At 58.8% G+C, this 51036-nt stretch carries 45 protein-coding genes and 1 pseudogene (1 of these 46 only partly in view); 19 read left to right on the forward strand and 27 right to left on the reverse strand.

What is annotated here, in order from left to right; all coding sequences use genetic code 11:
• From K7A42_RS25795 to K7A42_RS25835, 9 genes are all read right to left on the reverse strand, one after another.
• Window positions 1-520, reverse strand: the 5' portion of a protein-coding gene (locus K7A42_RS25795) for a peroxidase-related enzyme (protein WP_004445999.1). The gene continues 59 nt to the left of window position 1, outside the view; the window shows 520 of its 579 coding nt (coding positions 1-520); it begins with the start codon at window positions 518-520; the stop codon falls past the left edge of the window.
• Between the two features lies 1 nt (window position 521).
• A complete protein-coding gene (locus K7A42_RS25800; RefSeq protein WP_004446001.1) occupies window positions 522-1028 on the reverse strand; it encodes a CMD domain-containing protein in 507 nt (168 codons plus the stop codon).
• 7 nt (window positions 1029-1035) lie between these two features.
• Entirely contained in the window at window positions 1036-1629 is a 594-nt protein-coding gene (locus K7A42_RS25805) for a 2-hydroxychromene-2-carboxylate isomerase (protein ID WP_112556306.1), read from the reverse strand.
• 10 nt (window positions 1630-1639) lie between these two features.
• Window positions 1640-3121 carry an NAD(P)-binding domain-containing protein gene (locus tag K7A42_RS25810; protein ID WP_112556308.1) on the reverse strand — a complete coding sequence of 494 codons (1482 nt, stop codon included), beginning with the start codon at window positions 3119-3121 and terminating at the stop codon, window positions 1640-1642.
• Window positions 3122-3174: 53 nt separating this feature from the next.
• On the reverse strand, window positions 3175-4245 hold the full coding sequence (locus K7A42_RS25815) for an ABC transporter ATP-binding protein (RefSeq protein ID WP_034497468.1): 1071 nt from the start codon (window positions 4243-4245) through the stop codon (window positions 3175-3177).
• 3 nt (window positions 4246-4248) lie between these two features.
• Window positions 4249-5040, reverse strand: a complete 792-nt coding sequence (locus K7A42_RS25820; RefSeq protein ID WP_112556310.1) for an ABC transporter permease — start codon at window positions 5038-5040, stop codon at window positions 4249-4251.
• A gap of 9 nt (window positions 5041-5049) precedes the next feature.
• The gene (locus K7A42_RS25825; RefSeq protein WP_004446007.1) at window positions 5050-6033 is read right to left on the reverse strand and encodes an ABC transporter permease; all 984 of its coding nucleotides are present in this window, start codon (window positions 6031-6033) and stop codon (window positions 5050-5052) included.
• Window positions 6034-6113: 80 nt separating this feature from the next.
• Complete coding sequence (locus K7A42_RS25830; protein ID WP_052808808.1) at window positions 6114-7214, reverse strand: extracellular solute-binding protein; 1101 nt, start codon at window positions 7212-7214, stop codon at window positions 6114-6116.
• Between the two features lie 53 nt (window positions 7215-7267).
• Window positions 7268-8248, reverse strand: a complete 981-nt coding sequence (locus K7A42_RS25835) for a LysR family transcriptional regulator (protein WP_048902906.1) — start codon at window positions 8246-8248, stop codon at window positions 7268-7270.
• Between the two features lie 387 nt (window positions 8249-8635).
• Between K7A42_RS25835 and K7A42_RS25840 the strand changes: the two genes are divergently transcribed.
• The gene (locus K7A42_RS25840; RefSeq protein ID WP_034497479.1) at window positions 8636-9709 is read left to right on the forward strand and encodes an NAD/NADP octopine/nopaline dehydrogenase family protein; all 1074 of its coding nucleotides are present in this window, start codon (window positions 8636-8638) and stop codon (window positions 9707-9709) included.
• 227 nt (window positions 9710-9936) lie between these two features.
• On the opposite strand, the gene K7A42_RS25845 is transcribed toward K7A42_RS25840, so the two are convergent.
• On the reverse strand, window positions 9937-11703 hold the full coding sequence (locus K7A42_RS25845) for a diguanylate cyclase (RefSeq protein ID WP_112556313.1): 1767 nt from the start codon (window positions 11701-11703) through the stop codon (window positions 9937-9939).
• Between the two features lie 285 nt (window positions 11704-11988).
• On the opposite strand from K7A42_RS25845, the gene K7A42_RS25850 reads away from it, so the two are divergent.
• From K7A42_RS25850 to K7A42_RS25865, 5 genes and pseudogenes are all read left to right on the forward strand, one after another.
• A complete protein-coding gene (locus K7A42_RS25850; RefSeq protein ID WP_006697844.1) occupies window positions 11989-13875 on the forward strand; it encodes a sigma-54-dependent Fis family transcriptional regulator in 1887 nt (628 codons plus the stop codon).
• A gap of 164 nt (window positions 13876-14039) precedes the next feature.
• Window positions 14040-15113, forward strand: a complete 1074-nt coding sequence (locus tag K7A42_RS25855) for a 2,3-butanediol dehydrogenase (RefSeq protein WP_282456139.1) — start codon at window positions 14040-14042, stop codon at window positions 15111-15113.
• Between the two features lie 118 nt (window positions 15114-15231).
• Window positions 15232-17034: an NAD(P)/FAD-dependent oxidoreductase gene (locus tag K7A42_RS25860; protein ID WP_112556315.1), complete on the forward strand. Its 1803-nt coding sequence runs from the start codon at window positions 15232-15234 to the stop codon at window positions 17032-17034.
• 91 nt (window positions 17035-17125) lie between these two features.
• A pseudogene (locus K7A42_RS26125) lies at window positions 17126-17194 on the forward strand (TetR family transcriptional regulator); the annotation flags it as partial.
• An 87-nt stretch (window positions 17195-17281) separates the two neighbouring features.
• A complete protein-coding gene (locus K7A42_RS25865) occupies window positions 17282-17653 on the forward strand; it encodes a TetR/AcrR family transcriptional regulator C-terminal domain-containing protein (protein ID WP_006697846.1) in 372 nt (123 codons plus the stop codon).
• 57 nt (window positions 17654-17710) lie between these two features.
• On the opposite strand, the gene K7A42_RS25870 is transcribed toward K7A42_RS25865, so the two are convergent.
• The 6 genes from K7A42_RS25870 to K7A42_RS25895 form a co-directional block, all read right to left on the reverse strand.
• Window positions 17711-20629, reverse strand: a complete 2919-nt coding sequence (locus K7A42_RS25870; protein WP_112556319.1) for an autotransporter outer membrane beta-barrel domain-containing protein — start codon at window positions 20627-20629, stop codon at window positions 17711-17713.
• Window positions 20630-20974: 345 nt separating this feature from the next.
• Window positions 20975-22336: an FAD-containing oxidoreductase gene (locus K7A42_RS25875; RefSeq protein ID WP_112556321.1), complete on the reverse strand. Its 1362-nt coding sequence runs from the start codon at window positions 22334-22336 to the stop codon at window positions 20975-20977.
• Window positions 22333-22794 (reverse strand): DUF4126 family protein, encoded by a 462-nt coding sequence (locus tag K7A42_RS25880; protein ID WP_112556323.1) that lies wholly within the window; start codon window positions 22792-22794, stop codon window positions 22333-22335. The genes K7A42_RS25875 and K7A42_RS25880 overlap by 4 nt, the downstream gene beginning before the upstream one ends.
• A 309-nt stretch (window positions 22795-23103) precedes the next feature.
• A complete protein-coding gene (gene fhuF / locus K7A42_RS25885; protein WP_234882522.1) occupies window positions 23104-23622 on the reverse strand; it encodes a siderophore-iron reductase FhuF in 519 nt (172 codons plus the stop codon).
• 235 nt (window positions 23623-23857) lie between these two features.
• On the reverse strand, window positions 23858-24691 hold the full coding sequence (locus K7A42_RS25890; protein WP_282456140.1) for an iron-siderophore ABC transporter substrate-binding protein: 834 nt from the start codon (window positions 24689-24691) through the stop codon (window positions 23858-23860).
• Between the two features lie 35 nt (window positions 24692-24726).
• Window positions 24727-26922 carry a TonB-dependent siderophore receptor gene (locus tag K7A42_RS25895; protein ID WP_112556327.1) on the reverse strand — a complete coding sequence of 732 codons (2196 nt, stop codon included), beginning with the start codon at window positions 26920-26922 and terminating at the stop codon, window positions 24727-24729.
• 285 nt (window positions 26923-27207) lie between these two features.
• On the opposite strand from K7A42_RS25895, the gene K7A42_RS25900 reads away from it, so the two are divergent.
• From K7A42_RS25900 to K7A42_RS25910, 3 genes are read left to right on the forward strand one after another with little or no spacing between them, the layout of a single operon-like run.
• Window positions 27208-27954 (forward strand): AraC family transcriptional regulator, encoded by a 747-nt coding sequence (locus K7A42_RS25900; protein ID WP_044459055.1) that lies wholly within the window; start codon window positions 27208-27210, stop codon window positions 27952-27954.
• Entirely contained in the window at window positions 27951-28808 is an 858-nt protein-coding gene (locus K7A42_RS25905) for an ABC transporter ATP-binding protein (RefSeq protein WP_112556329.1), read from the forward strand. The genes K7A42_RS25900 and K7A42_RS25905 overlap by 4 nt, the downstream gene beginning before the upstream one ends.
• Window positions 28805-30781, forward strand: coding sequence for an iron ABC transporter permease (locus K7A42_RS25910; RefSeq protein ID WP_174151354.1), 1977 nt, complete (start codon window positions 28805-28807; stop codon window positions 30779-30781). Before K7A42_RS25905 ends, K7A42_RS25910 begins: the two co-directional genes overlap by 4 nt.
• A 111-nt stretch (window positions 30782-30892) precedes the next feature.
• Here the strand turns inward: K7A42_RS25910 and K7A42_RS25915 are convergent, their stop codons facing one another.
• The 5 genes from K7A42_RS25915 to K7A42_RS25935 all read right to left on the reverse strand — a co-directional run bounded on the left by K7A42_RS25915 (window position 30893) and on the right by K7A42_RS25935 (window position 35360).
• The gene (locus K7A42_RS25915; protein WP_112556333.1) at window positions 30893-31753 is read right to left on the reverse strand and encodes an alpha/beta fold hydrolase; all 861 of its coding nucleotides are present in this window, start codon (window positions 31751-31753) and stop codon (window positions 30893-30895) included.
• A 109-nt stretch (window positions 31754-31862) separates the two neighbouring features.
• Window positions 31863-32783, reverse strand: coding sequence for an HlyD family secretion protein (locus K7A42_RS25920; RefSeq protein ID WP_112556367.1), 921 nt, complete (start codon window positions 32781-32783; stop codon window positions 31863-31865).
• A gap of 2 nt (window positions 32784-32785) precedes the next feature.
• Window positions 32786-32992 carry a DUF1656 domain-containing protein gene (locus K7A42_RS25925; RefSeq protein WP_112556335.1) on the reverse strand — a complete coding sequence of 69 codons (207 nt, stop codon included), beginning with the start codon at window positions 32990-32992 and terminating at the stop codon, window positions 32786-32788.
• The gene (locus K7A42_RS25930; protein ID WP_174151355.1) at window positions 32989-34992 is read right to left on the reverse strand and encodes an FUSC family protein; all 2004 of its coding nucleotides are present in this window, start codon (window positions 34990-34992) and stop codon (window positions 32989-32991) included. The genes K7A42_RS25925 and K7A42_RS25930 overlap by 4 nt, the downstream gene beginning before the upstream one ends.
• Window positions 34989-35360: a hypothetical protein gene (locus K7A42_RS25935; RefSeq protein ID WP_112765540.1), complete on the reverse strand. Its 372-nt coding sequence runs from the start codon at window positions 35358-35360 to the stop codon at window positions 34989-34991. Before K7A42_RS25935 ends, K7A42_RS25930 begins: the two co-directional genes overlap by 4 nt.
• Window positions 35361-35433: 73 nt before the next feature.
• Here K7A42_RS25935 and K7A42_RS25940 point away from each other — a divergent pair, with 73 nt between their 5' ends.
• Both K7A42_RS25940 and K7A42_RS25945 read left to right on the forward strand, forming a co-directional pair.
• Complete coding sequence (locus tag K7A42_RS25940; RefSeq protein WP_162719275.1) at window positions 35434-36240, forward strand: AraC family transcriptional regulator; 807 nt, start codon at window positions 35434-35436, stop codon at window positions 36238-36240.
• Between the two features lie 39 nt (window positions 36241-36279).
• Window positions 36280-36654 carry a VOC family protein gene (locus tag K7A42_RS25945; protein WP_112556339.1) on the forward strand — a complete coding sequence of 125 codons (375 nt, stop codon included), beginning with the start codon at window positions 36280-36282 and terminating at the stop codon, window positions 36652-36654.
• 67 nt (window positions 36655-36721) lie between these two features.
• On the opposite strand, the gene K7A42_RS25950 is transcribed toward K7A42_RS25945, so the two are convergent.
• Window positions 36722-37618 (reverse strand): LysR family transcriptional regulator, encoded by an 897-nt coding sequence (locus K7A42_RS25950; RefSeq protein ID WP_022563188.1) that lies wholly within the window; start codon window positions 37616-37618, stop codon window positions 36722-36724.
• Window positions 37619-37742: 124 nt separating this feature from the next.
• On the opposite strand from K7A42_RS25950, the gene K7A42_RS25955 reads away from it, so the two are divergent.
• Both K7A42_RS25955 and K7A42_RS25960 read left to right on the forward strand, forming a co-directional pair.
• Window positions 37743-38714 (forward strand): MBL fold metallo-hydrolase, encoded by a 972-nt coding sequence (locus K7A42_RS25955; RefSeq protein WP_112556341.1) that lies wholly within the window; start codon window positions 37743-37745, stop codon window positions 38712-38714.
• A 34-nt stretch (window positions 38715-38748) separates the two neighbouring features.
• Window positions 38749-39333 carry a pyridoxamine 5'-phosphate oxidase family protein gene (locus K7A42_RS25960; protein WP_006697866.1) on the forward strand — a complete coding sequence of 195 codons (585 nt, stop codon included), beginning with the start codon at window positions 38749-38751 and terminating at the stop codon, window positions 39331-39333.
• A gap of 88 nt (window positions 39334-39421) precedes the next feature.
• Here the strand turns inward: K7A42_RS25960 and K7A42_RS25965 are convergent, their stop codons facing one another.
• Together K7A42_RS25965 and K7A42_RS25970 are read right to left on the reverse strand one after the other, a co-directional pair.
• Window positions 39422-40732 (reverse strand): MFS transporter, encoded by a 1311-nt coding sequence (locus tag K7A42_RS25965; protein ID WP_282456142.1) that lies wholly within the window; start codon window positions 40730-40732, stop codon window positions 39422-39424.
• A complete protein-coding gene (locus K7A42_RS25970; protein WP_004446047.1) occupies window positions 40635-40991 on the reverse strand; it encodes an antibiotic biosynthesis monooxygenase in 357 nt (118 codons plus the stop codon). The genes K7A42_RS25965 and K7A42_RS25970 overlap by 98 nt, the downstream gene beginning before the upstream one ends.
• Before the next feature lie 123 nt (window positions 40992-41114).
• On the opposite strand from K7A42_RS25970, the gene K7A42_RS25975 reads away from it, so the two are divergent.
• Window positions 41115-42041 (forward strand): LysR family transcriptional regulator, encoded by a 927-nt coding sequence (locus tag K7A42_RS25975; protein ID WP_044459044.1) that lies wholly within the window; start codon window positions 41115-41117, stop codon window positions 42039-42041.
• A 72-nt stretch (window positions 42042-42113) separates the two neighbouring features.
• Here K7A42_RS25975 and K7A42_RS25980 read toward each other — a convergent pair whose 3' ends face one another.
• The gene (locus K7A42_RS25980; protein WP_162719276.1) at window positions 42114-42938 is read right to left on the reverse strand and encodes a universal stress protein; all 825 of its coding nucleotides are present in this window, start codon (window positions 42936-42938) and stop codon (window positions 42114-42116) included.
• 359 nt (window positions 42939-43297) lie between these two features.
• Between K7A42_RS25980 and K7A42_RS25985 the strand changes: the two genes are divergently transcribed.
• From K7A42_RS25985 to K7A42_RS26005, 5 genes are all read left to right on the forward strand, one after another.
• The gene (locus K7A42_RS25985) at window positions 43298-43585 is read left to right on the forward strand and encodes a hypothetical protein (protein ID WP_162719277.1); all 288 of its coding nucleotides are present in this window, start codon (window positions 43298-43300) and stop codon (window positions 43583-43585) included.
• A 503-nt stretch (window positions 43586-44088) separates the two neighbouring features.
• Window positions 44089-45468, forward strand: coding sequence for an enoyl ACP reductase FabMG family protein (locus K7A42_RS25990; RefSeq protein ID WP_112556351.1), 1380 nt, complete (start codon window positions 44089-44091; stop codon window positions 45466-45468).
• Between the two features lie 226 nt (window positions 45469-45694).
• On the forward strand, window positions 45695-46804 hold the full coding sequence (locus tag K7A42_RS25995; protein ID WP_006697873.1) for a PAS domain-containing protein: 1110 nt from the start codon (window positions 45695-45697) through the stop codon (window positions 46802-46804).
• An 11-nt stretch (window positions 46805-46815) separates the two neighbouring features.
• Window positions 46816-47241: a response regulator gene (locus tag K7A42_RS26000; RefSeq protein ID WP_006697874.1), complete on the forward strand. Its 426-nt coding sequence runs from the start codon at window positions 46816-46818 to the stop codon at window positions 47239-47241.
• A 26-nt stretch (window positions 47242-47267) separates the two neighbouring features.
• Complete coding sequence (locus K7A42_RS26005; protein WP_174151357.1) at window positions 47268-49577, forward strand: GAF domain-containing protein; 2310 nt, start codon at window positions 47268-47270, stop codon at window positions 49575-49577.
• 368 nt (window positions 49578-49945) lie between these two features.
• Here the strand turns inward: K7A42_RS26005 and K7A42_RS26010 are convergent, their stop codons facing one another.
• Complete coding sequence (locus tag K7A42_RS26010) at window positions 49946-50563, reverse strand: BA14K family protein (RefSeq protein ID WP_112556353.1); 618 nt, start codon at window positions 50561-50563, stop codon at window positions 49946-49948.
• A gap of 226 nt (window positions 50564-50789) precedes the next feature.
• Entirely contained in the window at window positions 50790-51035 is a 246-nt protein-coding gene (locus tag K7A42_RS26015; RefSeq protein ID WP_282456038.1) for a DUF1236 domain-containing protein, read from the reverse strand.
• Window position 51036 lies beyond the last annotated feature (1 nt).

Raw genomic sequence — 51036 nt, forward strand, 5'->3', positions numbered from 1 at the left:
TGGCGATGGAATGGATGAGGTCGAGAATTTCAAGATCATCCAGACCGATTTCCCGCAAGTGATAAAATTGGTAGACCCCCACATTGTCTGGATGGGCGGTCAGATCGACACCGAAATTGAACAGCGCCTGCTCGAAATCAGGAAGGTCCGCATCCAGCCCGTTCTTGTATATTTCGTCCACGACCTCGGGCCGTTTCTCCAGCTGGATATAGCGGTTGGCGTGAACAGCGGCGCAGTAAATGCAGTGATTGACGAAGGACGCCGCCAGCGCGCCGATCTCGCGCCCACCGCGTGACAATCCGCCTTCACTATACATGATATCGTTGAAGAGCGGGGTGCGCTCGTTCAGCGCCTCCGCCTCGTTAGCGAGCACGAGGACATAGGCCGATACCTTGGTATTGGAAGGGGTGACCTTCAGGGCCGACAATTGCTCGGGGGTCGCGTTTGCAAGGTCCACAGGCTGGACGTAAGGATGCCAGTCAAGCGCATCGAGGGTGAATTCATGGACGGGCTGTGACATATCAATTGTCCCTCATCATCTTGAGGCCGGCAACGACCAGCACCTGATAATTCACATAGGCAATCAGGCCGGCGAGCGTGACGATATCGCGGTCGTCGAGACCAACGGCATAGAGTTTCTCAATGTTTTCCCGGGTCGCGTTCTTCGGCGTAAGGGTCACGAGATCGACGTGGTTCAGGATGGCTTGCAGGCGGGAATCCGCGTGCTGAAGGACCGATGACGGATCAGCGACTGATGCGTGGTCGGAGCCTCCCTCCTCCTCGGCAAGCCGCTCGATGTAGTGCGCATGGAGTTCTTTCGCCTTCCACAAAGCGGACATACGCGCGGCAAGTGCCGCCCGCAGGGCGTAGGAAAAGTTGCGTGGCTCTGCCGGCCGCAAAGCTGCAAGATAGCTGGTCTGCGTCAGGTGTTTGAGCTTAGAGCGCCGCTCGCGGAGTTTCAGCAGATCGGAGCTTTCATCAAGGCCGAGGACGCGGTCGATCACGTCTTCTGGAGGTGTAGCTGTCATTGTTTTTTCAATCCTCGGAAAGAGCGTCATCCAGGAAGGTCAGGCGGTCCTGCCCCCAGTAGAGCGTGTCGCGGTAAATCCAGGTGGGGGTTCCAAAGACACCACGCGCCTGTGCTTCGGCGTGGCTGTCATGCCAGGCCGCCATGATCTCGGGCGTGTCTTCGAGCGCACGCAGCGCACGACCATCAAGACCCAGGCCGTTTGCCACGGCGATGCGAACGTCCGGATCGGTCACGTCCTGCTCCTCCGCCCACAGTGCCCGCAGAAGCGCATGACTGAGTTCCAGTGCAGGCAAACCCTGCCTGTCGGCCGCAATCACCATGCGCGCGGCAAACTCGTTGTTGGTGGGATAATATCTGGGCTTCAGCACCAACGGCATACTGAGACGCTTGCGCCAGCGCTCCAGTTCGACGGCGTGGTAGTCCTGCCGCGGCTGCGGTCTGGAACGAAGTGGAACACCACCGTTTTCGGTGACGATGCGGGTAGGGCGGACGACGATATCAAGATTGTGCTTTTCAATCAGCGCCTTGAACTGTGGCCAGCCCAGATAGGCCCAGGGCGAACTGAGCGCATGGTAATAATAAACGGTTTTTCTGCTCATCGCCTTAACCTCAGGCTGTCTTCTGCATGGTGGGGTCGGCATCCGCATCGGTCCATTCGGACCCATCGAGTTCGGGCTTTTCGTAAGCCTTCAGCGCCTCCCAGTGATGATCGATGTCGGCGATGAACAGCGAAGCGGCGATACCTCGCGCGAGCCAGAGCGCACCTTCGCTGATGGCCGGAATATCGCCGCTGACTTTGCCCAGACTGACCGATGAACCGTAATTGAAACAATGTATCTGCTGCAGCCAAGGGGCGGTACCTGGCTCTTTCTCGGTGAAAGAGAAGTCGTCTTGCAGCCAGGGGAATCGCCCGAGCCCAGGGTTTTCCTCACCTGGTGGCGGCGTGTAGCGGTCGTCCCAGCAGGCGATCTGCCCGTTGAACATTTCGAGTTCGGGACGACTGACGGGGTCGATTGAGAATCCCGTTCCCAAAATCACGAAATCGGTCCGAAAAACGCGGCCGTTGATTGTGGTGATGACGACTTCGCCGGCCTCTTCCTTCATCGATTGGATACCGCAGTCGAAATGGAAATAGGCGTTGGGATGTCGGCTCACCCTCAGCGTTGAATTGTGTGGCGCGGGGGTCTGCTGCTTGACGGAATAATCCATGAGACGCCAGCGCCACTCAGGGTCAATTTTCGCGAAGCCGGCGGTGACACCGTATGATCCGATGCCCATCAACTTATTGATCGTCGGCATTGTCTTGCGTCTGGCAAGAAGACGCACCTCACCGGCCCCCTGCTCGAGCGCTTCCGCTGCATTGTCCACAGCGGACGCCCCTACCCCGATGACAACGACGCGTTTTCCCTTCAGACGCTGAAAATCAATCATGTCGGCGGAATGCGCCCAACTGACGTGACGTTGCATGCCCCTCACAAAATCCGGGATCGTCGGTTCTCCAAGGCCATCGCGCCCTGTTGCCATCACCAGTTTCCGGGTGATGATCGGGTGAGCCTTCCCGCCCTCGATCTCAAGCTCCAGAAGCCCATCGGACCGTGGTATGACGCGGGTGACGTGGATGTTGTTTTCAACCGGGATTTCCATCACCTGCCGGTACCAGCTCAGATATTCCATCCACATCGGTCGCGGGATGCGGAAGAGTTCTTCCCAGGCCTCTTCGCCAAAGCGGGCGGTGTACCAAGCCCTGAAGGTGAGCGATGCCATACCGAGCGCTGGCCCGAGCAGGTTCTTGGGCGAGCGCAGGGTTTCCATGCGCGCGTAAGTCACCCAGGGCCCCTCTTCACCTTTTGCGGCGCGGTCCACAATCCGGATATTGGCGATCCCTGCCCTTGTCAGGGCATGCCAGGCGACGAGGCCGCACATGCCGCCACCGATGATCACGACATCGCTGGCAAGCTGACCGTCTGAGGTCGAGACCGGTTTCGACCAGTTTGCTGCGGGATAATTGAGGTAGGACAAATCCTGCCTCACCCGGGCGTTGAGCGCAGCTAGTCTCTGCTGCTCGGTCCGGTCTTGCTGTTCTAAAGTCATCAGGTGATCTCCTGAAATTCACTGTTGCCCATCGGCACCGACGGGCATGAGGATTAATCGGCGAGCACCACGGCGTCGCGATCGCGCCAACCCACCCAGACCGTCTCGCCATCAAGATGCGAGAGCGCCACCGGATCGAGCTGGGCCGACAGGAGTGCGCCGTTATCGAGGCGGATCGTCAACGTCGTGTGTGCGCCCTTGAACACGCGCCGCTCGATCTGGCCCTTGAGGGCAAAACGATCACTCGGCTGCTCGGGAAGACAGAACAGGGCTTCCGGACGCAGCGCGATCGTGACGTGGCTGCCAACCGCGTGATGGTGGCCGTTAAGATCGGCCCGGATCAGACTGCCCTGCCATTCAATTGTTGCAACATCGCCTTCGGCAGACACCAATCGGCCTTCGAGAAAGTTGCTCTGACCGATGAAGTCGGCGACGAAGCGGCTGCGGGGGCGGGCATAGAGATCATCAGGCGCTCCCATCTGCTCGATCCGCCCCTTGTTCATCACCACCACGACGTCAGACATGGTCAGGGCCTCTTCCTGATCATGGGTGACGAAGATGAAGGTCTTGCCGGTCGTCTGCTGGATCGACTTCAACTCGATCTGCATCTCATGACGCAGCTTGGCGTCGAGTGCCGATAGCGGCTCGTCGAGCAGCAAGACATTCGGGTCCGGCGCCAGCGCCCGCATGAGGGCCACGCGCTGGCGCTGACCGCCCGACAGTTGCTCAGGCATACGCCCGGCAAAATCCTGCAGCTTGACCAGACCGAGGAGTTCCATGACCCGGCGGTGGATGGACGCCGAATCCAGCCCCTTCAGTTCAAGTCCGAAGGCAATGTTGCGCTGGACTGACAGGTGCGGAAACAGCGCATAGTCCTGAAAGACGATATTGACGTTGCGCCTGTTGGGCGGCAGATGCGAGATCGGCTGCCCGTCGAGGTAGATTTCGCCGGAAGATGGCGTTTCGAACCCTCCGAGCATTCTCAGCGTCGTGGATTTGCCGCAACCGGAGGGGCCAAGCAGGGTAACGAATTGGCCCGGCGCGACCGCCAGGTCCAGATCATCGACAGCAAGAGAAGCGCCGTAAGACTTGTTGACGTTTTTAAAATGAACAACCGGCTGCATAACTCAGCTCCTCGAACGGCGGGTAAAGTGCTCGGCATAAAGGCCGACGGCGGCGGTGACGATGAGGACGATGGTCGCCATCGCATTGATCTCTGGCGACATGCCGCCCTGGACTTTGGCGAAGATGAGCATCGGTAGCGTCGGCTTGTATCCACCCAGGAAGAAGGTGCGCACGAAATCGTCGATGCTGGTCAAGACACAGAAAATCATGCCGCCGATCAGCGCCGGCAGAATGTAGGGAACCGTGACGCGCATGAAGGCGATAAATGCGTCCGCACCGAGGTCTCTTGCAGCATCGACGAGATTGGCAGGCATGGAACGAAGGCGCGTCAGCACCATGATCACGACAAACGGCACCGCGTGTACGGTGTGGGACAGAATGATGGCGAAGGTGCCCGTGGGGATATCGACCATCCGGATGAATATCCGCATTGAGATGGCGTTGATGAGACCGGGAACGACGGCAGGCAGGCAGGCGAGCGCAAAGAGAATGGCCTTGCCGCGGATGCCCTCGGTAGAAATCAGCAGGGCAATCCACACACCGATGACGGTCGCTCCGATCGTGGTGGCAAACGCTATCCCGACCGAATAAAGCGAGGCTTCGATGAACTGCTTGTCCTGAAGTACCTTGCCATACCAATCCAGGGTCCAGTTACTGATCGGAAAGGCGATGAAGTTTGCATCCTTAAAGCTCATCGCCATCATCAGGGCCAGCGGCAAAAGCAGATAGATAACGAAAATGGCATAACAGGCGCCAAGTGCCGCCTTCGGAAGGTCGTTTAAGGGGGACCGCATCATCATCTCCTACATCAGCCGGACAGAGCGACCGCCAACGACGCGCATGAAGAGACCAACCGTCGTCAGCGACACGGCGAGCATCAGCATGGCGAAGGCAGCGCCTTCAGGCCATTTGTCGTTGGAAGAGTGGAAAAGCGTCGCGATCACCTCCGGGAAGATGACGGCGTTCGGCCCGCCGAGCAGCAGCGGAGCGGCGAAGACGCCGACGGCGGTGAGGTAAACCAGGCTGCATCCGGACACGATACCGTCTTTCGACAGCGGCAGGATAACGCGGCGGAAGCGTTGGAAAGGGCTTGCGCCAAGATCGGCAGCGGCATGCACCAGCTGTACCGGGATCTTTTCTATGGCTGAATAAAGTGGGAGCAGCATGTAGAGCGCCAGGAGGTAGATAACTCCGAAGCTCAGCGAGAAGGACGTGTAGAGCATCGGGATGGGCCGATCGATGACGCCGATCTCGCGCAACAGGACGTTGACGGCTCCCCGATTGGCCAGAAGCATGATGACCGAGAAGGTCCGGATCAGTTCTCCGGCCCAGAACGGGATGAGCAGGAGCAGCAGCGCCCGCATACGCTGCTTCGGCTGGAGCACCTTCGCCACGTAATAGGCAACCGGATAAACGATCACCAGGGTCGACACGGTAACGACGGCGGCAAATACGAGGCTGCGTATGAACGGCAGCACGTAAATCGAATCCGAGAAGAACAGGGCATAGTTGGCGAGCGTATAGCGCGTGGCCTCGTTCGGTTGAGGCGGATAGTTGTCCGTGAAGCTGATATTGGCCATTTGCAGGATCGGCCCGACATGCAGGACGAAAAGCCATATCACGGGTATCCCGGCAAGGAGTGCAAGGCGCGCATGGCGACTGTCTGCCAGCCGGCCTATGGTGGTTCGGTAAAGGGCGGAGCCTGTCACCTTGCCAATCCATCCGGAATAATGCGCCGGGGCTGGCGCGCCTTCCTCTCGCAGTTCAGTCATTGTCGTGTTCACCATGATCGTTCCCAGCTCTGGACAAGCTTTTTATTGGGGTCCTGCGAACCCGGCCGAGGTCGGGTTCGCATCGCAGCCGTAACTCAGGCAGCCTTGATTTCGGCAGCTGCCTTGTCGATCATCGCGTTCTTCATGGCCCGGTTGACCGAGCTGAAGAACTTGATGCGCTCCATCTGGTCCTGTGGAAGCGCCATGGCGGCCCGTTCGCGGTCGTTGAGCAGCTTGTCGACGCCATCAAAGGCCGAGGCGAAGCCCGACTGCCGAACCATGGCAGCCCCGATTTCCGGCGAGGCGAGGATAGCGTCCAGGAAGGTATAGGCAGCGTCCGCATTCGGACCGTTCTTCACCACGTTGAAGGAGTAGAGGAACCCGTAGGTGCCTTCCTTCGGAACGGACAGCTCGATGGGGTGACCGTCCATGATCAGCTTGGACGTCGGACCGGACCAGGCCTGCGCAACGTAGATGTCTTCATTCAGGAACATCTGCTGAACCTCGGAGCCCGCATCGTAGTATTTGCGAACCTTGTCCTTTTGGCTGATCAGGAAGTCGCGCGCCTTGTTGGTGGCTTCCTGGGCAACGGCTTCCTTGCCTTCATAGGTGACATAATCGCCGTCATTGCCCTGATAGAGCATGGTCAGCGAAAGGAAGTCCGAAATGATGTAGGATGTCAGGCCCTTGTATTCATCGTCGAACATCATGCCCCAGCTATCGGAAGGCTTGGTGTACTCCGTGTTACGGGCCAGACCTTCAAAGCCCGCGAGAAGGGGAACGCCGTAGGTTGAGCCATTGATGGTCAGTTGCGGCGCACCCTTGTAAGCCGCCGCCAGCTTGTCCCAGTTTTTCAGCCGGCTGGTATCAAGCGGCGAAAGGAGGTTGGAACCGATGAACTGGGAGAGCCGGTGGCCGGTCACCGTCACGATATCGGTCGATGGTGTGGCGCCTTCGGCCGTCAGAATGTTATATTGCTTGCCCTGATCGTCCGTCAGACGGATGCGGATCTCGATCCCCGTGTCCTTCTGAAACTGGTCGATGAAAGACTGCGGCACGAACTTGTCATATGTCGTGATATTGACGACCTTGCCCTGCGCGTGGGCGGAGCGCATCAGGCTGGGCGCCGCCAGGATGCCAGAGCCGGCAGCGAGCAGCTTGAGGGTGGAACGACGGGTCGCTTTAAACTCTTTCATGGCAATCTCCTTGTTTTTGTTTGACCGGTTTGATGGGCAGAGCACTTGCATTTTTAGGGAACGTCTCCTTCGACGGTTCCCCCATAGGTGACATCCGCAACACGTCCCGATGCGCCAGGATCGTGAGCGGTGAAATCGGGCATGCGTGCGGAAGCAACACGGATGATCAGCTGGATCAGCTCCTGGGCAGTGGCCGACAGCGGGCGCGCTGTTGCCGAGAAGATTCCCCAGAGGAACGGGATGTCGACGTCGAGCGGTCGCACAGTCACGCCCGCGGTCAGGGGACCGTAAGCGGTTGCCGGTTCGACAATCGCAATCCCCATCCCGGTCGAAGCGATCTGCACCGCACTCATCGCCGCGCTCGTCGCTATGATCCGTCGTGCGCGAACATTTGCCTCCTGCAGAGCCTTGTCCACCCGGCGACGCAGACGGAACGGATTAGCAAGCGTAATGACTGTCTGGCCGGCCAGGTCGGCCACGGAAATGACATCCTTGGCGGCCAGCGGATCGTGAACGGACAGAACGGCTGCACAGCGGCCCTGAAAATATCCGTGCGCTTCGAGGCCGGGCTGTTCGGCCGGGAGCGACGTCACACAGAAATCGGCGGTACGCCCCAGCACCGCCTGAACGGCGGCTTCGGCAGGCATGCTTCTTAAAAAGACCGTATGCGGAAGAAGGGCTTCCGGTAGTTCGGCGAGAGCAAGCGGCACCATACCCGTGGCAAAAGCAGGCGTAGCGGCGATCTCGACCGGTTCGGGCTCCTTGAGACTGATCCTTTGCGCTCGATTGCGCAGATGCTCGATGCCGCTGATGAAGCGTTCCGCTTCAGAATGAAAAGCGATCCCCTTGTCACTCGGCGTTATGCGCGGGCCATTGCGATCAAACAGCGGAAATCCAAGCGACGTTTCAAGGTCCTGGATAAGACGTGTGACCTGGGATTGCGAACGGTCAAGCAGGCGCGCAGCACCGGTGATGCTGCCTGCGGACATAACCGCAAGAAATGCCTCCAGTTCGCGTATCTCCATCGCTATCATGCATCCTTTGCATTATGACAAATTTAATGTGCATTAAACGCATGATGTCTGCTAGTGACAAAAGAGAATTTTTCGTTTGGGACGCGGAAGATGAAAAAGATGGCTTGCCGACTTCGAACTGTGCAGAAAATTGAGCCTCGGGGTGTGGCTTTTGCTCGTGCAGCACATGCATTTACTGGAAGGAGCCAGAATTTGCTGAGGGCGTAGGCAGGCGCGCGGATAAATGAGGCAGGGGAACCGCAAACACAGCCTCTGGCGCGCTAGAAAAAATGATGCATTTGCGCAACGATCGGCGGGCAATGTACAGAACCGGTTTGTGTTCTACGCGAAAGATAGAGACCAGAGGGTGGCGCCATCTCCACTCCTACAACCGAAAGGACAGATGACATGCGGATAGCCATTCTCGGTGCGGGTTCGATTGCTTATGGCATGGCGGCTTTCCTCGCCAATGCGGGGCATCATCCGTGCCTATGGTCGCCCTCCGGCCGCAGTGCCAAGCCGTTGTCGGAAGGCGAACCGCTCGTCGCTACCGGTGCGTTGGACTTCGTCGGTCCGGTCGAGGTCGCGGCAACCTGCGAGACCGCCATTGCGGATGCAGATGCGGTCATCATTGCAATGCCCGCAAACGGTCATCGTGCCGCCATCGACGCGGCGCTGCCGCATTTGCGGTCGGGACTGCCCGTCATCATCAGCTCCCATAGCTCCTTTGGAGCGCTCTATCTGTCGAAGCGGCTTTCCGAACGACAGCTCCGTCTGCCGATCATTGCTTGGGGGACCACGCTTCTGACGGCCCGCCGCCAAACCGACGGGCGCAGCGTCGTCGTCAACACCATCCGCCAGAAGGTGGACTTTGCCACCCTGCCGAAGTCGGCAGCCGCTGAGGGTCGGGGCCTGTGCACTGAACTCTTCGGTGATCGCTTCGTCGAACGTGACGGTTTGCTTGCCATCGCGCTCTCAAACCTCAATCCTCAAAATCATCTCGGGATCGCATTGCTCAACCTGACACGGATGGAAAAGGCGGAGAGCTGGGGACAGGGCGAACATGTCACACCGGCGGTCGGTCAGTTGATTGAGGCGCTCGACGCCGAGCGACTGTCAATTGCCGAGAGCTTCGGGCTGGAGGTTAAAACAGTTCGCGAACACTTTTCTCTCTCCTTCCACGTGCCCCTCGCCTCTGTTTCCGAAATGAACCAGCAGATGCATCGTGAAGGACGAGGCGGAATGGGCCCTTCCTCCATCGAAAGCCGCTACATTTTCGAAGATGTGCCGTTCGGTCTACTGCCAACCGTGCTTCTCGGCCGCATAGTCAACCGGCCTGCGATCCTGCACGAAGCAGGCGTTCGCATCTTTACCGCATCGGTCGCACACAATCTGGAGGCAGACAATGACCTGCTGCCGGAGCTTTCACTTGATCATCTCGGTCCGAGCGAGCTGCGGGAGCTTTGCGAGAGCGGATTTTAACGGAGCAGAGGAGCCGCCCGTGATCCCGACCGGCAGGAGCCGAGGGCCTTTGGCAATCCGCAGATCCTGAGAGAGATCGGCTTCCTGCAACGGCGGGCTGGCACGCGAACCGCAGTCCTGGATCGATTACACGAGCAGCTGGGCAGGCTCAGTCATCGTTACGGCATAGCTAAGTGAGCGCTTTCCGTCATGGCCGTAATTGGCCCGACGCGGATGTTGCCGGTTATTCACGAGGCCACAACTCTATTGCGTCCTTGTGCCTTGGCGAGCAGAAGGGCCGCATCCGCCCGTGCCAGCAGCGTGTCCAGCGGCCCGGCCTCCGGCGAGGTTGCCACACCCACGGAAATTGTTACGGTTCCAAGAAGTTTCCCGGCATGGGAAATCGCTGTAGCACTTACTGCCGTTCTCACTTTTTCGGCCAAACCGGCAGCGTCGCCCTTGAGCATCCCCGGCAAGAGCGCGGTAAATTCCTCTCCCCCATAACGGTAAGCCTCACCGTGATCGCCCAGCGTGTCACGAAGCGTTCGGCCCACATACTGCATGACCTTGTCGCCGGCATCATGACCATAGTCGTCATTAAAGCGCTTGAAGTGGTCGATATCGATCATCAGGCAGGCAAGTGGTGTCTTTAATTCGTCGCTCGCGAAACGTTGCACCCTTTCATCCAGATGCCGGCGATTGAACAACCCGGTCAAAGGGTCTTCGATAGCCATCAGCGTCAACTTCTCACGCAGCTGCAGATTGGCGATAGCAAGCCCGACATTTTCGGCAATCAGTTCGAGATAAAGCCGTGACGCATCGAGGTGCAGCGCCTGCCCTTCTTTTTCTTCCAGGTAAAAAAGCCCGATCATGTCGCCTTGCGCGGTCAACGGGACGCAAAGAGCGATAGCATCCGGATCATCCAGATGCTGACACGGCACATCGGTGTCGGAGAACCCGTTGGCGTGCGCCCGCCCGCGGCGCATCCCCCAGCACGCAGACGCAGGAAAACTGTCTCCGGCATTGTCAGGCGCTAGCCAGTCCGAACTGCGGTTGAGGATATTCTTGCTTTCGTTCAGGATATAAAGGCCGCCGGCAATGCCGGGAAAGATTTGCGGCGCAAAGCGCGCGACGATGCTGGCGAGCTCCCCCTGGTTCTGGCAGGCCTGCAGGCGGTGCATCATCTGCAGGATGAGGTCCTTGGTCTGTTGGTCTGCCCGTCGTTCCGCGTCGAGCCGATCGCGCTCGATGCCGCTCGCCCGGAAGATTTCAATCGCGGTGTTCATCTCGCCGATCTCGTCCCGGCGACTGTCGGGCAGCACCTCGACGGAATAATCCTGCTTTGCAAGCCGATCGATGATCCCGCTCATTCGCACCAATGGCATGGCGATCCGGCGTCTCAGGATGAAATAGAGCACCGCCAAGAATAGCCCCCCCGTCAGCCCCAGCATGATCTTGGCGATCACGCTCCACCAGTCGCTACGCGCTCGCGCCGCGGCCAACTGCGATCCGGTTCTTGCGGCTGTCAAATCGCGAAAATGCGCGACAGTCGCCAGAAGATCCTCTTGCAGTCTTTCATGCTCGGGGCCGAACAACGTGGACTGGGCAGCGCTCCTCTCACCGCGCTGAAATGCTTCGACCGCCGCGATCTCGAACTTGTCGAGTGCGTCCGCATCCGTTTCGATCTTTCGCAGCGCATCGACCTCGGCCTTCGGCAGCGCCTTCGACAAGAGCTGGTCAACTGCGGCTTCCCGGCTTCGCTCGCTTCCATCTTCGGCCCGGAACGCGTTGAGATGACGTTCTTCGCCACGCATAACAAACAGCCTAGCCTCGTCGGACCGGACCTCTGCGCCAAGTGCGAGGTCTTCCGCCAGACTATCCAGCGTCAGATGCTCTTCCACCGCGACACGCTCTTCGACGGCGCTGCGAGACGACATGATGAAGGCCGCGCCAGACAAAGCCGTCAAGACGACTGTCACTCCGTAAGCCGAGTTGGTGATCGCGCTTATTCTCATTCTCTAATACTACACACCGCTGCTTGCGGGAGGATTAAGACGCCGGTTGCGATTGCATGGTGCCTGCTCGACATTGCCGGCGCCGGCAGGCCCAGAGTTCAGCAAGCTGGCTGAAGTTGACTGGACAGTCAACGAGAGCGCCACGGAAATCATTCATTCCGTCCCGCGCGGAGATCGAGGTTCCAAATGATGTCCGGCATTCGCCGAAGCATTGGTCACACTGAACAATTGCGGCTATGTTATTGTGGCAGATCACGGGAGGCGGCCTTCGAGGGCCGGTGATTGATGGGTTTTACGGACCACGTTAAGGAAATCGAGCGGGTCGGACAGGGAACCAACACGGGCCGCGACGCCGTTGTCCTGGAGTCCTGGCGGCGCTGTCTGGACGCCTACCAGCTCGATCCGGCGCAGGCGCGCGAGGCAGTGATCGTTTCGGAAACACGGCTGCGGGAACACCGTCAGCAGGCGGAAGATCTGGTACACATCGCCCGCTCCGGCCTGGAGCGGCTCTACCGGCAGGTTGCCGAACAGAATTATGTGTTGCTGTTGTCGGATCGGCTTGGTGTCACCGTTGAATTCCTGGGTGACCCCTCCTTCAACAACAATCTGCGCAAAGCGGGGCTCTATCTCGGTTCCGAGTGGTCCGAGCCCCGGGCCGGCACCTGCGCGGTGGGCGCCTGCATTGCCACGGGCGAGGCCCTGACGATCCACCAGACCGACCATTTTGACATCACCCACACACCCCTGTCCTGCACGGCAGCCCCTATCTATGATACGCAAGGATCATTGGCGGCCGTTCTCGACATTTCACTCCTCAGTTCGCCAATCCTGAAAGCCAGCCAGAACATGGCGCGTCATCTCGTCTCGTCGACGGTGCGGCGGATTGAGCTTGCCAATCTCATGGCAAACAGCCGTCACGATCTGGTCCTGCGCTTTGCGGGAGCGCCGGAGTTTCTCGACGTCGATCCGGAAGCGGCGATATCCGTAGACGGTGCGGGGCGCATCACCGGCATGACCCACGGCGGCGCCCGGCTTCTTGCCGCGTCGCGCGGTCTCGACTGGCGCACGCCCGAGCTTCTGATCGGCCAGCCCGTTACGGACTTCTTCCATGCGGGGCTCGACGAGTTAGCCTCGCTGACCCGGGCCAGCCTGCCCCAGGAACGGCGGATCGCCGTTCGAGACGGCTCGCTGCTCTTTGCCCATGCCATAGAACCGCAGCAACGCACAGGCAACGTGCCCTCTGCCCGCACTTCCGGCCGATCGCCGGCGATCAACAGGCTCGGCGGCAATGTGCCGGCGATCGACGACCTCAGGCGCAAGGTAGTCAAACTTGCACCCAGCAGACTGCCGATATTGCTGCAGGGAGAGACCGGGACGGGCAAGGAATATCTCGCCCGCATCATTCATGAGATGAGCGGGCTTTCTGGCCGCTTCGTGGCAGTCAATTGCGCCGCCATTCCGGAGCAGCTGATCGAGAGTGAACTTTTCGGTTACGTCCCGGGGGCTTTTACCGGGGCACTGGCCAAGGGGAAAAAGGGGTTGATCGAGGAGGCCGAGGGCGGAACGCTCTTCCTCGACGAGATCGGCGACATGTCCTATGCCGCCCAGAGCCGGTTGCTCAGGGTTCTCGCCGAGGGCGAGGTGCTTCCCGTCGGCGGCTCGGTCGCGCGCAAGGTGGGTTTCCGTGTCGTCTCCGCTTCGCATCGATCGCTGGCCAACATGGTCGCGGCAGGCGGGTTCCGCGAAGACCTCTATTATCGGCTCAACGCCGCCGTCCTGTCGCTACAGCCGCTCCATGAACGCGAGGATCTGCCGTGGCTCCTCGAGCAACTGCTCGATAAACACAATACGAAGGACAGCCGCCTGACGTTATCGGGCGCAGCGAGGCTGCTGCTTCTCAACCATCGCTGGCCAGGCAATATCCGCGAACTCGACAATGCCATCGCCTTTGCCGCAGCACTGTGCGACGATGGTGTGATCGAGATCACGGACCTGCCGGATCATTTGTCGCAGCCTGCCAGCGTGCGCGTCGGCGACAGCTTCGAAGCAGACCTGCGTGCCGTCCTCACGAGTTGCAAGGGCAACGTCTCCGAAGCCGCCCGCCGTCTTGGTATCGATCGCACAACGCTCCATCGCCGGATGAGACGGTTCGGTATAGAGCGTCCGCACTAAGCCATTCATTGCGGCATCCACCACACCTGTCGCGCCACAGCTGTGGCGCAATCGTCGTCACATTCCCTGAAAACGCTGTGATTTCCAGCCCTCTCGACGGTCGGCTCGGCTGGCACGGCGGTTGCTCCTCCTGATGGCATGAAAAGCAGCCTTAAGGAGGAAACATGCGCGCCCTCAGATTTCACGCCGCAAAGGGCTTGCGGCTCGAGGACATTCCCGAGCCGAAACAGGCGGGACCGGGCCAGGTCATCGTCCGCAACCGCTTCGTCGGAATTTGCGGAACGGATCTTCACGAATACAGCTATGGCCCGATCTTCATCCCGACCGAGCCGCATCCGTTTACCGGCGCCCACGGCCCGCAGGTCCTCGGCCACGAGTTCGGTGGCGTTGTCGAAGCCATCGGTGAAGGCGTGACCTCGGTCGCCATCGGCGACCGCGTCTCGATCCAGCCTCTCGTCATGCCGCGCTCCGGCGACTACTTCGCCGACCGCGGCCTTTTCCATCTCAGCCCGCAACTCGCACTCGTGGGTCTCAGCTGGAATGGCGGAGGCATGGCTGAAGCCGCGCTGGTTCACGAATATAATGTCCAGAAGATCCCAGACGAGATGACCGATGAAGAGGCCGCACTCGTCGAGCCGACGGCGGTTGCCGTCTATGCCTGCGACCGTGGCGGCGTCACCGCCGGTAACAGCGTTCTCGTTACAGGTGCCGGCCCGATCGGCATGCTGACGCTGCTGGCGGCCCGAGCGGCCGGTGCCACCAAGCTGTTCGTCTCGGACCTGAACGATGCCCGCCTCGAGCTTGCCAAGAAAGTCCTGCCCGACCTTGTCGCCATCAATCCGAAGCGCGAGAAGGTTGGCGATGTCGTCCGCGCCCAGACCGAGGGCCAGGTGGGATGCGACGTTGCGATCGAATGCGTCGGCAACGAACACGCCCTGAAGGCATGCGTGGATGCTGTGCGCAAGCAGGGCGTCGTCGTTCAGACAGGCCTGCATCCGCATGAGAATCCGATCGACTGGTTCCAGGTCACGTTCCGCGATCTCGAGGTCAAAGGCTCCTGGGCCTATCCGACCCATTACTGGCCGCGTGTCATCAGCCTGATCTCATCCGGCCTCCTGCCGGCGACGAAGATTGTCACCAAGCGCGTCACGCTTGAAACGGCCGTGAAAGAGGGCTTCGACGCCCTCCTCGATCCGGCCGGCACCCACCTGAAGATCCTGATCGATCTCTCGAAATAAGCATCTCGGCCAAGGCCTGAAGGGAGAGGAGCCCTGAAGGCGGCGGTTTGGAGGCTTTGACGGAACGCCCGACAGCGGCGTTCCGTGACCATCACCAAGCAATCATGGAGGAGAATAAATGCTCGATATCAGCCCCGGAACCAAGATCGACACGGCCCTTGCGAAGCTCGAAGGAGCGCTGGCGAAAGGCGACGTGGACGCCGCCGCCAACCTGTTTCAGGCGGATTGCTACTGGCGAGATCTGGTGACCTTTACCTGGAACCTAAAGACCCTCGAAGGCCGCGAGCAGGTCCGCGACATGCTTTCCAGCCAGCTTGCCGCAACCAAACCGTCCAACTTTGTGCAGGACACCAGGGAGGCCGCCTCCGAAGCGGGCGGCGTTACCGAAGGCTGGTTCGAATTCGAAACGGGGGTTGCCCGCGGCTATGGCCATATCCGTTTGAAGGATGGTCTGATCTGGACCCTCTTGACCACCATGACCGAACTGAAGGGCCATGAGGAGCCGAAGGGCTTCCGCCGCCCGATGGGGGCGGAGCACGGCCATGACAGAAACCGCACGACCTGGAAGGAAAAGCGCGAAAGCGAGGCGGCGGAACTCGGTTACACGTCCCAGCCCTATGTCGTCATCATCGGTGGCGGCCAAGGCGGCATCGCGCTCGGCGCACGCCTTCGTCAGCTCGGCGTTCCGACGATCATCATAGAGAAGAACGAGCGGCCCGGTGACAGCTGGCGCAAGCGCTACAAGTCACTCTGCCTGCACGACCCTGTGTGGTACGATCACCTTCCTTACATTCCCTTCCCGGAAAACTGGCCGGTATTCACCCCAAAGGACAAGGTGGGCGACTGGCTGGAAATGTACACCAAGGTGATGGAACTGAATTACTGGGGCTCCACGACCTGCAAATCCGCCCAATACGACGAGAAGACCGGCGAATGGACCGTCGTCGTCGATCGCGACGGCAGAGAGGTCGTCCTCAAGCCGAAGCAGCTCGTGCTGGCAACGGGCATGTCGGGCAAGGCCAATGTGCCGAAATTCCCCGGTCAGGACATCTTCAAGGGCGAGCAGCAGCATTCTTCCCAGCATCCGGGTCCGGATGCCTATGCCGGCAAGAAGGTGGTCGTCATTGGCTCCAACAACTCGGCCCACGATATCTGCGCAGCGCTCTGGGAAGCCGGCGCCGATGTCACCATGCTGCAGCGCTCGTCGACGCATATCGTCAAGTCGGACTCGCTGATGGAGATCGGCCTTGGCGATCTTTATTCCGAGCGGGCGGTTCAGGGCGGCATGACGACGCGCAAGGCCGATCTGATCTTTGCGTCGCTGCCCTACCGGATCATGCATGAGTTCCAGATCCCGATCTACAACAGGATTCGGGAAAGGGATGCCGAGTTCTACCAAGCGCTCGAAAAGGCCGGTTTCATGCTCGACTTCGGCGACGACGATTCGGGCCTGTTCATGAAATACCTGCGGAGGGGATCAGGATATTACATCGACGTGGGGGCCTGCGATCTGGTCATCGACGGTTCGATCAAACTGAAGTCTGGCGTCGACGTCTCGCATCTGACAGAGAACGCAGTCGTCCTGAAGGATGGGACGGAGCTGCCGGCTGACCTCGTGGTCTACGCCACCGGCTACGGTTCAATGAACGGCTGGGCCGCCGATCTCATCTCGCGCGACGTGGCGGACAAGGTCGGAAAATGCTGGGGCCTCGGCTCCAACACCACCAAGGATCCAGGCCCCTGGGAAGGCGAGCAGCGCAACATGTGGAAACCGACACAGCAGGAAGCCCTGTGGTTTCACGGCGGCAACCTGCATCAGTCACGCCATTATTCCCAATATCTGTCGCTGCAGTTGAAAGCCCGCCAGGTGGGCATCGAGACACCCATATACGGAATGAGCAAGCCGCATCACCTTGCCTAAGCACAAAAAGAGCGTCGGCTTTACCGGCGCTCTTTTTGTAAGCATCCTCCGTTGTTGAGTTAAATGGCCGGCCCCATCCTTCACGCTTGAAGAAATTGCCCGCCATGCAAACGTATCAAAGGCGACAATCTATTCGCGCGTTGCAAACAAGGAAGAACTCATCGAGGCGGTAATCCAGCGAGAATCCGACCTCACGATCACCGGCGGGCAGTTTCGAGCGTCCGAGTCACTGTCGATCAAGGAAGCTTTGATCGCTTTCGGCACGCGCTATCTTAATTTCATCAATGGACGTGAACTGCACGGATGGGACAGATTGATCGCATCGGCATCAACGGCCCATTCCGATCTACCGCGCAAATTTTTCGACGCTGGCCCCGGCCGCGGCCAAAAAATGCTCACCGAGATTATCGCAAAGGCTTTGTCCAAAGATGAACTGTGTGCTCTTGATCCCGGCGTCGCTGCGGAAGACCTGACCGGATTGTGGCTGGGTTTTGTCAATCTGGAGATAAAGCTTGGAGCCCGCCAGCCTCTGACGGACGCCGAGATCCAGCACAAGGTTGCAAGGGGCGTGGACCTCTTTCTCAAGATCTACGGACCTTCAGACACGGTTTCACGCTGAGCAAGACCAAGTCACTCCCGGAAAATTGAACCGCGTGTCGGCAATCCCTGGCCCGTCTTAAAACCTGACGGTCAGTCCTGCCGTGCCGACAAGACTGTAGCTGCTGCCGAAACTGACGAGACTTGTGTTGACGCCCACTTGCCCGTGGATGGCGTATTTTTCGTTACCCCAGGCATATGTCCCGCCGATCCCGAGACCACCCCAAAGGTTGTCCTGGGTGTTGACAAGCGCCGTGCCGGCGACCTCGGTCCTGCTATCCGGCAGACCGTTGTAGTAGAAATTGGCAATGCCATAAGCATGAATACGGCTGGTGTCGCCGCCCTCATCCTTCCAGCTGTTCTGGTAGTCGGTCGAAAGGCCCAGCCGGATAGTAAGATCGTCACCCTCGTCCAGCGAAACGGCGGCGCCATAGACGTCGGTAAAACGATCATACGTAACGTTGGAATAAGTAAGTTGCGCCTGCGGAGTCATCGACCAATTGTCGGCAAGTGCGATCTGCTGGCCGGCCTCGACGCCAATCGCATAGCCAAAGCCGCCATTGTCCGATGCCAGACGGGTTGCCGCGGTTGAGGAATTAAGTCTGCTGTCATACCAGGTCAGGCTGGCCTGGGCATCAAGGTAAAAGCCGCCAGACCCGTACCAGGTCAACGATCCACCCACACCATAGCCGTCGCTGCTGATCGAACCGTTTCCGAAAACCGACGTCACGTCACCTGCAATGGTGCCATATCGTACCGATAGCCCCCCGAAAAGATTGCCTGCCTCGCCCGAAAACAGCTCCTGGTCGAGGCCGGCCTGCAATTGCCATGTGTCGATGTCGAGGTTGGCGCCGGTGGTGGAGAACCGGGAATCCATGCTGGCGTGGCGGCCGACAATCCGGCCCCAGATGCCGGTTTTGTCCTCAGCTGCTTCGGTCAACGCGCCTGTCTCGCTCGTGCCGGTCATCCATGAACGGTTGCCGACGCGCTGCTGCAATGTTTCAGGCTCGTTGAGCCCCTGCAGCGCCGCGGCGTAGACCTCGTAGACCGAGGCTCCCGCCTGGTATAGCGGACCAGTCGGAACGCTGCCATTGAGCAATGCCGACCGCAGATACCAGTCACCGTCGGCGGGTGAGCTTATGCCACCCTGGTAGAGACGATAGGCATAGGCTCCGGCAACGACGGCAGCGTCCCCCTCGAAGGTATAGTTCCCAAGCAGGTGGAAATCGCCCGTGGATACGCCGCCGACATCGACGATTTTGATGCCTTCGCTGGTCTGCGCACCGACGCCGCCGAGATTGATGACGCGAACATTTGTGCTGCCCGACGCACCACCGGTTACCACCAGCAAATCCGTGGCCGAATTGTCGCCACCCAGAACCGTTTCGATTTCCAGCACGCCGCCATTGCCGGCATAATCGCCGGCGACTGTAAGGGTGCCGATCGAATTGCCCGGCGCGATGGTTCCGCCGGCAAAATTCGTCGTAGTCCCTACCTGACCAACGCCCTGCAACCGTCCGCCTATTACTTCGATCGACCCACCAAGCACACCATTAACCGAAAGGATGCCACCATACACCCTGGAGACACCCGAGAGGCCTGAACTATCGGCACTGAGAATGGTCTGCCCGGGACCCACCTGCCAAACGCCACCCGTCCCGGTAATCGTCCCGCCGAAGGTCACTATGTCGGAGCGATTGAAAGCCAGGACGCCGCTGTTGTCGACATTTCCGAGGATGCTGCCGCGCGTCCCGCCATCGCCCAGCTGCAGGACGCCGGCTGCAATCGTCGTACCGCCGCCATAACTATTGGCACCCGTGAGCGTCAGCGTGCCCGGGCCGTCCTTCGTAAGACTACCCGGTCCGGTCATTACCGGAGCGACGCGGATATTGTGACCGTTGGTATCAATGATACCGCCGCCGGAACCCAGGGTGACCTGCTGCGCGCCATAATTGCTGAAAAAATTCGTATTGTCTCGGATGGCGCGGACAATGCCGCCATTAACGGTGACGTTCGCCCTGCCCAGCCCGCCTCGGAAACCGCTGGTTTCCAGAACCCCGCGCGCGCCCGGCGCACCCAGCACATTCAGCGTGCCGCTGGCCGTGGTGTCCGATATGCCAAGATAGACGCTGCTGTTCGCGTAGACCCTCGCGCCATCGTCGATGGTCATGACGCCGGTTCCGTAATTGCCCAGGTTAAGGTTGAAGCTGGTCATTTCCCAGTTCGATCCCGCGCCGGTGACGGTGACGTTGCCATTGCCGCCGGAATTGGCGCCCACATAGCCCTGGCTGCTGGTCAGGCTGGCGCCGTCTTCGATCCGCAGATCGCCTTGGCTGAACAACCCCACCGTGAACTGATCCGTGACGATCCAGGACGAGCCCGACGTTAGAAGGGCCTCTCCGTATCCGCTGATACCGATAATGGCGTCATAGCTTGAGATTGTGGCACTATCGGAAAGCTCAACATTGCCTTGCCCCCAGGAACCGACGCTGACCCGCCCGGCGATAGAAACATGACCACCCTGCGTGACGTTCAGAGTACCGGCCCCCTCCTCTCCGATATTCAGGTCCTGCCGGAGAGACCAGCTGGATAAAGTGCCGGAACCGTCATCGCCCGAAACCGTCACGATGCCGATGCCGCCGGTGCTGGCACCGATGTAGCCGGTTTCCCCGGTCACGAGCCCACCTGCCAGGATGTCGAGGGTTCCTCGGCCATATTGCCCGATGACGACATTCCCCAGATTGTCCCATCGCGAATCCTGGCCCGAGACCGTTACGACGCCAAATCCTCCCGCATCGCCGCCGACATAGCCTGTGTTGTTCGTCAGTATGCTGCCATTGAAAACGGTCAAGCTGCCGAAATTGGTAAAACCGATGTCCAGGTCGACACTGCCATCGACGAGCGCAGGATCCGATGGTGTGCTGTCGCCGCCAATCGATACCTGTGCCCAGGCGGGCGAAAGCGTCGCCTGCGCCACGACCAACAGTGCCGTCGACATGAGGCATTGCCGGGATGCACGAACGTTATGGAGGAAACGGCTGTTCTGCATCGCAGACCTAGTTGAAAAATTGAACCAAGCAACTGCGATGGTGGGAGGATTATGCTTAACAAATCACTAACTTCACTTCTCGCCGATTAGCAAGTTGCAAAGAAATCGCTATTTCTGAAAATATCAGCTCCTGATTGCGGTTTATGGATACTGCAGAAGCCATTCCCGAAGTCGAGTGAGCAGCTCAGCCGGACACGTGTGGAGCGTAAGGCCGACGTTGAACCAACGAAACGAGCGACAGTCGCCTCATCGATCCGGAAAAGCCTTTGCGCTCCTCGCCGGGCCGGCTGGATGTCAGGTTTCCCTGAGGTCGCCAATCAGTGTCGGCACCAGCTCTCCGACCGTTGGATGGATTGGCACCGCCCAGCGCAGTTCTTCAGTTGTGGCCCCCAGGTTGATGGCGTCGAGCACGCCATAGACCGCCTCGTCACCTCCGACCCCCAGGAAAGCGGCACCGAGTATCCGGTCGGTTTCGGCGTCGGCGACGAGTTTCATGAGGCCAAGCGTTTCACCTTTCTCAACGGCCCGGCCGACGCGGCTCATCGGTCGGGTCGAGACCTTGATCCGGTGACCGGCCTCTTTCGCCTGACGCTCCGTAATGCCAACACGTCCGAGCGGCGGATCGATGTAGAGGCCGTAACCGAGCGTACGGTCTGACACTTTTCGGTTGCCGCCATCAAGGAGGTTTGCCGCGACGATCTCGAAATCATTGTAGGACGTATGGGTGAATGCGCCTCGCCCGTTGCAGTCACCAAGGGCCCAAATCCCTTCTGCGGTGGTCTGCAAGCGCTCATCCACCGTGATGAAGCCGCGTTGATCAGTCTCGATGCCAGCAAGATCGAGACCGAGATCATCGGTGTTCGGCCGCCGTCCGAGGGCGACCAGGACATGGCTCCCACTGACTTCGCCCCGATCGGTCCGCACGACGACGCCCACATCTTCCTTGGTGAAGGACAGGAGTCTGCGGTTCAAAAGAACCTCGATGCCATCCCCACTCAGAATCTCCGCAATGGCTTGCGAGATATCGGTATCCTCCCTGGGCGCCAGTTGCTGCCCACGCTCAATGACCGTCACCTCGGCGCCGAAGCGCCGATACATCTGGGCGAATTCCAGTCCGATGTAACTGCCACCAAGAACAATCAGATGTTTCGGCAATTTCTCGAGCGCGATCACCGACGTGCTCGTGAGGTATGGCACGTCCTCAAGGCCAGGAATGTCGGGGATGTGTGGCCGCGCGCCGACATTTATAAAAATCTGCGGCGCAGTATAGTCTGTCCCGTCCACGGACACGGCCTTCGCACCGACGAATTTGGCCTGGCCGTGGATCACATCCATCGTCTCGAGACTGTCAAACCAGGATGCCAAACCGTTTCTCGCATCAAGGGTCACCTTCCTGGCGCGGGCCGCTACGGCCGGCATGTTCACTATCGGCTCACCGCTGATGGTGACGCCGAATTCGGATGCGCGCCGCGCAACCTCCGCGGTCTTGGCGCTGGCGACCAATGCCTTGGTCGGCATGCACCCGGCGTTGACACAGGTGCCGCCAAGATATTTGCGTTCGATCAGGACCACCTTGCGGCCCATCGCCGCCATGCGGGCGGCAAGGAATGGTCCGGCCTGACCGGCCCCGATGAAGATCGCGTCATACTCCCTCATGACACGGACACCACGACGATCAGTGCGAGCAGGATGGCGACCGCATCCTCGATCAGGGCGGCGGGAAGGTCGCGGCCGAAATGCCTGGCGAGATAAGCGCGGCCGGATGCACCGCCGAAGGTTCCGACGACGGCGCCGATGACCCCCGCGAGAAGCCCGGGAACCACCATTCCTGCAGTTGCGGCGACCGTCGCACCGCTGAGAGCGCCCATTATAACCCGTGCTCCGAACTGAACGGGTACCTTGCGTGAGGGCGTGCCGGGAAGCTGGTCGGCAATCAGTTCCACGATGGCAAGCACAGTCAAAATCGCCGCAGCCCAGAGCGAGCCCATGAAGGAGAGAACGCTTGGAGAAATATCGAACCACCCGAGATAAGCGCCCCAGGAGACTGCGGCCGGGGCAGTCATGGTGCGCAGACCGGCGACAAGCCCTATCAGCATTGCGAGAAGAATGAGCATTCAGATCCCCCTAAGCTAAGTCGGCATGCCGCGGCGCCCGGCTGATGCGCAGTTGATAGTTCCCTTGCCCGTCCGGGCCATCCTCGGTCGACACCTCCGAAGGAAGGCAGGAAGATCGGCCGCGACGGCGTCCCGGATTGGTCCTCAACTTGCCGTTACCTACCGGACAGATCGCAACCGTACCATGGCGCGCCAGTTTGGTCGACAGGGCCGCTGCGTGGTGCCGTGAGCCAGCGCCCCGTCGTTTCGGTTGTTTGAGGTCCTGCAAATTTGCTGAAAGGGGGCACGCTATCTGCTTTCGGCAGGCCCTTAATTTTTTCCCGAAGAACAGTGCCGCCCCGGGCACGGGCACGTCTTGCAGTAATCCAGTCCGTCGATCAGATATCGGATACAACAGACGCGGCGGAGCCGCTCCGGCTGGCCGTCGTTTTCAGGGTAAAGGATAGGTCTGAAAAGCGGGTTACGTGAGCCATCTGCCATCTGAGGCAGTTCAAGCAATGCCAGTGCATCCGCGACGCCTGCACCAGGGCAATCATTAACCACGGCGTAACCGCGGGCGATACCTTCGAACAGGTTGCCCGCATTTGACCAAAGGACGTTGCGAGACAGCCCGCTCACCTCGGACACAGCTCGGATAACTGCTTCGATATTGCCCTTGATCAGAAAATCGAAACGGTCCTCTGCGGACTTCGCTCGGACCGGGTGGCCGAAATCAGTCAGGCCGAGCGAAACGACCTCCCCTTCACCGCTTATTTCGATGCTCAAGTCCGCCGGCGTCAGAGTTACCCGCCAATCCAGTAACATGGCTGCGGTGGCAATCGGTCTCATCACCCTCGCGAAGTACCGCTTTGACCACTCCCCGGCAACAGCGGCAATGGGCGCGTTCGCCCCGTGGCGGCGACCGTAACTGTTGAGGACAGCCAAAAGACAATCGGGCTCCAGCAATTCAGTGAAAGCCAGATCAGTGGGCCGCCTGCGCCGGAAGCAATCCCGCCACTGCGAATGTGCCGACTGCCGCAGCAATTCGCCAAGAACCTCCGACCTTCGCATACGCTCCTGCAGCCTAAACGAGCCGGGTGACAATCTGGCGAGCCAGATGCTGCAGTGAGGCCGTGGAGCCGAATGGCCAGGATGGCATGCCGGTCAAACGGACATTTCCTTGCGCTACGACCGGCAACATGGGCCAGAGCGAAGCATTGAGAAGATCAGCCGGAACGGTCTCGCCAAGGATGAACAAGGTGCTGTCGCTCCCAAGGGAGGCAAGTCCTTCAAGATCGATTGTCGTAAAACCGAAAGGTTGCGCTGACATTTCAATGCCATCGGCAAAGCCGATCTTCCTGAGAAGGCCGGAAATTGCGGCGTTGGGCGCAAAGACGCGCAACCGCGGGACGCCAGGCAACGGTTGCGCCACGACCAGCTTGCGGCCTGCCACCTGCCCGGCATGGCGCGATTTCAGGTTTTCGATCTCATCATCAAAACGTCCGAGGAGCCTTGCGACGTCATCCGATCGCGAAAGCGCTGCGCCCGCCTGACGGGCGCTCTGACAGACGCTCGCCAGCATGTCACCGCCATTTTCCTGATCATCGATCAGATGAACCGGAGCGATCTCACCGAGCGCATGAGCAATGGACGCGTGCCGATACCGCGACGTCAAGATGAGGTCAGGCTGCAGTTTGCGGACCGCCTCAAGGCTGGGCTGCTGTCGTCGTCCGACGTCGACGGCATCGGAGAGGCCTTCATTTGCGACATCGACCCATGTTCTGTACCCGGAGATTTCCGCGCATCCAGCCGGCGATATTCCAAGGGAAAGCGCAATCTCGGTAGCAGTCCAATCCAGCGTGACCAGGCGTGAGGGTCCTGAGGCGGCAAGCGACCCTGGCGCCGCGATCAAAGCCACCGCGCCACTCAAGAACGATCGTCTGCCTATACCCGCTACCACTTCACGCTCACTGTTCCGACAACGGTCAAACCCTGCCCGTAATAGCACTGCGTGGTGGTGTTGCAACCGGCGACGTAGGTCTTGTCTCCGAGATTGTAGCCGTTGAGCTGGAACGAATAGCGATCATGTTCGTAACGGGCAAAGGCATCGACCAGCGTATAACCGGGAACGAAGAATGAGTTCGCGGTATCCCCGGCAGTCTTGCCGATGCGTCGGACACCACCACCGACTGTCAGCTTGCCGTTCCAGCTGTCCGGCATCGGCAGATCATAACTCACGAACAGCGACTGCTGCTGCTTTGGAACGGTATACGGCATTTTCCCGATCTGGGTGGGCGTCTGGCTCTCGGTTACCACAGGATCCTGCCAGCTCGCCGCCGCAGTAACATTGAGACTGTCCCAAAGGGTGGCGTTGGCCTCCAGTTCGATCCCGCGGACGCGCACCTCGTCAGTCTGGTAATAAACGCCTGCAACACGGTTGACGACATTCTGCTGCGTCGCCTCGAAGCCGGAAAGAGTAAGGCTGAAGTCATCGCCCTGTGGCGCAAATTTCACGCCGATTTCCTTCAGCTCGCCCTTGGTTGGCTTCAGCGGCGTTGGCGCCAATGTCAGCACCGGGGAGAAGGACGTGGAATAAAGCGCGTAGGGCACAAGGCCGTTATCAAGGACATAAGCGGCACCGACCCTGCCGGTGAAGGCTCTATCGTCCTGCCGGTATCGGGTGGTAAGACCGCTGGCAAGCGTGGTGCTGTCGGAATCGTTGCTGACATGGTCCTGGCGGCCGCCAACCGTCAGTCGAAGCCCGCCGAGTTCCATTTGATCCTGGAGATAAAAACCGATCTGACGCTGCGTCTGATCAAGACGTGTCGTCAGTGCTGCCGGCTGTACGCCAATGCCGTAGACCGGATTGAACAGGTCGAGTGGGGGGCCACTGCGTGATCCTGTCCTGTTCACAAGGTTTTGCCACTGCACGTCGATACCGCCGAGAAGCGTATGGCTGATTGGCCCACTGTCGAACTTGTACTCAAGATTGGTATCCAGCGCCACGGCGTTGAGCGTTGGCTGCGCATTGTAAACGAGGCGTGAAAGCGTGCGCTGGTTGGCGGAAAGGCCGTTGCCGAAAAGGTTTTGATAATTGACGTCCAGATATGAGTACCGGAAATTCTGGCGTAGAACGAGATCGTCGTTAATTGCGTGTTCGAGCCGATATCCAATATAGGCCGTTTCCTTGTCGTAAATCGCCAACGAGGGATCGCCGTCCGAAAAGCTGCGCGGTATCGTCAAACCGAGACTATTGGGATAGATGCTCCCGAGTGCTGGAATAAGCGAGGGCACCTGGCCGGCGTCATCCTTCATATAGGCGCCATAAACCGTGAGACTGGTATCTTCATCCGGCGACCACCTGACTGTCGGGCTGATGGCGAAACGGTCGTTCTTGCCGAAATCGTTCATTGTTTCGCTGTCGCGGATAATGCCTTCCAGGCGATAGGTAAGATTTGAATCCGCACCGACAGGGCCCGTGACGTCAAACCCTGCTTCCTTCTGATTATAACTTCCGAAGCGCGCGTAGACTTCTCCGCCAGCGGTCTCTGACGGATCCTTGCTGACCATGTTGACGACGCCGCCGACACTCGTTTGTCCAAAAAGCGCCGAACTTGGTCCGCGCAGCACTTCCACGCGATTAAGGAAGTAGGGTTCCACTCGAAAGCCGGCATAGCCACCGGTCTGGTTTGCAATCTGCGGCACGCGCAAGCCGTCGAGATGTAGATCGGCGCTAAAGCCGCGGATGCTGAAGTAATCCGAACGGGGGTCGTTACCGTAGCGTTGGCCGTTGACGTTCGCGCTATAGAGCAGGCTGTCCGCCACCGTCTGCACGGCTCGATCCGTCATCGCGCCACGGGTAATCACGGAGACGGATTGCGGCGTCTCGGCAATCGCCGTCGTAGTCTTGGTGGCCGAAGCCGATTGCGTCGCAACGTAGCCACGCTGTTCGACACGCGCCCCTTTGGCCGCCGTCTTTCCCTGTACGACGATCGGCTCGAGCACGGTGGACCCATTTGCCTCTTGCGCCTCAACCCTTCCCGGCTGGAGGACAAGCGCCCCCAACGCAACGCCTGACACGAGAAACAGGAGCTGCTGTCTGGTGACGTGGCAGGTTGATGTGCGAAGGCGAAGGTGGGTGTTCTGCATTCGAGGACCTGTGATAGGAATACTGCGTAAAGGCTACTCCGGACTGTCCGCAGTGATTTTCTTTTCCCGCACGCTTGGCCGCTTAACTAGACTTTTTTTATCAGCATTGTCAGGTCAAAATCGAGCTCTTGCGGGCCATTTTTTGGCCCGATACTGTTAAATGATATTATTCTGCTCCATCGGGCCAATTTTTCCTTTTGAAATACGGACGGGACGCGACTATGGCTCTTCCCGTTGGATGCGGCGGCAAGGCCCCCGTGAGGAATCCCATTGCCTGGAAACACAATGAAACAGCCGCAAAGGGCAGCCGATCTTCAAAATGTGCCGCGGCCTGTCGCTGCCATGGCGCGGACCTACGAGCAAAGCGTCGATTTTGGCTGGCACAGCCATCGCCGAGGGCAATTGCTCCAGATCATCGACGGCTTCATGACCGCCCGCACCCCCGACACCTCGTTCATCATCCCCTGTGGTTACGGTTTGCTGATAACGCCCGAGATACCACATGCCGTCCATTCACACGGGCGGGTTTCCATGCAGTCGGTCTATATCGAGCCGGACCCGGGGATCGCCATGCCCTGGGAGCCGCCACGTGTCATCTCGACCTCGACGCTCCTTTCGGCCACGGTTGGAGCGTTCCTGAAGGAACCAACTCTTTATGACGAAAATGGCCGCGGCGGACATCTGGCAGCTCTGATACTCGAAGAAATTGCCAATGCGGAGGAAGGCCCGTTTGCGCTTCCAATGCCAAGTGACAGGCGATTGCAGCGGCTGTGTCGGGATCTTTCCGAAACGCCATCGCTCGATCTTGATATAGACCGCTGGGCAGATAATCTCGGCATGAGCCGGCGCACCATGACCCGGAAATTCCGAATCCAGACGGGCATGAGTTTCGCCGAATGGCGGCGTCGCTTGCGCATGGCGCATGTCATGCGCCGGCAGGCGGAGGGAGCGCGCCTGGAAGAGGCGGCCGCAGACGTCGGTTATCGCAGCCTGTCCTCTCTGCGCAAAGCCATGCGCGAGGCTGCCGGATGACGGGGCTCGCAAGCAAACAGAAGACGGAGACAATCGCCGCTCAGGCGATTGGTCTCAGCGTCATCTATGATCAGGCTCAAGCGCTTCGGCAGGTCGATTCAATCGCATTGGAAGGCCGTATTACCGTCATATGCGGCGCGAACGGTTCCGGGAAAAGCACGCTGCTCAAATGCCTCGCCGGGCTCGAACAACCGACGGAGGGCGAGGTGCACCTGGCCGGGCAGCAACTCAACGCTTTGTCACGGCGCACCATCGCCCGTCAGGTTGCCGTCATGAGCCAGACGCCGGAGGTTCCGATCGGTCTGAGCGTCGAGGAACTCGTTGAACAAGGCCGTTATCCTCATCGCCCCTGGCTGGGACGCCTGTCGACACGGGACCGCGGAATTATCGAAAGCGCCATCTTTCGCGTCGGCCTCCAGGACTTACGTGCGCGTCAACTCACGACCCTCTCAGGCGGTGAAAGGCAGCGCGCCTGGCTGGCCATGGCTCTGGCGCAGGAACCGCGTGTCCTCTTTCTTGATGAACCCACGAGCTTTCTCGACATCAGACATCAGGCCGAGCTGCTGACACTCCTGCGCAAACTCAACTCGGAGGAAGGGCTCACGATCATCGCGGTGCTTCACGATCTCAATCAGGTTATGGATGTCGCCGATGACGTCGTCCTGATGCAGAAGGGTCAGGTTCTGGCGGCTGGGCCGACACACAAGGTGCTTCGGGCTGACCTGCTGCGGCAGGCCTTTGAGTGCCACGTCGATCTCGTCCCACATCCCGACGGAAGCGGGCGAACCTATTGCATGGTCGACTGGGTCGGCACCGGCAATCGGCAAAACCGCCCGGCTTCGGCTCAACCATGACTTTGTCTCGCCTCGCCCTTCATCGATTGGCTCCATCCCTTGTCTGGCCCGTTGGCGTGATCCTTTTGCTGCTCCTGGCGGCGCTGGAACTCAGAGTGGGGAGCAGTCTGGTCGGCTGGAGGGACGTGTTTCTTTTTCCGACAGCCCCGGAAACACTCGCGCAGGCAATTCTGGAAACGACCCGGGCGCCCCGTATGGTCGCAGCAATATCAACTGGCGCCGCCCTCGCGCTGGCAGGTTCGGTTCTCCAGACCGTCTTGCGAAACCCTTTGGCGGCTCCGGATATACTGTCCGTTACCAGCGGCGCGCAGCTTTTCCTCGTCGTATCGACCTTGTTGCTTCCCTTGGCTCTGCCACCCATCATCGCAACAAGCGCAGGCGGTCTGGCCGGCGCAGCTGCATGTCTCGCGCTGGCAGGCGGCTTTCAAGCCGCGCCCGGCCGGCTGGCTCTTTCGGGTATCGCCGTATCACTTTGTTTTTCCGCCATATCATCGGCCATCGTGCTTCTCGCCGACGAACGGGCGTCCGGTCTGTTGCTCTGGTCCTCCGGTATCCTGGACCAGACCGGATGGGCCAGTGTCACCACGGCGATCCCCTTGGTGTTACTTTCTTTCCTGATGCTGATGGTGATGGCGCGCGCCCTGGACTTGCTGGGACTGGGAGATCAGGCCTCGGCCAGTCTCGGGGTTACGCGGGCCGTCACACTTTTCGGTCTGCTCGTCGGCGTTCTTCTCTGCGGCGCCGCCGTTACCCTCGCAGGGCCGATTGGCTTCATCGGCCTTGCAGTCCCGAATGTTTTGCGCGCATTGGGTATAATTCGGCATCATCGCCATCTGCCGCTTTCGATAGTTTGGGGAGCAAACACCCTGCTCCTCGCAGATGTCGTCACGCAGTCCCTCGCGCACAATGGCACGAGCATACCCACAGGCGTTACGGTTGCCTGCCTTGGTGGACCGGCCATGCTGCTCCTGCTCCGGAAGGCGAAGATCGGGGGAGAGCGCCGAATCGGCCTGCCCGTAGGGATAGCGCCCCCGCCCCTGCCCCTTGCCGCGGCAGCGCTTGCCGCCTTGGGCCTGATAGTCATCGCGGCAAGTCTCGCGACAGGCGACGGGCTGTCACTGACGATTGCCGAGGTGACGGGAAACCTCGACCTGCGCGCGCCTCGCCTTCTTGTGGCACTTGGCTGTGGTGCATTGCTGGCTGCTGCCGGCACCGTCCTTCAGGCGGTGACGCGCAATCCGCTGTGCGGGCCGGAGACGTTGGGCCTTACACAGGGAGCAGCGCTGTTTAGCCTCGTCGCGCTCCTGTTGGGATTTGCACCCGCAACGCCAACTTTCCAGACGGTCGCTCTGTCCGGGGCCATTACCGTGCTCTTGCTGCTCCGGTTGCTGGCACCGAAATATTCTCCCGAGAAATTCGTCCTGGCCGGTGTCGCAATCGCAGCAAGCCTGGGCGCGGCCGCAACGATCATCGTCGTGGAGGCTCGCCTGCAAACGGCTCAGGCACTTTCGTGGCTCATCGGCTCGACGCACGCCCGTGGCTACGCCGACGCAGTCGTATTGATGCCATGGGTCTTCGCCCTGTCGGCCACCGGCCTGTTGTTCAGCCGTCATCTTGATGCGTTTTTGCTTGGGGACGAAAAAGCCCGCTCAATGGGCCTCGCGACGGGAAATGCGAGCAAATACGCGATGCTCTATGCCGCCGTCGCGGTGGCAATCGCCGTTTCTTCCATCGGAGCCGTCAGTTTCGTTGGCTTGCTCGCGCCCCACGCGGCTCGGCTCCTTACCGGAGCGCGCCATGCCAAAAGCCTTCCTGTCGCAATGGCGCTCGGCGCTGTGATGCTCGCTTTCGCCGACACGATCGGTCGCAGCATTATCGCGCCACTTGAACTTCCGGCGGGCATCATCACCGCAATTATAGGTGCGCCCGCCTTTATGCTGCTGCTCCGTTCCGGATTGAGGTCGCGGTCCTGATCGAATGGAAGAGGTGCAACTCTATGGTCTCGGGTGTTCGACTGCGGGGCGGTAAAATCCGGCGACAATGCCCATCGCCTACACAGCAAGGGGCGGACGAAATCGACAGCCTCATGCGGTAAAAAACGAGATGAGCTCATGCGCCAGTTCCGCTGGAGCCTCTTCTGCCATGTGATGTCCGCTGTCTATTCCCAGACCCGAAACGGGAAGGGTTGACCAGGGCTGCCATACCGACAGGACATCTCCGTACAACATTTCCAGATCGTCCTGCAGCGACCAAAGCACATGAAGTGGGCATGTCAGCTTTCTTCCGCAACTTCGATCATCAAGATCGTGGAGATGGTCTATGTGGATACCCGCGCGATAATCACCCAGCATGCCCTGAACAGTCCTGGGGTCTTCGACGGACGAGCGGAAGTCCGCGAAGTTTTCTTTTCCCATCGAAGCCTCGCTCCCGCCATACCATGCCAAGGGATCGGCAAGGATGGCCCGCTCGGGTTTGTCGTGTTGAGCAAAAAAGAACCAGTGCCACCATTGCTGTGCAAAGCGAAGATTGCATCGCTCCAGCGCTTCGAGGATCGGAACACCGTCGAGGATCGCGAGCTTCTCAACTCTTGCCGGGTGGTCCATCGCGGTGCGAAATGCCGTGTAACTTCCACGGTCGTGGCCGGCCAGAAAGAACCGGTCGAAACCGAGATGTTCCATGAGCGCAACACAGTCACGAGCCTTGGCCCGCTTTGACGACGCTTCATGATCATAGGGGTCAGACGGCTTGCCAGACTTGCCAAAACCTCGCAGATCGGGGCAAACAACCGTGAACTTGTCGGCCAGAATGGGAGCCACCTTGTACCAGGTTGTGTGTGTTCTCGGATGTCCGTGAAGCAGAAGAAGCGGCGGGCCCTTGCCGCCATGGCGAACCCGTAGTGTCGTTTCCGGGACATTGATCATTTCCAGCCTGAAATTTTCAAACATCGCGCTCCCCTTGGATCACGGAACGAACGGTCTCTGCCACCAGCGGTTCCATTTCGGCCTGCCGTGGCTTGGAACCGCGGGCCCGCTCAAAACTCTGCTTCGGTAGCGATCAGGGTGTGATCGCGGAGGGTAACGGATGACGACGTGCCACCCGGTTACTCCTCTGCTCGATCGAAACGGTTGCGGTCCTTCCCGCAACGAGCCGAACCGTCTTTGGGGCGTCATCGATCTCGATCCGCACCGGGATTCTCTGGGCAAGTCGGACCCATGAGAATGTCGGGGCGACGCTTGCCAGAGAACCCGCATTATCGCTTCGCTCCCGATCCTCAATGCCCGCGGCAATGCCTGCAACACGTCCGGTAACCGACTGGGCTTCGCCCATGATACTGATCGTTACCGGATCACCAATGTGGATCCGGGGGAGCTTCGTTTCTTCAAAATATCCTGCGACATAGACGGATTCTTCTTCCACCAGGGCTCCCACGGCGTTGCCGGAAACGACATAGTTACCCCTGCGCAGGGAAAAGTTGGTGATTGCACCGGATGCCGGTGCCCTGACCGTTGTGCGCTCAAGGTTGAGCCTTGCCAGATCCCGGGCAACCAGCGCAGATTGATAGGCGGCCTCTGCCTGATACATCCGGCTTTCCGCGTACTGACGCTCCTTGAGGCTTGCCGCCTCCTTTGATGCAAGCAGTTGATACCGTTCGAAATCGGTTTTCGCCAGCTCCGCCGCCGCCCTTGTCGCTGTTACCTGCGCTTCTGCCTCGCGCAGCGCGAGCTCGAAGCGATCTGTTTCGATGCGAAACAGCGGCGTTCCTTTCTCCACCTGTGCATTGTCCGACACCAGAACCTCGGCGACAGGCCCGGAAACATCTGGTGCCAATCGGATGATATCCGCCCGGACATGGGCATCACGCGTCCATGGTGCCTCCATGTAGAAAGACCATAGGTGCCAACCCAGCACCGCAGCGCATCCCGCCATGGAGAGGGTGAGAAGCACTCGACCCGCGGTAAACGTCAGATTTTTCATGATCATGGAAACCAGTCGATAGCGGCAGAAAATCCGCCGACAAGGGTAATGTAAAGCGCAAGGTTGAACAGGGAGCGGTGCCATACCATCCGGTAAAATCCCATCTTTTCGAGAAGTGATGTGAGAAGACGAAATCCTGCATACGCAAACAATGCGAGCGCTGCGAACGAGGGCAGAAAAATGCCATGGAGATCGAGCTGTTCCTTCAAGCGGCTTTCCTCCAAGACCCGGGTATCTGGGGAACGGGCGCGTCAGCGTCCGGAGCAATGCACAGGCGAAGAGCAGCGGCGCGCAGCAGAAGTTCGTTATCCATCACGGTGATGGCCGCAGGAGAAAGGATCAGATCATCCAGCGCCCGGACGGCGCTTTCCAGGATTTTTCCACCTTTACCGGCACGGCCGCGGTATAGAATTGTGACCGCCTGAAAGACCGGTTGTGCAGCAAGGTGAATACCGTTCGAAACCTTGGGTAAAAGCTCCTGCATTGCAATCAGATGCAGCCCTGCCCGGATATCCCTTAACGGGTCATAGCCGCCGACCTCCGACACCGGAGGCAGTTTCGCCAGTCTTGAGGCGAACAGGCCGGCAACGTCAATCATGCGATAATGGGCGGCGAGAATGTCGGTTTGTTTACCAACGGCGATGTTCGCGACATGTTTCCGGACAACAGAAAGAAGCCTTCTCGCATTTGTCTCAACTCGCACGGATCGAAAGAGGCCGCAAACCGCGATCGTCCAGACCATTGCGAGTATGGTCGCCCCCGCGGCATTCACGAATGTGACGAAGTCTGTCGCGGGATATGCGTGAAGGGTGAGAAGAAGGGGAAAGTTTATGCAAAGCCCCATGCCGACAATGGCGAGTGAAGGCACTGCAAGACATATGCCCGCCGGTATCAGAAACAGCCCCAAAGCAGCAGAGAGCGATGCAAACCCGTCGATTACCGGAAGGACTGCAAAGCCGTAGACGAATGCTGCAATGGCTGCACCGATCGTCACATTAACAAACTTGCGCATGGCAGGAACCGGGTCGTCCATGGTGGCAAGGAGACAGCAAAGGACGCCAGATATCTGGGCGAAGGTAACTCCGTCGGACCAGCCGGTGACGATCCAGAAGAAGAGCGATGTTACGAGGCATACTGCAACCGCTACCGACGACAGCCACGCCATTCCGATATCGCGATGCGGTGCGGGCGCTCTGTCGGGCGCGCGGGCGCCTCTTGCTCCGTTTTCATCTTCAATGGATTTTCGAAGAGTAAGGCACTCGTCAGAGAGCCGGGAAAAAGTCCGCAAGTCTCGGGTAAAATTGACAAGGAGGAGTTTTTCCCATGTCGGCAGCGAGGCGGGGAAGGCAAGCGCATCGATCGTGGAGAAGGAGCCTCCCGGACGCGAATCCGCCTCCGCGACTATCGCCGATGCCTTGTCCCGGCCGGCAGGGTCCAACCTCCCCAGCGATCGTCGCAAATCCTCCAGTTCGCTCAGTAGGGGCAGGAAAGAAACCATTCGGTGCTGCAGCGACTTCACCAGCGCCACTCTGCTTCGGTATCTGGATCCGTCATACTGAAGATGCACCGCGAACGACCGCAGATCGGCCGCCTCCCCCGCCAGGGCGTGGCGTTCCATCCGATTTTGGGTTTCGTCCATTTTGCCGGTTGCGGTGACTTCGAAAAGCTTCTGCGCCCTGGCCATCCATCCATCGATCCGGTTGAGAAGCGCTGTCCCCACGTGAACCGGAAAAACAACGTGACTGACAATCGACGCGCATATGATCGCGAGCCCGATCTCTTCGGTGCGGGAAACGACAATATCGAAGGTGTTTGCCGGGGCGTTGACGAGCGGCAGTCCTGCGAGAAGAACGGTATAGCCGGCTAACAGGAAAACATAACTGCGTGGTGTGCGATCAAGACGACTGACAAAGGTGCACCCGGAGACCCATACGATGATCACGCCGGAAAGCAATATCGGTTCGTTCACAAGGTTCGGGACCATGAGGATCGTCGCACCGCCGCCGATGACCGTGCCCAGAAGCCGATATACCGATTTCGACGATATCGCACCGGAGAGGGGATGAGCGACAATATAGACGGTTGCAACTGCCCAGGACGGTCGGTTCAAATCGAAGCTGATGGCAACAAGATATGCCAGCATGGCCGCAAGGAATGATTTCAGCGAAAAGATGACATTCCCGCTGGTGACAACTGGCCGGCTGCTCACACCGCATCCTCCGGCCCAGGGGCGCTGCGCTCGATGCCTTGTTTATTGCTGGTGATCTCGTCTGCGAGGCCATAAGTCGCTGGCGACACATAACAAAAGAAGGGTACGGCGAGGCAGGCGTGCAGATAGGCTTCGGCCGGGTCGGCGGACTCACCGGGCGACATGGCCGGTAGATGGCGGGCAACGAGCGCTCGGGCTTTCGAAACGAGCCCGTCTGTCATCTTTTTCAGCACCGTAGCGCGGGCCAACCTTGCTCCCGGTCGTAACGGGAGAAGGACGCAGAACCTGCGAGGTCCTTTCAGGGGAAGACGAATTTCAGTCCGGATAATATCCGACCACCAGCGGTCGTCGTATTTTTGAAGTGCCATAATCTTCTTCTCCAGCATCTTTCCGGATGACCCTATCGACAAAACCGGAAGAAGAATTTAGATATTCTCTCTAATGATCACTAAATACCACCAGACGTCGATATCCCTGTCCGGCGCCCTCGCCGACCATGATCTCGAAAGCTCCTCGTCGCGCGTTCGCGCTGTGAGGATCGACGTGTCGCAGAACGAACGCGAGGCTCCGGAACACCAGCACCGCAAGGGCCAGCTTGTCATGCCTCTGCGGGGAGGCGTGACATGCCGCGTCCCAAGCGGCATGTGGATGGTTCCGCCTCATTGTGGCGTCTGGGTTCCAGGAGGCATGCGTCACAGCAACGTGGCGACCGCCAACGCGCGTTTGTTCTTCCTGTTCATCGAGCCGGGGGCCGCCGATCTGCCGAACCGGTGCTGCACGCTTTCCCTGTCCCCGCTCGTCAGAGAGTTGATCATCGAGATGGCCGACCAGTCCGCAGTGGCGACTGCTGACTCGGAAGTCATGGCAACGCTGCTTCTGTCGGCCTTGTCGCGGATGCCGGTTGAGCATCTTCATCTGCCGCTGACGGATGAGCCCCGGCTTGCACGCATTGCATCGGAACTGGCGGAAGATCCATCCGACCGTAGTACGATGGCACAATGGGCAAAACGAATGGCGATGAGCGAGAATTCGCTTGCCCGCCTCGTCCAAAACGAGACGGGCCTGACCTTCGGCCGCTGGCGACAACAATTGCAGGTGATTGTCGCGATCCGAAGCCTTGCCGCGGGGGCAACGGTGCAGCAGGTTTCGGGCGATCTTGGATATCAATCCGTGTCTGCGTTCATAACCATGTTCAAGAAAGCGCTTGGCACATCACCTGCCCGATATCTGGGAAATTTCGACCGCTGAATGTCAGAAAACACCGCAACACCTGAGAGGAGATAAAACATGTTCACCCACATCATGATCGGCAGCAACGACCTGGAGCGGGCCAGGAAATTCTACGATGCCGTCTTTGTCGCACTGGGCGGCAAGCCCGGCGAAATGGATGCAAGAGGCCGACTGATTTACGCCCATGCGGGTGGGCGGCTCATGATCACGAAACCGATCGATGGCAAGCCGGCGACTGCCGCCAACGGCGGAACGATCGGTATTGCGGCGGCGACCCCCGATCATGTTTTAGCCTGGCATGCCGCCGGCGTCGCGCATGGCGGCACGGCAATCGAGAGCCCGCCGACGGCGCGTCCGAACGGCGCGTTCGTCGCATATCTTCGCGATCCCGATGGAAATAAACTGACCGCTCGGACGCCTCCGACGACATGAGGCAGGCAACCTTGCGCTCGGTCGGCTACAGAAATGAAGCAAATCGGCCGTGGGTCCGGAGCGGAACTCATTGAGCCATCCGTTCGCGCAGGCGGGGTGTGAGCCAGTCGAGAAAGCACCGCACTTTCATCGACAAGGGCTCGGCCGGCCCATGAATGACATTAACAGGCAGCGGTTCAGGTGCGAACTCGGTCAAAATTTCCTGTAAGGCGCCGGAACGCAGTTGATCGGCGACCTGGTAGGAGAGCACCCGGATGATGCCAATACCGGACATGGCTGCCTGAATTGCGGCCTCTGTCGTGTTGACCGCAAGCCTGGGGCGGGGTTCGACATTGAAGGTCGTCCCGTCGCGGCGGTAACGAACTTCGGGCGCGGTCGCGAAGCCCTGGAAGCTTATACCGTCGTGCCGGGCGAGGTCATCGGGATCAAGCGGAACGCCTCGCCGGGCGATATAGTCAGGACTGGCGCAGACGACCCGACGGACCGAACCGACACGGGTTGCGATCAGCGCGCTATCGGCCAGATGGCCGATACGCAGCGCTACGTCAACGGGTTCATCCGCCAGACTTATCTGACGGTCCGTCAGCGTCAGCCGCATGTCGATTTCGGGTTGTTCCCTCAGGAATCCGAGCACTATGGGCAGAACGTGGCGCTCCCCGAACGCGATCGGAGCCGTCATATGCAGCCCTCCGCGCAGCGCGCCGTAATCGCCGCTTGCCTGCCGCTCAGCCGCGTCCAGTTCCCCCAGAATACGCCGGGAAGCGGCGACGTAATTTCGCCCTTCCTCCGTCAAGGTCAGCCCGCGGCGGGTACGCAGTACCAGACGGGCTCCAAGATGCTTTTCGAGGTCGGCGACCTTGCGGCTGACCGTGGCGAGCGGCGCCTGCAATCGCCGTGCGCCGGCTGAGAGGCTGCCGGCATCGACCACCGCGAGCAGCACTGACATCGCTTCGAACCGATCCATTCCATCCTTCCATAAATTGAGAGGTAATCTCCTGAAATCGCAGGATACCCTATCGGTTTTGGATATCCTAGCTTTCATGACGTCGGGGATCTTCCCCCATTGCCACAATAAGGAGAAAGACATCATGCCCGATCTTTCGCGTCGTGCCTTTGCCAGCGCCCTTCCTTTTGGCCTCCTCGGGGGAGGACTGATCCATAGTGCGCAGGCCATCGCCGCAACGCCGGAACCGGTCGCGACGCTGGCCAGCGTAACCCCGCTGGCGCAGATCCGCATCGGCCGCTTTACGGTGACGGCGCTGACGGATGGTTATGCGGATATGCCCTACAACTTCTTCCCGGGGCGGGATCCGGCCGAGGTGGAACAGGCGGCTGCCGCCCAGTTCACCGCCAGGCCAAGCGGAGTGCGATTTCTGTTCAATCAGTATCTCGTCGATGATGGCCAACGCCGCATCCTGATTGATGCCGGCGCAGCGGGCTCCATCGGGCAAACCGGCAACCTGCCGCAGGCCCTCGCCAGGCTCGGTCTGCGGCTTGATCAGATTGACGCGGTGATCGTGACGCATATGCATCAGGACCACATGGGCGGCCTGATCGCCGGCGGCAGGAACAACTATCCGCACGCGGAAGTCTATATCGATCGACGCGACGTCAAGCATTGGACCGACCCGGCCAAGCGTAGTGGCGCACCGGATTACCTTCAGACCAGCTTTCAGATGGCGGAAGAGGTCGTGCGTCTCTACCCCAGACTTCAGGCGATCGACGGGGAGCGCGAAATCGAGCGGGGCGTCTCGATTGTCGACCTGACCGGCCATACACCCGGCCATATCGGTGTTCGCGTGGAAGATGAGGGAAAGAGCCTTATCATGGTTTCAGACATGATCTTCCCGGTCGTACATCCGGCAGCGACTGACGTGTTCTTTCTGTTCGAACAGGACCGGGCAGCGGCCAAGGCAATGCGCGACCGCTTCTTTCCCCGCGCTGCTTCGGAAGGCACACTCATAGCGGCGACGCACATGCCGTTCCCGGGGCTGGGCCACGTCGTTGCCGATCGGGGACAAATCCGCTGGCAGGTTGCGGACTGGGCTTTGCAAGACTGAGGCCGGTTCAGGCCTCTGGAAAGGCAGATGGAAAATGAGCAGATATCTCGATATTGCCACGACTCCTTCCGTCGCGGCCGCGCAGGATAAGTATGGAAGCGCGGAGCAATGGGCGCGGATTGCCGCGCGCGGTGGCGTGGATGAAACGACCCGGGGCCAGCGCCTTAGCCCCGCAGAGGCAGGCTTCATTGGGGAGCGTGACGGTTTTTATCTTGCCAGTGTCTCGGAAACGGGCTGGCCTTACGTCCAGTACAGGGGCGGACCAGCCGGTTTTCTCACCGTTCTCGAGCCGGCACTCCTGGGCTTTGGAGATTTTCGCGGCAACCGGCAATACATTACGACAGGTAATGTGACGGCAAATGACCGTGTGTCACTGTTCCTGATGGACTACGCACACCGGCAACGCCTGAAAATTTTTGGACGCATCCGGATCATCGACGCAGCAGATGATCCGTCGCTGGCGGAGAGGCTGACCATGCCAGACTATTCCGCTCGGGTGGAACGTCTTGTCCTCATCGGCGTGGAAGCTTTCGACTGGAACTGCCCCCAGCACATAACGCCGCGCTTTACACTTGCTGAGCTGCAACGATGGCGACAGGCATCAGGCGCGGCGCCGTGAAATTGGTCCGAGGCGTCCGCGATGACGGCTTTAGGAACGATGTGAGCCGTTTGCGGAAATCATGTCCGCATTCGGCTCACGTCTGTCATCAAGTAGACTGCTTCGACGGAAATGCCCTCTCCTTTTCCAGGTAAGCAATAACAAAAGCGAGAGACAGTAGCGCCAAAACCGACCAGGCGAGCCAGTTGATGCCGGAGTGTTCGAGCAACAGGCCACCAATGATGCCGCCGCCCGCAATCGCAAGGTTCCAGGCGGTCACGATCATGGCTTGCGCTACCTCCGACGCCTTTCCCGAGGTTTTGGCGGCAGCGGTCTGAAACAGTGTGGCTGCGCCACCGAAAGCCAATCCCCATACACCGGTTGCCAGCCAGAAGAATTCAGGCACGTTTCCTCCAAGGCCGAAGATCAAGGCGGCGCCAGCGAAGAGCATGATGCTTGCCAGCACAAGTTCGCGCAGCCAGCGCCCGATCAGATAGCCGACAATACCAATCCCTGCGATGGCCGTTACCCCGAACAACAGCAGAACAACGTCGAGCTTCTGAGTTAATTCCGCAGGAGACACGAGCGGGGCGATGTAGGTATAGAGGATGTTGTGCGCCAGGACGAACAGCAACGTCACCATCAAGACAGACTTGATCCCACCTGTTGCCAACGCTCCGCCGATCGTGATCCGTTCGTTGATCGTGATGCCCGGATAATCGGGCACCTTCACCAACACCCAGCCGATCAAAACCACGGTGAGCGCGGTCATGGCCGAAAACGTACTTCGCCAACCGATCTCGGACCCTATCAGCGTCCCGGCGGGAATACCCAGTGACAGGGCCAGCGGCGTACCGACCATCGCGACAGCGATGGCGCGCCCCTTCAGCTCATCCGGAACCATGCGCGCCGCGTAACCGGCAACCATCGCCCAAAGCAGGCCTGCGGATACGCCGGCAAAAAATCGCGCCATCAGCAGGATGCCAAAACTGTCCGTGACGGATGTTATCGTATTGGCCACGGCAAAACCGGCAATGGCGCAGAGGAGAAGTGGTTTGCGGCGAAACCGCTGGGTGGCTGCGGTGAGCGGAATGGCCGCCACCAGAGACCCGATGGCGTAAACCGTGATGAGTTGGCCGACAACAGCGGGGCTGACGCCAAGGTCCGTGCTCATTTGTGGAAGAAGCCCTGCTGGCAGGGCCTCCGTCAAAATGGTTATGAAGCCAGCCGTGGCAAGGGCAAGCAGCGCCGCCATCGGCAATCGATTGCCATCTGATCCTGCGGCTGTTTTGCGGTTGTCCGGGAACGAATGTGACATGGTGTCAGCCCGTCTTGCCCAATTTGGGCAAAACGAGATCGCCGACAGAGTATGTATGGAATTCACTGGTGGAGACGGTGTCGAGCTTACGGAATTTTTCAACGAAAACCGGATCTGAAAAGAATTCGTCTACGTTGCCCGCCCCCTGAATTGCTTCGATATTGACCACGGTCAGCCCGTCAGTGCTCTTTGCAAGATTGCTCCACAGAAATCCGGGCTTTCGTTCTGCCACGTAGTGGACCACGTCCTGAATGATTTGAAACGCTTCATCCTGCTTGCCCGGATGGGCATGAATGACATTGACGATGAAAGTTGTCGGCTCCGGGGCGATGGCAAATCCGGCGGTGAATGTGCTGTCCATATGCTTTCCTTTCGTGAAAATCGGTACCCATTGTCGGGTCCCACTGGATATCGGCCGAGCGATAAGCGATAAACAGTCGCGTATTCCAATCAGAGCGGAAGAATATTCCTTAATGGGAACGATATGGATAAGCTTGGGACGCTGAGTATTTTCGTTCAGGCGGCGGAAGGCGGCAGCTTCGTTGCAGCCTCTCAAAGGCTGGGTCTCTCCAGCTCCGCCGTTGGCAAGGCCATTGCGCGGCTTGAGCAGGAGATGGGAGTACGGCTTTTCCATCGCTCGACCCGCAGCATGACGCTGACGGAGGAAGGGAGCTTTTTTCTCGATACCTGTCGGCGCGTTCTGTCTGAGCTGGACAGGGCGCAGGCGCAGCTTTCAAGGTCCCACAGCGAACCTCATGGCCTGTTGCGCGTGAGTTTTCCGCTGACGGGAATGCTGCTTATGCCGGCAATATCCGCATTCATGAAAGCATATCCCGACATCACGCTGGATCTCGATTTTACCGACCGACTGGTTGACGTGATAGAAGAAGGTTTCGATGCCGTTGTCCGCACTGGCGAGGTGCGCGACACGCGGCTGATGAGCCGCAAACTTGGTTCTTTCCGACACCGGATAGTCGCCTCGCCTGCCTATCTGGAGAGAGAAGGCATCCCGCTCGTTCCCGAGGACCTGTCAAGTCATCGCTGCATGCACCACCGATTTGCCAACTCGGGCAAACTGGAGCCATGGCCGCTGGCCAGAAGCGGCAAAGATCTGCGCATCGCGCTGCCGACGACGACGGTGGCCAGCACGCTTGAACCGCTTATCCACCTCGCAGAAAACGGCTTTGGCATAACCTGCCTGCCACACTTCGCCGTGGCTCAACAGATCGAACAAGGCACGCTGGTCTCGATACTCCAAGACTTCACAGCAGAAGCGGGTGTTTTCCGCGTCCTTTGGCCGACAAGCCGTTATCTATCGCCAAAAATCCGCGTGTTCGTTGACTTCATGGCTGATAATCTTTTCGTGCCGGAAAGGACTGCAGCTCATGTCAACGGGCAAAAAGCTGGCTAGAGGTTTCCGCCACCCCGCTGTTTCCGCCGGGCATGGACCGAGCGGGGCAGGCTCCAGCGACGCCCGCGCCGGTTAGCGGGCCATAAATGTCGGCCTTGTCAGATGCTGGACAACGGAACGCGTGACCCCGCCGAACACCCATTCCCGAAGTCTTGCGTGGCCATAGGCTCCCATCACCACAAGATTCGCACCTACTCTCTCGGCGTGATCATCTAAAACGTGAGACACCAAGCGATCATTGCGCGGCACGACTTGTGCTGACAGGTTTTCGACGCCGCGAGAAGAAAGATAGGATAATAAGCCTGGCGCCGGATCGCGTAGATCGCGGTTATCGTCAACGATGACAATGTGGACCGACCCGGCGAGCTTCAGAAGGGGCACGCTGGCCCTCACCGCAGAAGACGCCTCCGCGGTTTCCTGCCAGGCAATCATTACAGTCGGATTGTCGAAAACCAGCGATGCTGCGGGGTCGAACAGCACAGGCACGTCGGCATGAAACCAGGCACCGTCAAGAACGGCCTCCAAGGTGTTTTGATCGCCGAGAAGATCGGCACCGATCATGACAAGATCGGCTAGTCTCGCCCTTCGATCAACCTCGTTATCAACGCTGAACACTTCCGTATAGGCACTTTCCACATTGTAGGGAATACCCGTGCCAGCCAGGAAACCTTCGAGTTCCCGCACCGTCTTATCAATCTGCGCTTGGTCCCTTTGCCGTTCGTTCATCCAGGGAACAGAGACATTGCTGACGTGTGCTCCGATGGGAGGAACGGCGGATGTTCCAATGACAAAAACGGAAAGATATCCGCAGAGGGCCTTCGTGGCGTTTACCACGGACAATATTTGGGCTTCGCCAATATTGGGACTGCATACGTGTAAAATAGCTAGGTCTGTCACTGCCGCCCTCCGCCCCTGGCATCCTGCTCAACCGCTCTTTCGACAACTCCTACATATCAAGTCTTAAGGTGGATATCTTTTTCGAATGCAATTTTTAATATATGTAAAATACCTGTTCAATGTCGAGCAATCGTCAGAAGGTCGCACATGCTTCCGTATGAAACGACAAGAATAATCCGGATGCTATTGCCAATCTTCCCAATCCTCGGGCTCGCGGTAGGCGTCGGGGCACAATACGGCAATCTTATCGGACTCTCAAATTCGCGCTGATCGCCGGGACAATTCCGGTTCTCGTCACTCTGGTTTTTCAAATCCTGAAAAGTCTCCGCGCGGGTGAACTCGGGCTCGACCTGATCGCCATGATATCGATGACCGGCGCGCTTGTTTTTGGCGAATACATGGCGGGGGCCGTCGTGGCGCTCATGTATTCCGGCGGGCAATATCTTGAGCATGCAGCTGAAGGACGCGCCAGACGCGAGATGACCGCCCTCCTGTCGCGAGCCCCCAGGAAAGCCAACCGGCGAAACGGTAATCACATCGAGGAAGTTTCAATTGAGGAAATCGACACGGGCGATGTCCTCGTCGTACGCCGTGGCGACCTTGTCCCCGTCGATGGGATGAGCCGCCTTGGCCACGTTGGCTCATAAAGTATTATTCCGGCCTCGGCCTGATTTATCAAATGAATGTTTTTTTCATTCATCATTCGCCAGGCGAATATACGGCCGCGCCAAAATCGGTCCAGGTGATCGAGAGCAACGTGCAAGGGAACTGGCCGGTCGCCTGTAATTCGATTGTGTCAAGGACAGCCGTTTATAGACGGCGCTTCCGAGTGCTCGTGAAAAGAGCAGGTTGGCGGCCGCCGAGAAATAACGCGCTGAAACCGCTTAGCGAAAATCTGTCTGCGTATAGAAAACCGGCAATATGGGTATGATGCCCAACTCTTCGCCGGCACTGCTGTCGCTAATTCGTACTGAAGCAACCGCGGCGAAAGGCGGATGTAATCCCGAGGTGTTTTCGGATTGCGCGGCTCTTCACGTTTTGAAATGAGCAGTCACCGAAAATGAGTTCCCATCGGCGAACTATGCGGTCATGTCTTGCTCAGATCGTATGGGCACCTGCTCGACGAAACGCGAAGCAAAGAGTTGACAATATGGAAAATCCGGTTGCGTTGAATCGTCTTTCCGAAAACACGATCTTCCGTAAGGGCGATGTTTTCGTACTCTTCGGCGAATTGTTCGGTCGCGGGTACGCCACCGGCCTGCTAGACGAAGCCAGACGGGCTGGAATGGAGATTGTGGGGATCACCGTCGGACGGCGCGACGAGAATAACGCCCTGCGGCCGCTCGACGCCGAGGAATTGTCTTCTGCGGAGGCCCAGTTGGGCGGTAGGATCATCAACATACCGCTTATGGCGGGTTTCGATCTCGATGCGCCGGCAGACGGCCCGACTCCAACCGATCTTCTGGCAAAGATGACGCTTGAGAGCTGGGAACACGACAGGCTCGACTGGGACTATCTGGAGCAATGTCGAGACATTGCCACTGCGCGTTTCAAGGCATCGCTGTCAAAGGTCATGACCGCTCTAGACGGAATGATCGCTAATGGCCGCAATGTTTTCTTCGCCCACACAATGGCCGGCGGCATTCCGAAGGCGAAGACATTCCTGGTCGTCGCCAATCGAATCTACAAGGGAACTGGCCCCCGCCACATGTCTTCTCAGACGCTGCTCGACAGCGATATGGGAAAGCTCATTCTGCAGAATTTTGACGATGTTTCTGCGAACACCTTTCGCCATCTCATCGACTTTAGCACAGCGATCCGCGAGCGCATCGAAGCCTCGGGCGGACAAGTGCGATATACGGCCTATGGTTATCACGGATCGGCGGTCTTGATCGATGGGAGCTATCGTTGGCAAACCTATACCAACTACACCCAGGGATATGCGAAGATGCGTCTCGAAGGCATCGCCGAGGATGCCTGGGCGAAAGGCATTAAGGCAACCGTCTACAACTGCCCTGAAATCCGGACCAATTCGTCCGACGTGTTCACCGGTATCGAGCTGCCCCTGATACCACTGCTGCTTGCGTTGAAGAAGGAAAACGGGAGCGAATGGGCCGACGAACAATGGCAGGCCTGCGAGCAGCTACTCATGGACGGCTTAACCATGAACGATGTTTTCCGGAAGATCACCGACATGCAGGCCAGCGAGGTCATGCGTCCATTCTATGATTTTTCGGCATGGCCCATGGCAAACAGCCAGGCACAGGCCGATTTGACCATCGGCACGTCAAACGAGATCACCCGGATGCATCGGGATGGCAAGACGATGATTAGTGATCTCCTGAGCAGTCTCGTTGTGACTGCAACAGGGCAACTGATCTTTGGCGAATCGTCTGAACCCGCGGGTCCCGTCCTTTGGCTCAACCACGATATTGTTGCCCGGCGACTTAACGCTTCCCACCCGCATTCTAAGTCTTCTGCGCCGCTCGTCGCTCAGGGGACGGCATCCCCGCATCCTGAGATGGCGTGACGGCGTCCCCAACCTGGCTTGGAAACCAGGTGTCTTGGCCTGGAGCGACAAATCCCGCCAGGGGAACGCCCCTCCAATTGGTCCCGTGTACTTGCAGCTTGTCGCAGGCGTCATAAGAAGCGAGTCCGTTGGAGCATCCAAGAAGGGCCGAAGCTCTTTTTTCCGCGACATTGGAACAAAATCGGAAGTGGCCCATTTCATCGGCGTACAATTCTCAGGGCGCTGAATGATCGACAACCAGAACTCCCGGCAGGACGCCAAAGACGCCGGTGAGCGTCTTGTGTCAGCGCATGCATCAGAAGATCCGTTTGCGGCCGCATTCAAGGCCACCCGCATGCCGATGCTGATTACGGACCCACGGCAGCCAGACAATCCCATCATTTTCTGCAACAAGGCGTTCTGCACCCTCACCGGCTACGAGGTTGGCGAGCTAATTGGACGCAACTGCCGACTCCTTCAGGGACCACAGACCGATCCGGACGCAGTCACCAAACTTCGTGACGCCGTTGCATCGCAAAAAGACATTGCCGTCGATATCCTCAACTACAGGAAAGATGGATCCAAATTTTGGAATGCACTTTTCGTAAGCCCGGTGCGCGACGTGTCCGGAGCCGTGATCTACTTTTTCGCCTCGCAGCTCGACTTCACCAATATCAAGAGTAAGGAAGCCGAACTCGCCCGCGCCCGGCACATTGCCGAGGAAGAAGTAGCGCTTAGAACGGCCGATCTGACCGAGGCCTTGCGCGCAAAAACGGCGCTCGTCCATGAGGTCGACCACCGCGTGAAAAACAATCTTCTGACGATCGCTTCCATCGTCAAGCTCCAGGCGCGAATGACAGACAACGAGGTCGTCGAGCGGACACTGATGTCCGTGCTGAACCGCGTCGAAGCACTGAGCACCGTTCAGCGCAAACTTCTGAACGATGAGGATGTTGGCCATTTCGACGTGGCGGATTTCGCCAACACCCTGATGCTGGACAAGATCGGTGCCTTGAAACGGACCGATATCAGTCTCACGACAGACCTTCACGAGGTCGTGGTTCCAGCAACCAAGGCATCTCCTCTGGCCTTGATCATCAACGAACTCATTGGAGACGCGATTGGCCGGGGACTGAAAGAAGGCGGTGGTGAACTGCATCTGGAAGTGAAGCGACTCAACGGTCACTTCCTCATTCGGGTCGTTGACACCGTTGTCCCGGTGGAAGTGGATAGCGAACAAGCCGCCTTCAGCAAGAAGATGCTGGAAGCGTCACTAAAGCAGTTGCGTGCAACGATCGTAAGGACCGTCGATGGTCGCCGTACTGACGTGCGGGTCACGCTCTCTGTAAAAGACTGAAAGGATATCGCGTGAAAATCTTGATTGTTGAAGACGAGGCTTTGCTGGCTATGGAGCTTGAGAGCGAGGTCGAAGAGGCCGGGCACGAGATCGTCGGCGTCGCCGCCGAAAGCAAGCAGGCTTTATCCTTGATCGAAAAGTCCTCGCCACAGTTCGCCTTTGTGGATATTCAGTTGCTGGACGGTCCCACGGGTATCGACGTCGGCCGTCATCTTGCGTCCCGTTCAATTCCCTATGTCTTCGTTTCCGGAAATCTGAAGCGGATTCCTGAGGATTTTGCGGGCGCCCTTGGTGCGATCGAAAAACCTTACACCATGAACGGACTGCAAAATGCGCTGGAATTCATCGACACCATTGTGAACGGTGAGCACCAGTCCGTCACCGCGCCTCCAAGCCTCGTTTTATCACCCCGTTTGCTCGCTGCTATGTCGGCGTGAAACGCATCCGTGATTAGGGATTGACCTTGAACTCACCATCTGAACGCATTGAAGCCGTTCGCAATTCTGGTTTGCTTGATGTTCAGGGCCAATCCGAATTCCAGGATATTATCGAGGTTGTCAAAGCCGGGCTGAAATCTCCGGTGGCACTGATTTCCATTCTTGATGAGCACCGGCAGGTCTTCATCGCCCATCTGGGCCTTCCGGAAAAATGGGCCGAGGCGGCAGAAACGCCGCTGACGCATTCCTTCTGCCAGCACGTGGTTCGCGACAAGATACCCCTCATTATCGGGGATGCGACACTCCACGACCTCGTCAGGGACAATCTGGCCATCACCGATCTCGGCGTGATTTCATACATGGGTGTTCCGGTCACGATGCCGGATGGCCTGGTAATCGGTGCGCTCGCGGCAATCGACGGAGAGCCGCGAAACTGGACCGAAAGCGAGCTGGAGTTGCTGAGCCGGATCGGGCGCGTCGTCTCCAATCAGATTGCGACCTTCCTCTCCGAGCGTCGATGGGGAACACTCTTTCAACAGCTAGAAGAAGGCATCGTCGTCGGCTCCGTGATCCGCGATCTTGAAGGGTCGATCATCGACTGGCGGTTTGATACAATCAACCCGGCCTGGAGTGTTCTCCTTGGCTTGCCCGGAGATGGCGTCCCGGGCCGAACAATGCGGGATGTCTTCCCCGACTTCGAGGAAGAATGGATTTCCGATGTCGCCGAAGCGATGGAGACTAGGCAAAGCAAGCGTTTCACTCGCAAGATTCGCTCCCTGAATCGCTGGTTCGATGGCTATGTCCAGGCGACTGGCAACGATAAATTCGTCATCATCTTCGTTGACGTTACCGATCGGATGCAGGCGGTGGAGGCGCTACGCAACAGCGAGACGAAGCTGCGACTGATCGTCGAAGGCGCCAAGGATTACATCATCCTGACGCTTGATGAAAACCAACGCATCACCAGCTGGTTCGGCGGCGCGGAGGAGACTTTCGGCTGGTCGGAAGCGCAGATGCTCGGCAGACCGTTCGAAGAAATTTTTACACAGGAAGATCGGGCGGCGAATATTCCGCAGTTTGAGATCGAAACGGCGGGCCGCGACGGTGTTGCACTTGATCGCCGATGGCATCTTGCCGCCGATGGTACGCGGGTTTTTCTTGACGGCACCATACGCCCGATGCCCAATCACTCCTCATCCCATCTTTCCGGCTTCATCAAGGTTGCGAGAAACGCGACAGCCCAAAAGCTGTCGGAAGACCGGCAGCTCGCTTTTCTGGAGCTGGGCGAAAAGATCCGCGAACTCGACTCGGTCGCCGAGGTCGCTTTCGCAGCAGCGGAAATCATGGCTCGAAACCTGCAAGGGGCAACGCGAGCCGGTTATGGCATCGTCGATCCGATCGCCGAGACCGTGGAGATGCTGCCTGACTGGCGCGCGCCCGGAATGTTCACCGTTGCCGGCCAGCATCAATTTCGCGATTACGGTTCCTATATTGAAGACCTCAAGCGTGGCGAACTGGTCATCATAGCTGACGTTGCGGCCGATCCAAGAACCTCGGCGTCAGCGGAGCTTTTGAACTCGCTGGGCATCTCCGTCCTCGTCAACGTCCCTATTCTTGAGCGGGGCGCTTTCGTCGGCGTCATGTTTGTGCATTACGAAAAGCCGCACGAATTTTCTTCAGAAGAACGGGATTTCGTGCGGACGATTGCCGATCGCACCCGCGAAGCAATATCGCGGATACGTGCGGAAGAGGAACAGCAGGTTCTCAACCATGAGATAAGCCATCGGCTGAAGAACACGATGGCGATGGTTCAGGCAATTGCGACCCAGACCCTTCGGCCCGTCACCGACAGAGCGCCCGTCGAAGCGTTTGTCAGCAGGCTGCACGCACTTTCAAAGGCGCATGAAGTACTGCTCACTCACGACTGGTCATCGGCGCGTATGATGACCGTGATCGATACCGCGCTTCGACAACTCTCTCTTCCGGATCGTTACCGTCTGTCAGGTTCCGACCTTGAAATCGGGCCGCGGACTGCGCTCAGCCTTGGCCTTCTCATGCACGAACTCGGCACCAACGCTCTGAAATATGGCGCGTGGTCGAGCGACGGTGGAAAGGTCATCGTGACCTGGAGGGTTGAGCCCATCGGTGGGGATGGCATGGTTGTTGTGGAGTGGAACGAACAGGACGGCCCGCCGGTGGAACTGCCGTCGGCAAAAGGGTTTGGATCGAAGCTGATCCGCATGGGCCTTCTGGGAACCGGGGGCGTCGAGATCAATTACGATCCTGACGGACTGCGCGTGACCATGCAGGCGCTGGTTTCACAGCTTGAGCAGTGACATCGAGCCGAAGCCATAGTGAGGGGCAACCATGATCGGCAAACCAGTTTTCGACCGACCGTCCATGGCTGCCGACTGCAACTGTCAGCACCAGGGCTCACCGGTGAAATACCTGCTAGTTTAGCGCTGAACCTGCAGTTAAGGATGTAGCCGAACAGCGCCAATTTGGCTCAGCAAGCACTTTCAGCGTGGCCTTCGCCCGGCGCATCGGCATTCCCTCCTCCTCAATACGCCCTCATGACAGCACGCAACGGCGAGGGGAAGGAGACAACCAATGGAATTCAGACAATGATGTTGGAGTATTGGCAATTTCTTGGCTGGCTGGCCTACTGAAAGAGCCGCCATCGAGGACGGCAGAGGTCGTCTGTCTAATTGGGAACCTGTTGGGCGAGTAGAGTTGTCCGGTAGCGTTGATCTGGCGTTTCTAGACCAGATTGGCACTTTCTCCTCGGACCTGAAAACGGCTGATAAGAATTGTCCTCAGGCTGGTAAGACCGATACCGGCTCATACACCAGGCAACATGGTCGTCGTTCAGCGAGGCAATTTGTGGTCGCTTCTCCGTCTCGACCAGATCTATCGGTGGGACGCAGCGCCTGCGTGGCCCGCCACTGAAGGGTTGGTAACTTTTATCGGCCTTCACATAAGACCGGTATTTGCGGGAGCACCATTCATCTGATTTGTGCTCCGCAACATCAATCTGAGTCGCTTTTCCAAGCGGTAGACCGCTATCTTCTATGGATGGCTTGCTTCGCGGGACATCATTGGAAGCGAGGAGCGCCTCATCAACGTCAGCCGGTAAACGCTCATAGGCTTGCTCATTTGGATCAACACGCTTGACCTGCGTGGTCCACAACGGCTCCTCATTTACATCAAGAATGACAGGTGGCTGGGACTGTGACCTGAGATCGGATGCAATCCTCATTCCACCGCCAACAACGGGTAATGAGCAGAGAAACAGTAGGGAGCCGACGATAACGTTTTGCATGGCGCATCACTAAAAAGCATCGAAATATCGCCAGAGCAGCAGGACGGAAAATTTCGTGCCGCTCGGCACACGGGTAGCCGATCAAATTGTTGGTCGCGCCACCGCGACCAACGCTGAGTGGCCGGGAAAGCTGTCAGATCGAAAGAACGTCGATGATCTTACAGCCTGCAGGATCGATGAACGACGACTTGACATCTCGCCTCCATCGATCGCCCGGGTTACCGGCTTAGTTCATGATCCTGATGACCTTGCGGGTGCCGGGATCGACGATCGCGGTCTTTCCGTTAACGACGACGTAGCTGTAGGTCACATCCGGTGCATCAATCCTGTGCAGCTCCACCGTTTCCGGAAGGGCAGTGCCAACCACGACATCGACATTTGGCACATCCACTGAGGTGACCGTGTGCGCAGTCACGTATTTCTGGATCACAACTTCCTGTTCCGGGCTGATCACGACGGTCTGCGCGTGCAGA

Origin of the sequence: Agrobacterium sp. InxBP2 (genome assembly GCF_026191755.1) — a bacterium.
Classification (GTDB): domain Bacteria; phylum Pseudomonadota; class Alphaproteobacteria; order Rhizobiales; family Rhizobiaceae; genus Agrobacterium; species Agrobacterium pusense.

Bases quoted from the DNA above. Each gene is read 5' to 3' on its own strand.
- K7A42_RS25800 (WP_004446001.1), bottom strand. From the start codon at position 1,028: ATGACAGCTACACCTCCAGAAGACGTGATCGACCGCGTCCTCGGCCTT.
- K7A42_RS25805 (WP_112556306.1), bottom strand. From the start codon at position 1,629: ATGAGCAGAAAAACCGTTTATTATTACCATGCGCTCAGTTCGCCCTGG.
- K7A42_RS25810 (WP_112556308.1), bottom strand. From the start codon at position 3,121: ATGACTTTAGAACAGCAAGACCGGACCGAGCAGCAGAGACTAGCTGCG.
- K7A42_RS25815 (WP_034497468.1), bottom strand. From the start codon at position 4,245: ATGCAGCCGGTTGTTCATTTTAAAAACGTCAACAAGTCTTACGGCGCT.
- K7A42_RS25820 (WP_112556310.1), bottom strand. From the start codon at position 5,040: ATGCGGTCCCCCTTAAACGACCTTCCGAAGGCGGCACTTGGCGCCTGT.
- K7A42_RS25825 (WP_004446007.1), bottom strand. From the start codon at position 6,033: ATGGTGAACACGACAATGACTGAACTGCGAGAGGAAGGCGCGCCAGCC.
- K7A42_RS25830 (WP_052808808.1), bottom strand. From the start codon at position 7,214: ATGAAAGAGTTTAAAGCGACCCGTCGTTCCACCCTCAAGCTGCTCGCT.
- K7A42_RS25835 (WP_048902906.1), bottom strand. From the start codon at position 8,248: ATGATAGCGATGGAGATACGCGAACTGGAGGCATTTCTTGCGGTTATG.
- K7A42_RS25840 (WP_034497479.1), top strand. From the start codon at position 8,636: ATGCGGATAGCCATTCTCGGTGCGGGTTCGATTGCTTATGGCATGGCG.
- K7A42_RS25845 (WP_112556313.1), bottom strand. From the start codon at position 11,703: ATGAGAATAAGCGCGATCACCAACTCGGCTTACGGAGTGACAGTCGTC.
- K7A42_RS25850 (WP_006697844.1), top strand. From the start codon at position 11,989: ATGGGTTTTACGGACCACGTTAAGGAAATCGAGCGGGTCGGACAGGGA.
- K7A42_RS25855 (WP_282456139.1), top strand. From the start codon at position 14,040: ATGCGCGCCCTCAGATTTCACGCCGCAAAGGGCTTGCGGCTCGAGGAC.
- K7A42_RS25860 (WP_112556315.1), top strand. From the start codon at position 15,232: ATGCTCGATATCAGCCCCGGAACCAAGATCGACACGGCCCTTGCGAAG.
- K7A42_RS25870 (WP_112556319.1), bottom strand. From the start codon at position 20,629: ATGTCGACGGCACTGTTGGTCGTGGCGCAGGCGACGCTTTCGCCCGCC.
- K7A42_RS25875 (WP_112556321.1), bottom strand. From the start codon at position 22,336: ATGAGGGAGTATGACGCGATCTTCATCGGGGCCGGTCAGGCCGGACCA.
- K7A42_RS25880 (WP_112556323.1), bottom strand. From the start codon at position 22,794: ATGCTCATTCTTCTCGCAATGCTGATAGGGCTTGTCGCCGGTCTGCGC.
- fhuF (WP_234882522.1), bottom strand. From the start codon at position 23,622: ATGAGACCGATTGCCACCGCAGCCATGTTACTGGATTGGCGGGTAACT.
- K7A42_RS25895 (WP_112556327.1), bottom strand. From the start codon at position 26,922: ATGCAGAACACCCACCTTCGCCTTCGCACATCAACCTGCCACGTCACC.
- K7A42_RS25900 (WP_044459055.1), top strand. From the start codon at position 27,208: ATGAAACAGCCGCAAAGGGCAGCCGATCTTCAAAATGTGCCGCGGCCT.
- K7A42_RS25905 (WP_112556329.1), top strand. From the start codon at position 27,951: ATGACGGGGCTCGCAAGCAAACAGAAGACGGAGACAATCGCCGCTCAG.
- K7A42_RS25910 (WP_174151354.1), top strand. From the start codon at position 28,805: ATGACTTTGTCTCGCCTCGCCCTTCATCGATTGGCTCCATCCCTTGTC.
- K7A42_RS25915 (WP_112556333.1), bottom strand. From the start codon at position 31,753: ATGTTTGAAAATTTCAGGCTGGAAATGATCAATGTCCCGGAAACGACA.
- K7A42_RS25920 (WP_112556367.1), bottom strand. From the start codon at position 32,783: ATGAAAAATCTGACGTTTACCGCGGGTCGAGTGCTTCTCACCCTCTCC.
- K7A42_RS25935 (WP_112765540.1), bottom strand. From the start codon at position 35,360: ATGGCACTTCAAAAATACGACGACCGCTGGTGGTCGGATATTATCCGG.
- K7A42_RS25940 (WP_162719275.1), top strand. From the start codon at position 35,434: ATGATCACTAAATACCACCAGACGTCGATATCCCTGTCCGGCGCCCTC.
- K7A42_RS25945 (WP_112556339.1), top strand. From the start codon at position 36,280: ATGTTCACCCACATCATGATCGGCAGCAACGACCTGGAGCGGGCCAGG.
- K7A42_RS25950 (WP_022563188.1), bottom strand. From the start codon at position 37,618: ATGGATCGGTTCGAAGCGATGTCAGTGCTGCTCGCGGTGGTCGATGCC.
- K7A42_RS25955 (WP_112556341.1), top strand. From the start codon at position 37,743: ATGCCCGATCTTTCGCGTCGTGCCTTTGCCAGCGCCCTTCCTTTTGGC.
- K7A42_RS25960 (WP_006697866.1), top strand. From the start codon at position 38,749: ATGAGCAGATATCTCGATATTGCCACGACTCCTTCCGTCGCGGCCGCG.
- K7A42_RS25970 (WP_004446047.1), bottom strand. From the start codon at position 40,991: ATGGACAGCACATTCACCGCCGGATTTGCCATCGCCCCGGAGCCGACA.
- K7A42_RS25975 (WP_044459044.1), top strand. From the start codon at position 41,115: ATGGATAAGCTTGGGACGCTGAGTATTTTCGTTCAGGCGGCGGAAGGC.
- K7A42_RS25985 (WP_162719277.1), top strand. From the start codon at position 43,298: ATGATATCGATGACCGGCGCGCTTGTTTTTGGCGAATACATGGCGGGG.
- K7A42_RS25990 (WP_112556351.1), top strand. From the start codon at position 44,089: ATGGAAAATCCGGTTGCGTTGAATCGTCTTTCCGAAAACACGATCTTC.
- K7A42_RS25995 (WP_006697873.1), top strand. From the start codon at position 45,695: ATGATCGACAACCAGAACTCCCGGCAGGACGCCAAAGACGCCGGTGAG.
- K7A42_RS26010 (WP_112556353.1), bottom strand. From the start codon at position 50,563: ATGCAAAACGTTATCGTCGGCTCCCTACTGTTTCTCTGCTCATTACCC.